This is a genomic window from Ruegeria sp. BG11, assembly GCF_056538565.1.
On record NZ_JBQFTH010000014.1, the window covers coordinates 1 to 57,671 of the forward strand.

The window sequence follows — 57,671 nt, forward strand, 5'->3', positions numbered from 1 at the left end:
GTCGCAAAGAACCTGCACCGATTTTGATGGCAGGTATGATCTCAGCGATTAGTCATTCTCACTGTGTTTCGATGATCCGCTCTGCGCCCAATCTTACTTCGTCTTGCTCGTAAGCTACTGCACTGATAACCTATTTAGACGCTTGGCACAGAAGCTAGGGCATGGATATTTTATGTTTATGATTGCGGGAAACCGCTAAGTCCTGAACAGAAGGACGACCAAGCCAAATAGAGCCTTCGCAGAGGTAGCAGGCCGTCCTTTTTGTTTAGCTCGTGAACACTCAAACTATCCTCAACTACGCATGAGCTTTGCGCCCGTCACATCAAGCGTCTTTGCTTGTCTCGCGACACGAAGAAAGACGAAAGATCAATGAAAATTCGACCAACAAAGCAAGACGATATCGTTGCCTTTTAGGAGTTGCTTGACGCCACGGATCTTTTCCCTAGCGAAATGCTTCCTGACATTGTCGGTACATTCCTATCCGACAGTAAAAACTCTGATATTTGGGTGACATGCGAAGCGAAAGGTAACGCCGTATGCTTCTGCTACGCAGTCCCGGAGGAACTTACCAAAGGTGCATGGAATATGCTAGCCACAGCAGTCCAGCCGGCCGAGCAGGGTAACGGTTTTGGCGCTGCCATCGCTAAGCATCTGGAGGCCGAACTCAAGAAGCGTGGACAGCGTATCTTGATAGCTGATACTTCAAGCTCAGACGAGTTCGCACAGACACGCGAGTTCTATCGCAAGAACGGCTACAGCGAATAAGCTCGCATCAGCGATTTCTGGGCAGCGGGGGATGACAAAGCCGTCTTAGGGAAGTTACTAGATTAACCTCAGAGCGCCGATGTTGACCTATCTTCGAGCAGGTCAATTTAACTTTTTTTTGCTCGATTTCGCAATGTCAGCTTTGCCCGCGATCTAAAGCTCGACCAGTGCCCATATCGAGCATATGCAGCGAATGTCGGCGATGCGGGATGCGATCGCGGCATTCAGGTACTCAGTCGAGTGACCGGTATAAGCCGTAATTGGCAGATAGCAGCCAACACAAAAGATCGAACAAGTTCGAGTTATAGCGATTGATCTGCGGTTCTGAATCACACTTCGTTCAAAAACACGAATTGACTTGGTGTGCTACCTGGTGTTGGAAACTCAGAGCCTTTCTGGTCCAAATATGACGGTTGGGTCAGGTTAGTGTGACGTTCAACAGGAATGTTGGGCGACACATGGATTTGCATTTCAGAGTCGGCTAGGCCATTAATTTTGTACAGACTGAGTTATTTCGAGCGCAACAAAATCGCCGTTGACGACACAAAGACCTTCCACCTCGTAGTCAGCGCGCATAGGCCCATCTTTCTTTTCAAGCCCAAGAAGAGGTCAGACAAGTTCGCAAACAACGTTTTTGGTAATTCTTCTAGGTTCGGTTTTTAACAGGCTTCAACTGGAGCATCGTTTTTCGAGGGAGTTAAATTCTCTACACTGGGCGCGCAAAAAAAAACAACTGGCGAAAGAGTAGACACAAACTGTTTGAGACAATGCGAGACAAACCGCCTTGGACTATTGCTTTTGCGGGTGGAGCAGTATTCAATTTAATATTTCCCCAGTTTGGCCGACGCTCAGCATTCCCCCTTTAGCCACCTCGACATAGACACCCATGTCCATATGGCCCATCAACTCCCGAATTAGATAGGGTATCTTCAAGTCCCGCTCGGCCGTATCCGGGTTCACTTCAGTGGCTGCACACCTTTTAGTACGCGAGAGTATCTTGAACTCGACATCGCCGAATCTAAGAACTGATCCAACTGCGTCCAGCTCAGAAAACGGGAGTAAGCCTTCTATCTCCACATTCGCCCGGAAGCGTGCTGGGTGGATTTCCGCGTTCAGTTGTTCACCCAATTTTTCCACCGACGTCAGATTCAATACGGATATCGCATTCATCATTTTAGGTGAGACGACAGACACATCTGTAAACCGATGAGGAGCAGACGAAACGAAATTTGGCGGTTCGGGATCTTTTAAATCGATCTCTGAAGACAGGAAACTTGCCGCATTCATCCGATCTTCTGGTGCTTGCATATTAAAGCTGTGTGTTTTGCCGCTTGCTTTGATCTTTAGAGTTTGGGTCTCAATATCAAAATTCGTCTTAACGCCTGCCAGTGCAGCCTCATTCAACAGAACAACAAAGCGATCTTTCGGCAGTGGCTGAGGGTTCTGCGCATCGAAACCGGAGTTGTAGCGCGCGAACCCGAACAGGCGATCACCAGGAATCCCCTCTCCTGCTCGCAGCTTTACGGTTTGCATGGGCTCGGCACTCAAACCTTTAATTGGGTACCGATTCAATCTGACGATAGAGAGCATGATCATACGTCTGCACCTGACCAAACGAGTTTTACACGATCCTGCGTGGTCCGTGCTGTTTGACGCTATCTCCAATTCTCCAAGGTATCGACCAAATAATCTGTGAGTGCTGCAAAAGCGTGTTCGCTAAACCTGCTGGACACATCATTGCCGCGGTACGGGCTGTACCAATTTTGGTCAACAGGGCCTCAAAAATCCTAACTGTCGAAAATACATGCGCATCAACGCAAATAAGACAATTAAATAAAATCAATAACTAAAAAGCGATGCCGACAACCTTCTTTGACTATTTGAGGTACGAACCTCAAAAAATTCTGGACTTGAGGTGCGTACCTCAAATAGCCTTGGAAGTATGCCGCGATTCGCACATCCTCGATTGACGGCGCAAAAAGGGAGGAATGGATGACTTACACAAAACTGGCCTCGGCCAGCGCAATAGTCCTTGCCGCTACTACTCTTTCTACCAAGGCAAATGCTGAAGATCTGACGCTTTGTTGGGCTGCATGGGACCCGGCCAACGCGCTTGTTGAGCTATCAAAAGAATTCGAAGCAGAATCCGGCCACACAATGAACTTCGAGTTTGTTCCCTGGCCAAATTTTGCGGACCGGATGCTGAACGAGTTGAACTCGGGGGGGAAGCTCTGCGACCTGCTGATCGGTGACAGCCAATGGATCGGCGGTGGCGCTGAGAATGGTCATTATGTCCAGCTGAACGAGTTCTTCGATGCTGAAGGCATCAGCATGGACGATTTCGCGCCGGCCACTGTCTACGCTTACTCGACATGGCCTAAGGGCACACCAAACTACTACGCGCTGCCTGCGATGGGCGATGCAAACGGCTGGTTCTATCGCAAGGACTGGTTCGAGAACCCAGACATCCAGGCCGCTTACAAAGAGGCTACGGGTCAGGACCTGCGTGAACCTCAGTCTCAGAAAGAGTTGTTGCAGATCGCTCAGTTCTTCCAAGGTCGTGAGATCGACGGCAAGACCGTCTATGGGGCAGCAATCTTTACCGAGCGCGGCTCTGAAGGGATCACCATGGGTGTGACCGGAGCGCTGTATCCTTGGGGCTTCAAATACGAAAACACCCCGGGCTCATATGACATGGAAGGCGCGGTAAACTCACCCGAAGCGGTTGAAGCTCTGGAGTTCTACAAGGAATTCTACGAAACGGCGACGCCTCCGGGATATACCAACTCCTACATGGGTGAGAGCCTGGACGCCTTTAAGTCCGGTCAGGTCGCCATGGCCATGAACTGGTTTGCGTTCTTCCCAGGTCTCTACGCCGACCCCAATACGGGCGGTGACAAGATCGACTTCTTCGTGAACCCACCTCAAAATCAGGCAGGTTCGACGCTGGGCGGACAAGGTATCTCTGTTGTCAGCTACTCCGACAAGCAAGACGCCGCACTTGAGTACATCAAGTGGTTCGCGCAGCCAGAAGTGCAGGCCAAATGGTGGGAGCTAGGCGGCTACTCCGCACATAACTCCGTGCTGGAAGATCCTGGTTTCGTAGACAGCCAACCGTTTGCTGGTGACTTCCTGGAAGCAATGGGCGGTGTGCAGGATTTCTGGCAAGAGCCTGCTTACGCGGAACTTCTGCTGGCAATGCAGAAACGCATCCACGACTACGTGGTTGCTGACCAAGGTACAGCTCAGGAAGCGTTGGATCTTCTGATCGAAGATTGGACGGAAGTCTTCGAAGACGAAGGCAAGCTGTAATCCGGACACAGGCCGGAGCGGGTGCAATCCCGCTCCACCTTCACCCGTGAGTCCTAAACCAACAAGAACTGGCAAAGAGATGTCTGACAGGACCGTATATCGCGTTGCGCAGGCAACGCCCGAGCGAGTTGCGCGAAAAATCCGGGGATTATCCGACCGCGCGATCGCCTGGATATTCATCTCCCCAACGATTTTTCTATTGCTGGCGATCAACATCTTTCCGTTGATCTGGACCATCCAACTGAGCTTTACCAACTACAAGGCCAATCGGATTGGGCGTGAAGTCAAAGATGTAGGGCTCAGGAATTACGAACGTATCCTGACGGACTCGGACACCTGGCTGAACATGCAGGCGACGGCGCATTTCCTGTTCTGGACGATCTTTTTCCAGGTCCTGATCGGGTTCACACTAGCGTGGTTGATCAACAAGAAATTCAAGGGCAACGATCTTTGGACCACGATTATCGTGTTGCCGATGATGCTGTCTCCGGCGGTTGTCGGGAACTTCTGGAAGTTCCTGTACCAGCCTCAGATCGGCCTGTTTAACTACATCGTATCCTGGTTTACCGGCAAGGACCCATCGAGCTTTGAAATGCTGGGATCCGTAACGTTGGCCCCTTGGGCGATTGTGATCGTTGACACCTGGATGTGGACCCCCTTCGTGATGCTGATCTGCCTGGCCGGTCTGCGCAGCATTCCCGACTACATCTACGAGGCGGCTGAGATCGACAGGGCCAGCAAGCTGCGGCAGTTCTTTACGATTACCATCCCGATGGTTCTGCCGTTCCTCATGCTCGCTGTGCTGTTTCGAGGGATCGAGAACTTCAAGATGTTCGACCTGGTGGTTCAGCTCACCGGCGGTGGGCCGGGGTCTGTTACGGAGCTCACTTCGATCAACCTGAAACGCGAAGCCTTTGAGAAATGGCGTACGGGCTATGCGTCAGCCTATGCGATCATCCTTTTCGTCACCGTGTTCGGCCTTGCGTCGATCTACGTCAAAGCCCTGAACAAGGTGAAACAGAGATGAGCAGTTTTTCCGTCACAGAACCTTCGAACCGGTCCAAATGGATCGCAGGCTTCCTAGTCATTACTTATGCGCTGATCACGATGATCCCGCTGGTGTGGATCTTGCTGACTGGCTTCAAGTCTCCGGCCGATGCGATCAGCTACCCGCCAAAAGTGGTCTTTGACCCAACGCTTGAAGGCTACGTCAACCTCTTCACCACGCGCACACGGCAGACGCAGGAGTTTCTGGAAGCCAACCCACCGCAGAACTGGGCCGATGAGATCGTGCGCCAATACGACATGGTGATTGTCGGGCCATCAAAGTTCGGCGAGCGCTTTATGAATTCGGTTATCATCGGATTTGGCTCAACCTTCCTGAGTATCTTCCTTGGTACGCTGGCCGCCTATGCGTTCAGCCGATTTAAAGTACCGCTCAAGGACGATCTTCTGTTCTTCATTCTTAGTACAAGGATGATGCCACCGGTTGCTGTCGCCATCCCAATCTTCCTGATGTTCAGAAACCTCGGGCTGAGCGACACGCATCTGGGAATGATCTTGCTCTACACGGGCGTGAACATTTCGCTGGCGGTTTGGTTGCTGAAAGGGTTCATCGACGAAATCCCACGGGAATACGAAGAAGCGGCATTGATCGATGGCTACACCCGGTTTCAGGCGTTCTACAAAGTTGTCCTGCCACAAGCCGCCACAGGTATTGCGTCGACCGCCATCTTCTGCCTGATCTTCGCCTGGAATGAGTACGCGTTTGCCGTGCTGCTGACATCCGCGAATGCGCAGACTGCACCACCGTTTATCCCGACCATTATCGGTATTGGCGGGCTGGACTGGCCTGCTGTGGCGGCAGGTGCCACGATCTTCCTGATCCCCGTCATGATCTTCACCATCCTGATGCGCAAACATTTGCTGCGTGGGATCACATTCGGAGCCGTACGCAAATGAGCGAGTTTCTGACCGGATTACTACGGCTCCGCCGCGGCCCATGGGAGATGGTCGCAACCATCCTTATTGCACTGGGTGTCTTCATGCTGATGCAACCCTTTGTCCTTTGGGCCTTCACCTACTCTTTCATCGTCACGCTGATCGGAACCGTCATGTTCATCATCGTCAGCCATTTCCCGGAGTAGAAATGGCCCAGATCGTAGTCAAAAACGTAAAGAAGATGTTCGGCGATTTCACGGCTGTCCGCGAAAGCTCGTTCACGATTGAGGACGGCGAGTTTTTCATGTTGCTGGGCCCGTCCGGTTGCGGAAAAACCACGACCCTGCGGATGATCGCAGGGTTGGAGCTTCCAACGTCGGGTGAGATTTATCTGGACGGCGAAGAGATCAGCCAGCGCCCGCCGTCAGAGCGGGACATTGCCTTCGTGTTCCAGATGTTCGCGCTGTATCCCCACATGAACGTACGCAAGAATATCAGCTATCCCCTGATATCGCAGGGTATGCCCCGCGCCGCCGTAAAGGCCAAAGTCGAGGAAGTCGCAAGCATTCTGGGGATCAACGACATCCTCGATAGCCCGGTAGGTGGGTTGTCAGGCGGCGACAGGCAGCGCGTGGCGCTGGGTCGCGCGATTGTCCGGGAGCCCAAGGCGTTCATGATGGACGAACCTCTTGGTGCCTTGGATGCCGAGTTTCGTGAGCATATGGCCGAAGAACTACGCGCACTTCATGATCGCATGGGCGCAACCACTGTGTACGTCACGCATGATCAGCTGGAGGCCATGCAAATGGGCGACAAGATCGTGGTGATGAATAATGCTGTGATTGAGCAATTCGGCACGCCGCAGGAAATCTACGACAAACCAGCCACAATGTTCGTTGCGGACTTTATAGGGTCTCCTTCGATGAACTTCCTGCCGTTTCAAGGAAAGGTCGCGCCTGGCTCGGAAATGGTTCGACTGAATGGCCATGACGAAGCCGTGCCCAAGCTGATGGAAGGGGCGGAAGGTGACTTGGTTTTCGGTGTTCGCCCCGAGCATGTTTTTCTGTCAGACGACAGCTCCTACCGGGCCAAGGTCCTGGCCGCGGAATATTTGGGAACCACCCAGATCGCGACGCTGCAAAGCCCGAATGGGGAGTTGAAAGCCCGGATTGATGCACGTGAAACCGTTAACCCCGGTGAGACTGTTGGATTGGAGTTCCGCTCCCCCGCAGTAACCCTGTTTGAAAAATCTACCGGGCGCGCGTTGAGGTCCGCTCTGAACGACGAGGTACTAAGCAATGGCTGAAGTCGTGTTGGAGAACATCTCGAAGTCATTCGGCAACGTCAAAGCGGTAGATGATATCTCAATGACGATCCCCAACGGGGCCTTTGTGGTGTTGTTGGGCCCGACAGGTGCGGGAAAAACAACGACTCTGAGATTGATTTCCGGGCTTGAGAAACTGGATTCAGGAACGGTGCGCATTGCCGGGCGTGACGTTGGAATAGATACACCTGCCCAGCGCGATGTAGCGATGGTCTTCCAGCAATACTCGCTGTACCCGCATATGACAGTGCGGGAAAACCTGTCTTTCCCTCTGCGGTCGCCGATCCTGAAGACGCCAGAGGATGAGATCGCAAGGAAGGTCAACGAAGTCTCAGAAATCCTCCAGATCCCGCACAAGCTGGACAACAAAGCCACTGAACTGTCAGGCGGCGAAATGCAGCGTGTGTCGATCGGACGGGCGCTGGTGCGCGATCCGCAGATCTTCCTAATGGACGAACCGCTCAGCTCTTTGGACGCCAAGCTGCGGGCGGATCTGCGGGTCGAGTTGAAGAGGATTCAGGCCGATCTGGGGTCAACCTTGCTCTACGTGACCCACGATCAGGTCGAAGCCATGACAATGGCGACGCATATCGGCGTTTTGGAAAACGGCCGATTGGTTCAGTACGGAACACCCCGGGATATCTATGAAAACCCGGGCAGTGTTTACGTTGCCAGCCGGTTGGGTCTGCCGCGGATCAACATCCTACCGTCCGAGTTGTTCGGAGGCGATCACAAAGGCCCGCAGATCGGCCTGCGCCCGGAAAACATCATTGAAGGCGAAGGTAGCGAGGCGCGTGTGATACGCGCCGAGCATCTGGGAGATCAAACACGGCTGCACCTGGACCTGAATGGTCACCCGGTTGTGACCCTGATTGATGTCCATCAGGACTACCCATCTGGAAAGATTATAAAAATCCGCCCCCAAAACCCGTTGTATTTTGACGCGTCCGGCGCGCGCGTGAATTAAGGAGCAAAAGCATGGCCCAGTTCCTCAACACAAAAGAAACCCTGGTGACAGAGGCGATAGACGGCCTTCTGGCTTCCTCTGGCGGTCAGCTTACCCGGCTGGACGGCTATCCGCATATCAAGGTTGTCTACCGGTCGGATTGGGATAAGTCGAAGGTCGCCTTGGTGTCCGGAGGAGGATCTGGTCACGAACCCGCCCATGCCGGTTTCGTTGGCGCCGGTATGTTGACAGCCGCGGTCTGCGGCGAAGTGTTCGCCTCACCCTCGGTGGAGGCGGTTTTGGCCGGCATTCTTGCGGTCACGGGTGAGGCTGGATGCATGCTAATTGTCAAGAATTACACCGGTGATCGGCTGAATTTTGGACTGGCGGCGGAACGCGCCCGCGCTTTGGGTCGCAAGGTCGAGATGGTTGTCGTCGACGATGACATCGCCTTGCCCGACCTTCCGCAACCACGTGGCGTGGCGGGTACGTTGTTCGTTCACAAAATCGCCGGAGCGCTTGCTGAAAGCGGTGCTGACCTAGACACCGTCACTGCCGCCGCAAGAAACACTATAGCGAAGGTTGTCAGCATCGGTATGAGCCTGGACACCTGTACCGTTCCGGGATCTCCGAAAGAAGACAGGATCGCGCCGGGGAAGGCAGAGCTTGGCTTGGGTATCCATGGTGAGCCCGGCGTACAGCAAGTCGAGTTCTCAAATGCTGTTTCGGCTATGTCCACAGTCGTGGAGAAGCTGAAGCAAAGGGTTGGGTCTGGGGATTGCGTGGCGTTGGTCAACAACCTGGGCTCGACAACTCCGCTAGAAATGGCTGTCCTCACGCATGCGTTGTCCGAAACTGGTATCGCCCACCATATCATTGGCCCGGCACCCATGATGACGTCGCTGGATATGCACGGGTTTTCGGTTTCCATTCTGCCCGTAGGCCAAGACGATTTGTCAGCGCTTGAAGCACCCGTTGATCTAGCCGCATGGCCCGGGGTCAATTCCATCGACCCGATCAAAGTAGCACCATTGCCTGATGGCCTGACCCCAATCGATCCAATTCCTTCGAACAATCCCGCAACAAAGGAAACGATCACCCGGTTGTCCGACCTCCTCATCAACGCCGAGAAAACACTGAACGAGCTGGACGCAAAATCCGGGGATGGTGATACAGGAAGCACATTGGCGACCGCCGCTCGGGCGTTACAGGGTAGCCTCGACCGGATGCCGCTGGCTGATCTGACACAGCTGTTTCCGGCGTTGGGCAACGAACTGAGCCAGACAATGGGTGGGTCGTCCGGTGTGATTCTTGCGATCTTTTTCAACGCAGCCGGGGATGCCTGTGCAAGCGGAGCCTCCGTGCCTAAATCCCTTGTCGAGGGCCTGAACCGTGTCAGCCAGGTCGGGGGTGCCAAGGTCGGTGACAGGACAATGATTGACGCCTTGGCACCGGCACTTGCCGCACTGCCATCTGGTCTTACGCATGCGGCCGAGGCTGCCCGCGAAGGCGCGAACAACACCGCAAATATTCGTCGTGCGAAGGCAGGCCGGGCAGCCTATGTTCCCGAAGAAAACCTAGTTGGACATAACGATCCCGGTGCTGAGGCTGTTGCTTTGTTATTTGAAGGCTTGGCGCGGGAGATTGAGGGCTGAAGAACACGTGGAAGACCAAAAACAAAAACTAGAATTGGTGAAAAAGCCAACCGTCAACGACCTCGCGCGCGTCGCGGGTGTCAGTCTCGCGACTGTAGATCGGGTCTTGAACAGACGCCCCGGCGTGCGTGCCGTAACCGTACAGAAAGTACAAAAGGCAATTGATGAGCTGGGCTATGTGCGCGATACGGCCGCGGCCAACCTTGCGCGAAACCGAGTTTACAACTTCCTCTTTGTTCTGCCGGGCACGGACAACGAGTTTGTGGAGGCAATCAGCAGTCAGATCGCAGAACAATCCCGTGACCAATTTATCGAGCGGACCCGCATTGCGATAAAGAAGGTCGCTCCGTTCGAGCCGCAAGATATCGTCAACATTTTGGATGCTGTCGACAGTTTGGATGTTGATGGGGTTGCCGTTTTTGGGCCCGAAACGCCTTCTGTCCGCGATGCTGTCAAAAGGCTCAGGGACAAAGGCGTTCCGGTGGTTGCCTTGGTATCTGACTTGCCCAGTTCCGAGCGAGACCACTTTGTGGGAATCGATAACGTTTCGGCAGGACGAACCGCCGCTCAGCTGATGGGGCGGTTTGTCCATCGCGACGGCAAGGTCTTGGTTCTTACAGGCTCTCGTTTGGCGCGTGACCACCTGGAGCGTCGCCAAGGCTTTGACATTGTCGTGGCCGAGGAATTTCCGCACCTCCAAGTCGTGGCGTCGGTTGAGGGCCGGGATGACCCGGATCTGATTTACAAGATGATGCCGGAGATCTTTGAAACCTATCCAGATCTGGTCGGAATATACTCGTCAGCAGCGGGCAATGCCGGCCTGATACAATTTCTTTCGGAGAACAGGTTCAGCAAAGATCTGGTGATCATAGCGCATGAGCTTACTCCGCTCAGTCGTGAGGCGCTTAGGCTTGGCACATTTGACGCCTTAATCTCGCAAGACACCGGGCATATTGTTCGTTCTGCTGTCCGTCTATTGCGCGCTACTAAGGACAAGGTTCCATTCAACAAAGCGCAGGAACGTATCCGTATCGACATCTATCTGAAGGATAATTTACCGCCGTAGAGGCTTAGGTTTTGGGGAGGAAATTTTATGAAGAAGATCAAAGGTCCAGCTTTGTTTCTTGCGCAATTTGCGGGGGACGAAGCACCGTTCAATTCGTGGGACGCGATCACCAAATGGGCGGCTGATTGTGGATACAAAGGCGTTCAGGTCCCCAGTTGGGACGGCCGGTTGTTCGACCTTGAACAGGCCGCGTCCAGCACCGGCTATTGCGATGACTTCAAAGGCAAAGCCATGGAGAATGGCGTCGAAGTCACCGAACTTTCAACGCATCTTCAGGGCCAGCTTGTGGCCGTTCACCCAGCCTATGACAGCGCGTTTGATGGCTTTGCTGCCGAAAGCGTTCGCGGGAACCCGAAAGCCCGGCAAGAATGGGCAGTGGATCAGGTCAAAAAGGCACTGTCAGCGACAAAGAACCTAGGCATTTCGGCACATGCGACATTCTCAGGCGCGTTGGCATGGCCCTATGTTTACCCCTGGCCGCAGCGTCCTGCGGGCTTGATTGAAACGGCATTTGATGAGCTCGCTCGTCGTTGGGTACCGATCCTTGATCACGCCGAAGACTGCGGCGTTGATGTCTGCTACGAAATCCACCCCGGAGAGGACCTTCACGATGGTGTGACGTACGAGACGTTTCTGGAACGGACGGGAAATCACCCGAGGGCCTGCATGCTATACGACCCGTCGCACTACGTGCTGCAATGCCTCGACTATCTGGACAATATCGACATTTACAAAGATCGGATCCGGATGTTCCATGTTAAAGATGCCGAGTTCAACCCGACCGGGCGGCAGGGTGTTTATTCCGGATATCAAAGCTGGGTTGATCGGGCCGGACGGTTCCGTTCACTGGGCGATGGTCAGGTGGATTTCGGGGCTGTGTTTTCAAAGATGGCCGCGAATGACTTTGATGGCTGGGCTGTGGTCGAATGGGAATGCTGTCTCAAACACCCCGAAGACGGCGCGCGCGAGGGCGCGCAGTTCGTGTCCGATCACATCATCCGTGTGACCGAGAAAGCCTTTGATGATTTCGCTGATGGTGGCGCTGACGAAGCCGCCAATCGTAAAATGCTGGGGATTGAGTGATGGTCACAGGACGCAGTGAAGAAACTTCAGGGCGCATTCGGCTTGGCATGGTTGGCGGCGGAAACGACGCCTTCATCGGCGGCGTTCATCGCATAGCCGCACGATTGGACGACAAGTTCGAATTGGTTGCCGGTGCTTTGTCTTCGACGCCAGAGAAATCCATTGAAAGTGGTAAAGCACTGGGCCTCGAACGGGTCTATGAAGACTTCAAGCAAATGGCGATCCGCGAAGCCCGGCTGAAATCCGGGATCGAGGCGGTCTCAATCGTCACACCAAATCACGTCCACTATGCTGCCGCACGTGAGTTCCTGAAACGCGGTATTCATGTCATTTGTGATAAGCCACTCACCTCGACCCTTGCCGATGCAAAAAAGCTGGTCAAAGCAGCAGAAAGCGCGAATGCCCTATTCATTTTGACCCACAACTACACGGGCTATCCGATGGTTCGGCAAGCGCGTGAAATGGTTGCCAACGGCGAAATTGGCAAGATCCGCGTGGTTCAGGTTGAATACCCGCAGGACTGGCTGACCGAGCATCAGGATTTCAAACAGGCTGAGTGGCGAACTGATCCCGAACGCTCGGGCGCGGGCGGATCGACCGGTGACATCGGAACCCATGCCTACAACCTTGCCTGCTTTGTAACCGGGCTAACGGCGGAAAGCCTAGCGGCGGACTTGCAGGCCTTTGTGCCGGGGCGCAAAGTCGATGACAACGCCCACGTCTTGCTTCGCTTCAAAGGCGGAGCGCGGGGTATGTTGTGGTCGTCTCAGGTGGCTCCCGGAAATGAAAACGCACTTCGTTTGCGGGTCTACGGCGAAAAAGGTGGTCTGGAGTGGGCCCAGGAAGACCCCAATTACCTTTGGTTCACACCATACAACGAACCCAAGCGCCTGATCACCCGAAATGGAGCTGGAGCTGGTGATGCTGCCAACCGGCTAAGCAGAGTCCCTCCGGGCCATCCCGAGGGATATCTTGAAGGTTTCGCCAATATCTATGGAGAGGCTGCTGAGGCGATCCAAGCTTTCCGAAATGGGATTTCACCTGACGCGTCTGTTGTTTATCCAACGGTTCATGACGGACTCAACGGTGTTAAGTTTGTAGCCGCATGCGTGCAAAGCTCTTCAAGGAATGCGGCTTGGGCCAAGTTAGAGTAATTTCTAGCTGTGGGCAAAGAGAACACATTTTGGAAGGCAGCGTGGGTGTCTACCAAAAACCGAAAAGCGCGTAGCCTATAGATGAACACTCCGGAACCACAAAAGGCAAACGTCACTGAATCTGTGTTTTTTGAAGCGGCCTCCGGTTTAGTGGTCAGCTCCATATCGAAGCGCCTCCGCATTCGCCTCGTGGCAGATCAGCAGGAACAGGCGCTTTTACTCGGGAAAGCTCTGATATCAAACGCCATCGAATGGCAGGGAAGACGCTACATCATAGACAGATGGGAAATAGCCGATTAGCGAGCAAAACGGTCATTTTCTTGCGCTGACCCTTGTCATCCGTATGCTCATTTTCAACACAGAACAAACGGAGCATTCACCTAAATGAAGTTTTTCTCACGCAGATCTTTCTGGTCATTCTCAATGGTTCTGGGTTCATTGACGGCTGCGCCAAACTTTTCATTCGCGCAGGTTTCGGAGAGTGTAGCCTCTCAAGTCATCTATGTTCCCTCGTATTCAAGAGTTTTTTACGCAAGAGGGGCGCAGCGAGCCGCTCGCATCTACCCTTGTTGTGCACAACGTTAGTGTACAATCGGAGATCAAAGTTGAGCGTGTCGAATACTACGACAGAACGGGGCAGCTTCTGGAAACACTAGTAAATGAGCCTGTTCAATTGATGCCATTTGGGTCGATGAGTGCTCTTGTACCTATCGATAGCGTCGGAGACGGGATTGGAGCGAATTTCGTAGTTACTTGGTCGGCAGAAGTGCCGGTACTACCCCCAATCGTTGAAGCAATCATGGTTGGTGGAAGCGGCACTCAAGGGATCTCGTTTACAAGTCGAGGTCAGGTGTTATCCCAAACACCGTAGCACCCAGCATTACTCTCGCTTCGATATAGCCAACTCGACCATCGCACTAGTACTTAAGCATATCTGAATTGTTCATTGCCACTGCGACAGGGGCCCACTTTGGGCTCGTTGCGGCCATTCTCTGCTCCGTGCTCAATTGTTCGAAAGAGCCCAAACGAACCTAGTCCAGCCGCTCCGTATCGTTCAATTCGAAGCTTTTGTCGAGAAGGGTCGGCTCCGATCCGTAAAAGCGTGTAAGCAAGAAAAACCTGCGGTCTGGGTCAGTTGGAAGCCAGTAACTCTCTTTGCCTTCAGGAGAGGTGGGACCAAAGTAGATATCGACTGATCCGTCATTGTTCACTTCAACATCCTGCATAGTGGAATCTATGGCGCTGGGATCTATAACCCGGAGATAAGACGCGGCTACCAGATCGTAGGTGGTTATAGACCAGAAATCCCGAACCGGAACATTGGCAGGCACAGTCAACTTGTAGCTTCTGCCGCAGTCCAGCTATTCCTGGTCCGGCGTTTCGGCAAGATCTAGATAGTACGTTGAAGTTCCGTAGTTTTTTATGCTGGTGATGATCGCGGAGTACAGTGCGCCGCGGGCATGGCAGTCATAATAGGATGGGTACTCATAACTCCAATCAGTCTAACGCCACCCGTTCGGGACCAGCGCGGACCAACGTTTCCCTTCAAATACAAAGGGACTCAGCGCACAATGATAATGATCGATCACGTACTCCAACGCCTCTGATCCTGCGGCGTCGTAGATGGCTTGCGTATCCGCACTAGGTTCAAAGGGTTCATTTCGTTTTGATACCAATCCGCGCGAGCGCGCCCATCATTGTAATGTCACGGTCAAGCACAACTTCTTCACCGATCATCTCATGGATATGGCCTTATATGCCGCCTTGCGTGACAGGCGTCGTTTCCAAGTTCGCCCCGTAAACGTCGACATATTGTATCGACACCTCACCGCCTGCTTCAGACAACGGGTAAACCTTAATTTTTGGTCAGCGCCGTGGCTTTCGCAAGGTTTTCTTCGGTGGCGCCGCTGGCAAGGATCGGACGAAGCATGACAAAGCCGAATTTCGTGTCTTGTTCATAGACCAGAGCGTTCGGAAGCAGTGGGCCGTTGTATCACTGCGGCACCAGCATATACCTTGCTCCTGCACCGCAGTCCCGACCGATGGAACCGAATTCGTCCAAAGGGCGTTGCCGTGCATCCATAATTGTGCCGAAGATTCCGATACCCTCTTCGGACGCAGGCATTTCAAAACCGTTCGGGCCGTCTTCGATAGCCCAAAGGGTGTGGATGTAGGGCGTTGTGTTATTCGGTTTTGCAGTCTGGAAACGCCAATCCTGGACTTTTGAATTATACCCAATGTCATTGGGACCGCCCCCTGCATTGGCAAGTGCGTCACGATATAACTTGAAATTCATTAGCGGCATTGCGCAAATCGCTGCGTCGACAGCTCGATGATAGGTCATCCGCTCGGCTGTGGTGGCATTCGCTAGATCGAACTCACTTTATTGGGCGGTTGTCGCAGCGGCTGGGCCGATAGCAATTGCCTTTGCGATTGCGATATACTTCAAGCGCATCATGGAGGAGATCTTTCCAAAAGTGTCCAAATCTGATGAAGCCCGTTCCCTTTTTGGGTCTTTCGTAGAAGGGCTGCAGAAACTAATTTGCCATACTCGCAATACCGTAAAGTCGGCGAATTGGATTGATCACCATTTTCCAACACGAGGCGCACCTAACATAGCTGTTGCCAGCACTTAAACATGCAAAAATAAACATAAGTCTAGATTTGATGGGTCCTCCTATGCTCTCCTCAAGCGCTATAGGAGTAGGGGACGATCAGATGAAACGACTGCGCAGATTTAGACTGGTCTGGTATTTGCTTTTGTGCGTTGCGGTGTCGTCGAATGGGTTTCCTGTTGTCGCTCAAGTCACTGAACCAGAGCAGGAAGTTGTTGTGCTGGAAAACAACAACTTGTTGGAAGAGGTGGTTAAAAAAACAATCCCGGCAGATGACTTGGAAATCCTACTCGTCCCGTTAACGGCGGAAGAGTTATCCGACGTCGCAGGTAGTTGGCAGGGTTACGTGCGAGCGCAACTCGAAGACGTCGCACAAATCAACCTTCAGCTTCGGTCAGCAAAGGGAGAGCAAGAGGCCCGCTTGCGGTCTCAATTGTCTTCCTTAAGTGCATCTGGATCAGATTTTCTAAACAACTACCGACTAGTGCTTGAAGCTTGGACTTTGAAAGGAGCAAAGGCGGAAGATCTCGAGCCTCATACCGACTATATTCTCGCTTTGAAAGCCGGCGCTCTTAAGACAACCGATCTTCAAACACTTTTTCAGAACGCCTGGACTTGGCTGTTTTCCTGGGATGGCGGCGTTGGCGTGCTGATGGCCGCCCTGGGCGTTTTGTTGGCTGTCTGGGCCATGATGTTTATCGCAAGAATGGTGAGACGGATCACCGAACGCGGCCTCGGCAAAATTCCCACGATTTCCAGGATGCTCAAGCGCTTCATAGCCACAACGGTTTACTGGGTTGTTTTTGTGCTTGGCATCCTGGTCGTCTTAGCTCTCTTCGGAGTCAACGTCACACCGCTATTTGCGGTGCTTGGCGGTTTGTCTTTTATTCTCGGCTTCGCTTTGCAGGAAACTCTGGGCAACCTTGCAAGCGGTCTGATGATCATGGTTCTCAAGCCGTTCGATACCGGCGATTATATTCAGGTCGGGGGTTCATCAGGTTTTGTGGACGAGATGTCAGTTGTTTCGACCAAGATCAGAACGTTCGACAACCAGATCATAGTGGTGCCAAACAGCAAGATTTGGGGGGATGTAATCACCAATGTGAGCGCATCTGAAGAACGTCGGGTCGATCTGGTTTTTGGCATCGCCTATTCGGACAACGCAGCCCAGGCAATTGACGTTCTGAAAGACTTGGTAGCCCAACATGCGCTGTGTTTGAAAACGCCGGAGCCAGAAGTCTTTGTGGGTGAGTTGGGTGACAACTCGGTCAATATCTTTTGCCGACCGTGGTCCAAATCAGACGACTATTGGACAGTCTATTGGGACCTAACGGGTCAAGCAAAGGAGCGGTTTGACGAAGAAGGTATTTCGATCCCGTTCCCCCAACGGGATGTTCACTTGATACCTGTGGAAGGAGCAAACTCATGAGAGCTTTTTCAGTTTGGTTCGTATCATTTCTTCTCTTGTGCAATGTCGCGTTTGCCCAGTCCGAGGAGATCCTCGTTGCACCCGAAGAAAGAGACGATCCCGAGTTCATAGCGCCGGTTGTTATCGACGGCGCGGAGTTGTTCGTGGTTCGAGGATCGAGCGCATTGCCCGCCATTGAAAGGGCGGCAAAAATCGAAGAGCGAATTGCTCAGGTCGCAGATGCGTCTCAAAGCAACACGGTCCAGATGCAGATTTCGGATGCTGAGTTTGGAAAACTAATCCGCGCGGATGGACAAATGGTTACGATCACCACGCAAGCGGATGCTGAACACGAACAAATGGCCATTGAGGTTCTTGCGGGGCTTCAATCCGAAGCGATCGAGGCGGCAATCCTCCAATACCGAGAAGGTCGGTCCAATGAGGGCAGAGTGGGCAGTGCCATGGCGGCGTTTGCTTGGACGGCAATCTTTGCTTTGGCTTCGTATGGTTTTTTTGCAAAACGTAAAAAATTATTGAAATACATAAGAAAAATCTTGGAGAAGAGGGCAGAAGGCGTCGAGGAAGCCACCAAGTCCATCTTAAGGAGCCGGGCTATCGCGTCGATCATCGTCTATTCAATTCACATCTTGATGTGGGTCCTTTTTCTGTTCTTCTTCTACTACTATCTTTCTCTGGTCCTGCTTTCTTTCGCCGAAACACAGGGTATTGCTCAAATCCTTTTGAAGTACGTCAGTGAGCCCCTCATCAGCGTTGTCTTGGCAATTATGAGCTACATTCCAAACCTCATCATGCTCGCCATCATTGCCGCTGTCACAAGAATGGCCATTCGTGGCATCGATCTATTCTTTGAAAACCTCGAGAATGGTGCTTTCAAGATCAAGGACTTTGAAGACCATTGGATTGCACCTACAAAAATGCTGGTCAGGGCATTGATCATCGTGATCGCGCTCGTATTCGCTTACCCTTACATTCCAGGGTCTGATTCACGAGCTTTTCAGGGTCTGACCATTCTCGCAGGTATCATGGTTTCACTCGGGTCAAACACGGTTGTTTCAAATATGATGGCGGGCCTGTTTGTTATCTATAGACGCAGTACCAACATTGGCGATCGCATTCAGGTCGGCGACAAGATAGGGGATGTCACCGAAATCAAGCTGATGGAAACACTCATCAAGTCGATAAAAAACGAGATGATTAGTATTCCAAACTCGCAATTGTTAAATTCCGAGGTTGTGAATTACTCGCGCAAAGTGGATGGGCGAGGACTGCTGGTTCACACCTCAGTCGGGATCGGATACGAGGAACCTCCAAAGAAAATCAAAGCTATGCTTGTGGAGGCAGCTCTTCGAACTCAAGGTTTGAAAAAGACGCCGGAACCCTTTGTCCTTTGGACGCAACTGGCTGACTACGCGATCAATTATGAGATCAATGCGTATACGTCGCGTGGATCGAGCTTGCCCAAAATCTTGTCCGATCTTCGCGAGAATATAGTCGAAGTGTTCAATGAAAACGGAACACAGATCATGACACCGTCCTACATAGCAGATCCGCCTGAACCCAAAGTTTCGACAGAAGAATGGAACGGCAGGCTTGCTCATGAAGTTGAATAGGTTCTTTGACCAAACGACGATAGGCGATTCATAATAAATTCGAAAACTGCTATGTAATTATGTGTTAGTTGCTAAGGTAGTCCAATGAACGCGCTTACCAGAATCACCAGAGGGATACGAACGGCCTTTAAGGATGGCAGAGTGAAAGGCCTTTTGGCCTTCACGGTCGGAATGATTTTATGGGCCTCGGTCTTCTACCACTTTGTAGAAGGTTGGAGTTGGCTCGACTCAATCTACTTTTCTGTCGTTACAATTTCGACCGTAGGGTTTGGTGATTTTTCACCTGAAACCGCAGTGGGGAAAATCTTTACAATGTTTTACATCATTGTAGGACTGGGCGTTTTTGTAACCGCTGCGACCACTGTGGCTGATACGATCTTATCCCAAGACGACAAGAAAACAGACGAATAAACTGCACCTGGTTTCGTCCAACCGAGTTCGTGCACAGGCATCAGATTGCCAGCGCATTTCAAACCCTATTGCGGATTCACTTTTGTCTTCAAATCGATAGGTGATCAGCCCAATCTCAAAATAATATACATATAACGTTTTTTGAGTATAATAATCAGAAAACAAACCCAGGGGGATGGAATGGAAAAAACTCAGGACGCAAAGATTGTCGATCTAGCGATACGCTTGCTGTTTCTCGGACTATTTCTCTATAGCGCATTGGTCATGGTGGCCCCGCTCGCAAGCGTGGTCATCTGGGCAACGATCCTTTGCGTGGCGCTCTATCCGGTGTTTGATTGGATGCAATCCAAATTGGGAGGGCGAAAGAAGCTTGCAGCGACGATCTTGGTTTTGTTGGGCCTTGTTCTGACCCTGGGGCCAGTCGCAACTGCGGTTTCCGGTGCTGCCGAACTAGGATCCGAATTTGCGGAACAAGCCAACAAAGGCGAAATAAAAATTCCCCCAGCGCCCGAAGGTATCAAGGAACTACCGGTAGTCGGCGGGAAAATTGCTGATGTTTGGGGCATGTTCGAGCGGAATCTGGACGGTGCGCTTGCAAAATACGGCACCCAAATTCTTGAAATCACCAAGTCCCTTTTTGGTAAGGTTTTGGGGATCGGAATTGGGCTTCTTGGCCTTGCCCTGTCGGTATTGATAATGGGGGCTTTGTTCAGTCCCGGACCAAGTATGGTTCAGGGCCTTCAGCGCTTTGCCAACCGTGTATTTGCGCCGCGTGGTGGTGAATTCGTTACTCTGGCAGGCGCAACGATCCGAAATGTCACTAAGGGTGTAATTGGTGTCGCCGCCATTCAAGCCGTCGTCGTTTGGATATTGTTGGTGCTGTTTGGGATAGGCTCGGCCGCTACGCTGGCGTTTGTCTGCCTGATCCTCTCGATCATCCAGATTGGACCCGGTTTGGTGCTTATACCAGTGATCATCTATGCATGGAGTTCCATGTCCGGAGGTGCAGCTTTGATCTTCACCATACTGGCCATTCCCGTGACCATAATGGACAGCTTCCTGCGCCCCGTCTTTATCTCAAAAGGCCTTGAAACGCCGATGCTTGTGATCCTCATCGGGGTTCTGGGAGGCATGATGGCCTATGGCTTGATCGGCATTTTCATGGGACCCGTATTGTTTGCGGTCTTCTATGAGTTGTTCAAAGTTTGGATTGACGCACCACCGGTTAGCGAAGACGCCGCTGAAGGAGCTGCAGAATGAGGAAGACGATCTGGTCGACATTAGCCGTCATTCTCATTTTTCTCGTCTGGTATCTGGTCGCTGACAGAAAGACACCGTTCACAGGAAATGCCAGAGTAAAGGCCGTGGCGACCCAGATCGTTCCGCAGGTCACTGGGACGGTGACCGAGGTTCTTGTTCAAAACGGTCAGGTGGTCTCGGCAGGGGATGTTTTAGTTCGCATTGATGCCAGACCGTACGAAATCGATCGTGACAAAGCCCAAGCCGATCTCGAGGCGGCCACTCAGGAGGTGGGTGCCTCGTCAGCCGAAGTAAGCGCTGCTCAGGCCAAACTGGCGAGGGCGCAGAGTGATCTCGACACTATGCGTCTTCAGACTGAGCGCGTATTTGCGCTCGAAAAGAAAGGGCTGATTGCCGTCTCAAAGGCTGATGATGCGCGAGGGCAGCTGGCAGAATCTGAAGCAAACTTTGAGAACGCAAAAGCGGATCTGGAAAAAGCAAAGCAGAGGCTCGGTGACGATGGGGTTGAAAACCCGAAGATCCAGCGCGCGTTGGCTGCTTTGGCGGATGCGGAACTGAACCTTGAATGGACTGAACTGCGTGCTCCGGCAACAGGTGTCATCTCAAACTTGCTGATAGCCCCAGGTACGTATGCCCGATCAGGGCAAGATCTATTGACGTTTCTGGATGCAACAGACGTCTGGATCGAGGCGTATTTTACTGAGAACAACCTGGGAAGAGCGTCGATAGGGTCTCCGGTTGATGTGGTATTGGATATGCATCCCGGTAAGATTGTCCCTGGCGTCATTGAGAGCTTCAGTGCCGCTGTGTCTTTGAGTGGTGGTGATGAACCCGGGCAATTGGCAAGCGCACCAAGTACCAAGGGGTTCTTGCGAGAGCCTGAAAGGTTCCCGGTCAGGATCGTCTTACCCGGTTATGAAGCTGGAAGTGCTGAAGATGACCTTCGCTTTCAGCTGAACGGGCAGGCCGATGTGATTATGTATCTAAGTGACAACTCGTTACTGAACCTCGTAGGCCGTACCTATATCCGCGTGGTTTCAATTCTGTCCTATGCGTACTGAGGACCAGCGCTCTGTCGCCCGGCTTGCGCTGGGTGTGACCGGTGTCTTTTCGTTGGGCTTGTTTCTTGGTTGGCCACTCGCAGTCGTCGGGGCGGTATTCACTGCACTGTTTCTGCAAGCGCCTGCCGCATTGCCTTTGGCGGCATTTGGCAAGCTGTTTGTCTTCTCAATTGGATTGATGTTCATTTCGTTCCTGCTGTCCTCAATTTTCTCACCATATCCTGTTGTGTTTCTCATCCTCGTGGCGATTGGAATAATCCTGTCTTTCGTTTGGTCGGTTTCTGGTGCCGGAGTATTGCCGGGAGTCATCGCTCTTATGGGGGCGTTGATGATCCCGAATTTGGTTCTGCAGTCACAGGATCTGGCCTTGGTGCTCGTGTATTGGATACCGCTGAATTTGTTTTTTGCAGGCTTTGTTTCAACGCTGATGTTTGTGCTAATTCCCGCTGAACCTCCGACGGCCGCTCAGAAGAAAGCCGCAGCGTCGTCAGACTTCGACCCTCATCGCCGCATCGTCCGGATGTCACTTGTCACAGTTCCGTTTGCTATGGCGTTCTTCGTTTCCGGCGCATCCGCACTGCTGGTTCTGTTTTTTGTCGCGCTGCTGAGCCAGCAACTCGCGGCGATGCCTGCGGCGGGCAAAACCGTAGCAAAAGCAATGCTGACGGCTAACCTTCTTGGAGCGGTAGTCTCCATAATTTGTTACGAGATAAACGTAGTAGCTCCGGTAATTCTCACGTCTATTCTGCTATGTTTTTTCTTTTGCCTGACCCTCGGAGCACTTGGAAAATCACAAGCCCCGCTCGCCGCTGCCGCTGGCTCTGCAATTACGACCGCTTTGATCGTCTACGGTGGGTCAATTGCGCCTTTTTCCGACGAAGCTGACGTAAAGAGTATTACGCGCGTTCTACAAGTCGCCAGCGCCGCGATCTTCGTAATTGTTGCCTATGTCGTGGTTGACGAATTCTGGCCTGAAAAGAAACGACGCCCTGCATCAGAAGCCTAAGGTGGAACGGTTAGACAAATCACTACACAGAAGGTTTGAAAGTTTTGCTGTTCTAAGTCGCGTATCATGACACAGAATGCTCACTTCAAAGATACATCCAAACTCGTGAAGTTGACTTTCCGCTTTGTACGAATTGCCACCGGATTGCTTCGCGGGCCGGTCACTGTGGACCTGAATCGTGCCGTTCGTTCAGGTTGCAAACAAGGTCCTAAGCCAACTCTAAAAAGACGGTCATTTTCGCCCGCAGGCATCCAACTTCGCCAGTCTCGAACGAATGATATCTATAGGGAGCGTCATCATGAAGCGGTTTTCGCGAACATTCCTACTGTTGCTTTCTCTTCTAATTGGCACTGTCGCCTCAGCTCAGGACAAGCCCAATATAGTCTTTATTTTTCTCGATAACTTTGGGTGGGGTGAGCCAGGGTTCAATGGTGGAGGAATAATTCGCGGCACCGCCACTCCGGAAATGGATGCTCTGGCCGCTGAGGGCTTAAGGCTTACGAACTTCAACGTCGAGAGTCAGTGCACGCCGTCCCGCGCAGCGACCATGACAGGACGATACGGCATTCGGAGCGGAAACCATACAGTCCCACTGGGAGGTGGCGTTTACGGTCTGACTCAGCGGGAAATCACGATGGCCGAGATGCTCAAAGACGCTGGATACAACACGGCCATGTATGGCAAGTGGCACCTTGGATGGACCGAAGGACGCTATCCAACGAATCAAGGATTCGACGAGTTTTACGGCGTTGAAACCACGGACGTTACAGTCTGGCGCACACTTCCGGGATTTTCTGAGGCCAACATGGAAGAGCCTGTTGTGATGCAGGGTGTTGCAGGGCAGCCAGCAACCATCGCGCGGGACTATGACTTGGACTACCGCGGCGAGATAGATGGCGACCTGACGAAAAAGGCTATCGACTTTATCGAAGCGAAGAGCGCCGAAGACGCGCCGTTTTTCATCTATCTTGCCTACACGCAGACCCACTATCCAAACATCGCGTCCGACGAGTTTGATGGCGCTACTGGAAACGGCGTTTGGGCCGATATTCTACTTCAAACAGATAGCTATATCGGGCGCATCGTCGATGCGATCGAGGCGGCAGGTGTTTCAGACGACACCGTGGTGATATTTACTGCAGACAACGGCCCCGAAGCTCTTCCGGTTGGAAACGCCAATGTCTCGCCGGTTCCTGCGGTACATGGTACTGCAGGACCTTGGCGCGGCACTCTGTTCACCAGCCTCGAAGGCAGCATGCGCGTGCCTTTTGCGATCAAGTGGCCTGGAAAGATCCCCGCTGGTTCAGAAAGCAACGACGTTGTCCACTCGATGGACCTTTTTCCAACGCTGGCGGCGTTTGCAGGAGGCAAAGTGCCGGACGACCGGGCTTTTGATGGCATCGACCAGTCCGAGTTCTTTCTAGGTGTCCAGTCGAGATCGAACCGAGAAGGCGTGATCGTTTACATGGGAGAACAGATATTCGGTGTAAAATGGAAGGACTGGAAAGTTCTGTTCAAAGAGAACACAACGGCCTTTGGCGCAACGGAATCTTTCGACACACCAAGGGTCTACAACCTTCTCAATGATCCGAATGAGCGCGAAAGCGTTCTCTTCCCGCACACGTGGGCAGCCGAGAAGGCATTGCCACAGTTACAGGAACACCTTGCTACATTCGAGGAGTTTCCTCCGATCCCCCCAGGAACGCCGGATCCCTACGAACCACCCAATGACTGATCGGAGGTTTTGTCCGCCCTTCAGACCTTGATGAGCAAGCGGCGAAGATCCGCATCGAGCCCACTTTGATCAATGCTTCACAGTACCCCAATGACCATAATGCGTAGAAAGCGGACTTTGCAAAAATTGAGCAAACGTCCCTAGTGTGGCTTTCTGATATCGATCTCGGCTCCGCGCTGGTGATTTGAGTGTCGAACTGAGTACCGGCGCCAGCTGAGACTATTTTGACCTTGGCATCGCTACCAGTTGTTGTGCATCATCTTATTGTGCTGGGCCTACCCATCCTTGTTTTCGCAACTCGCGTAGCACGGCTTCTGCGTTTTCGACGTCTTTGTGGATGCTTTTGAGCATTGCATCTATCGGCGCGTCCGGCCATGCACGCTCAAGTTCAGCCAGTTTGGCTTTAGCCGCATGGTCTTGCCCCATGGCTGACAACGCTGCCGTTACATAAGCTAGTGAAGGAGCGCTGAGCGGATCGCCAAGCTGCTTAGCCTCTTCAAAGCGCTCTACGGTCTTTTCATACTCACCAAGATGAAAGTAAGTCGCGCCCGAGATATTTCTGTTGGCAAATCGTTGGTTACTGGAATCTAGCAGAGAGAGTCTGTCAGCCGTTGCAATTGCTTCCTCGAATTCGCCCGAAAACATTGCCACAGCGCCAAGAAAGTCGAGTACCGCACCATCATTTGGATCAAGTTTTGAAGCCCGTCTACTGAGTTGCAGCGCGGCGTCATAGTCCCGATTGGCAAAATTGGCCCAGCTTTTAGCAGACTGGCTCCAGGCTTGGTCTGGGGCTAGGCTAACCACTTGGTTCGCCAGCTTCATGGCGGCTTCAGCATATTCGGTCTTGGCATCGGACGGCGGAGTTATCACCGCAAGGGACGCGAGTGCCTGCGCTGCACCGGCATACCCACCGAAATATTCTGGATCGATCTCAATTACGCCTTCGAACACGGATAGAACCAGTAGTTGGCGTTGGCGGTCGAAGATCGGAAATATCATTGTCCGTGCTTGTTCCGCCAAATTGAACGCTTGTAATGCGGCTGGGGACTTTTCGTAAATAGCCACGCGCTGCAAGTACGCGTTCGAGTCAGTTTCAGCCAAACCACTCACTTCAGCAGAAGCAGTTTCCTGTCCATCTTGGGCAAGACCGACTGAAACTAATGCTCCAACGACGGCCCCAATGGTAAACGCCCCTATGGGCAGTCCAAAGCGTTTGGCTTTTGTTGAGATTGATACTGCACTGGCGTCCGAGGCAGTTTCGAACCGCGGCCTATATCCACCGCTATCGATACACAGTCGTACCGGATCATCCTTTCCGATACTCTCGTAATGCAGCTCCAAGAACTGACGCAGCCGCCGTGCATCGACGCGAACGATGTTTTCCGGATCTGTCCCCTCTGAAGTATCGCGATCATAAACATCTTGAGCGATCGTCTTGCTTCGAATTTGATCTCCTCGACCAGCGAGATCTTCTTCGACGATGTAGGTCAGGAACGCCTGAAGCCTATCGGATCCATCCAGATGCGCGTCGGCAATCAACCTGCCGAGGGCAGCGCGCTTCTCACCGTCCGAGATGTTGCCAGATCGTGCCACATTCGCATTTTTGCATTTATTGGCACGTGAGTCACCCCGTTATTCACCGTGAGTCACTTACGTGAATGTCCCCCAAAACCTAAACTTTCAACCAGAACAGCGAGCCGGAGTGCGAAACTCCGCATTCCCAGCTTGCCAATCTACCAAGCGACTGGAGGATGACACATGGCCAAACGTATGAACTACAGAAGTCTCAGCAAGCACTTCGCAATTGGAGCGATATTTGGTGCTTGGGCTGTTTCTCCTGAAGCGGTCACGGAAGCAGTCATCGATTTAGTCGCCCCTTCGGCAGCATACGCGCAGGAAACAGCGGAAGTTTCTCCGACAATGGTGCGTGATCGCCCACGCGATGTGTACTACCCCAATACCGAAGATCTCGCTGAAGACGAGATGCGGGTCATCGCGTGTGGAACTGGAATGCCGACAACGCGGGCTGCTCAGGCCGCTGCGTGTTTCCTTGTGGAAATGGGCAATGGAGACAAGTTCTTGTTCGACATTGGTTCGGGATCGGCCGAGCGAATTTCTTCCCTGCAAATCCCGTACAATTATTTGGACAAGGTCTTTATCGGCCATCTTCATACTGACCATTTCGGCGCATTGCATGATTTGTTCATCGGTGGAGCGTTGATGGGCCGAAATATTCCGTTGCGGGTTTGGGGCCCAAGTGGACCAGCAGAAGAACTTGGCACTGCATATGCACTAGATCATATGCAAAAAATGCTCACATGGGATCTGGCGGGGCGTGCGGGAATCACTGATTTCCGCGGTTATTCAATGGAGGTTAACGAGTTCGATTACAGGTTAGAGAACGAGGTAATTTACGAAGAAAATGGCGTCCAAATTCGTACGTTTCCAGCCATCCATTCGATTGATGGAGCAATCAGCTATGCACTGGAATGGAACGGTTTAAAATTTGTTTTCAGTTCAGACACTTATCCGAACAAGTGGTTCAAGGAATACGCTAAGAATGCAGACCTCGCCATCCATGAGTGCTTTGTAGCGGTTCCAGATCTGGTGGCAAAGATGGGGTTTACGCCCGAATCTGCGCTACTGGTTGGAACACAAGTACATACAGCGCCCGAAGCATTCGGAAAAGTCATGAGCGATATTGAGCCACGAATGGCGGTCGCCTATCATTTCTTTAACGACTTCGACACAGCAAACAATGTTTTCGAACGCATACGCAGCACCTATGATGGTCCGCTAAGTCTGGCAGATGACTTCATGGTTTGGAATGTCACGAAAGACGCGATTACAGTTCGAATGGCGGCAACGGAAGAGCACACTTGGGCGCCGCCGCTCGCTGCACCAGCTGAGCCGCCGAACCCTGCTGACAAGACGTCATATGCTGAGAAGGTAGGGCTTTCTCCGGAGGTGATGGAGTTTTCGGAATTCACCAAAGGTGGCTTTGACGATGTAGATGACGTCTTGCGGCCAATCTACGAAGAAGCATCGGAAGCCTTGGGCCAAGAGTTCCCGTATCCAGGCGATGAATAGAGTCAAATTTGACCGGCGCGACTTCAACACGCGCCGGTTCTTTCAATTCTGATCGGAATTCTCTATGCGACATACCTCATTTATTTCTCGCTATTTGGTCTGTGTTGGATGGTTGCTCGTCGCGATCTCCAACGCGGCAAACGCCCAGTCACTTGCACGTTCTGAAAATGATGGCGGCGGTTGGCGACACTCAATCACACCCTATCTGTTCCTTCCGCTCAGCACGACTGGCACATCAACCATTGATGGTACTAGCGTCGATCTGGACCTGAGCTTGAGCGAGGTTCTGGACGTCCTGCAAGGCGCAGCTTCCGTACGCTACGAAGGCTGGAACGGGGATTTTGGGATCATCTCCGAGGTCTACTACGTAAGGCTTGGTGAAGAGGGAACCTTGCCCGGTGGAAATGTAGACATTGATGTTGATGTCCGGCAGACCTTTGTAAACGTTCAGGGGGCTTACCGGTTTGCGAACGGCGTCAATGCTTCGGGTCGACGCTATGCAGCAGATGTAGCCGTCGGTGTTCAGTGGAACCGGCTTAAACAAGAAATCGACATTGCTGGTCCTGGGCCCGGCGTAACGCTGGGCGGAACAGAGGATTGGTTTGAGCCGATGATCGCGCTCCGCTATGCGATGGAAATCAACGATAAATGGAGTTTCGCCAGCCGCGCTGAACTCAGTGGCTTCGGTGTGAATGGCGATGACCTGCAATACCTCCTTCTGGCTGGGTTTGACTGGAAAGGCTGGGAGAACACGTCTCTGCGGTTTGGCTATCAGTTCTATGGAATTGACTATTCCACTGACCGCTCGGGCGGGGAGTTTGCCTATGATGTGGACCAGAATGGTATCTATGCTGCCGTCTCGTTTCATTTCTAAGATTGGCGAATGCAGCAAGACATGGGCTTGGGTGGGCTCAGCGCTCGCCAGTTTTGCGATTGGCGCAAACCCATCGATTGCTGATCTTGTATCCCCCTACGGCGGAGAAACCGCGCCAAACTTTGTTGAACTTTCGGTGCAGCCTGATCATGTGCGGGTTCTCCTTGAGGTCGATTTGAGCGACTATCCCATATTCGTCATTCCAGATGATGGTTCGGGTACGTCACTGGCCGAGCGTACGGGTCGAAACCTTCAGATCTGGGCAGACGAAGAGGAACTGACCAGCACAACGAATACGATTGACGTGCGCCCCAGAATTTCTCGGCAAACAGCAGCGAGCGCTCTGTATCAACCGCGACCGCGCAGCGAAAATGTCGTCTACGTGGATATGGAGTTTCCGTTCAATGGCAAGCCTGAACGGATCACGTTCATTCCCCCACTAGGTCCAGACGGGATTCCCTTGGCTTCACTTGGAGTTGTGGCAGAGCACATGGGCGTTCCGGTTACAGACTATCGTTACCTTTCTCAGGCTGAGACAATGCTGCCAGATTGGGACGACCCTTGGTTTAGCAAATTTGAAAACCCAAATCTCACCCGCCACCACAAGTCCCCGATGATGTCGTTCTTGGCCATGGAGCCGCGTGTGGTCCGACACGAGATCATACTGCGTTTGAAAGACTTCGAAACTTGGGCCGATCTGGGCTTGGGTGGCGCAGAGCGCCTAACTCCAGATGATGTCGCCAGGATCACGTCTGGCGTATCGGACTTTCTTGGGACTAAAAACCCGCTCGCCGTAGACGGCAAACCGATGAAACCGGAAACGGTACAGGTCTCACGTATCGAAGTCGGGGCCGAAGGCTTGCGTGTTCTTCCGGATGAAGCGGAGGCAAACCGAAAGACGATGCTGCTGGGTGTTGTCATTTCCTATCCGGTTGAGACCTTGCCGAACCGAGTCGATCTGGCATGGGAACTTTTCCCAGATGGTCTGGATGTTATCCCGATTACCCTCTCCGATCCCGCTGGGGCGGTCCCCTCGCAGATTTATGCAACTGACCCCGTTATGAGTTGGAACAATCACCTGAAAACTTGGACAAACCCAAAGACGGGCCCGGTCGTTGTCAAAGTCGCAGGTGTAACTAAGGTGCCTTCGTTTGCGTTCGGCTTGGGTTTTCTGTGTTTGATATGCGCCTATTTTTCGTTGCAGCTTGCAAACGTTCAACGCCTGATCTTGCTTGGTCTGACCGGGGCATTCGGAGCCGCTGCGATTGTCACGTATTCGCTGACCAGCCCGTCGACAGCGCCCAATCCAGATAAGATCGCGACGCGTCAAATCGCAGAAGGGTTGGTGACCAACATCGGAACCACCATGCTTGAGACGCGAGATGATAATGCCATGGCGGCAATGGAGCCATATGTCGAGACAGTCAATCGCGACAAGGTTCAGGCAGAAATGCGTCGTGGCTTGTCAGTTACCTTACCCTCTGGCGCCATGGCACGCGTCGAAGCGATTTCTGACCTAAATGTCGAGAGCTTCACGCCCGGCGAAGACAGAAATCAGCATCAGGTCCTCGTCAATTGGACTGCCCGTGTAAGCGGAGGTCATTGGGGGCATCTACACAGGCAAGCGGTTTCTTATCGTGGCTTGCTAGACGTTTCGCGGCACGGCGATCATTGGATGCTCGATGATCTGACGATTGTCAGCGCCAAAACAGGAGGATAATTCAGTGCCTATCGTGAGGTTGTTTTTTGCCACGTTCTTGTTTGCCATGATCTTTTTGTGCGCGGGCAGAGCAGAGGCGCATTTCAATCTCAACCAGAATGTTCGCATTCATCATGTGGCTCACTCAGAAGAAGGACTTGATGTCTATTTGCGCCTTCCGATGCCTTATTTGGTTGCGGAGCTCGTCGGCCCAGAGGGTACGGACGGTTTGCCTGCACCGGCACCGTACACATACAATCTGATCGAAGATGGCGTGCTCATGCACTACTTGGATCAGGTCGCATTTCACAAAGACCCATCCGGTTTGGCTCGTATTGCTGAAAACGGCTTTGTGCTATCTGTCGACGGTCATCGACGAACAGCAGAAATCGTCTCGATAACGCTACACCCGTTGGGGCAAGAACCTGGATTTGCCACGCTTGATGAGGCGCGTTCGGCACTTGCGCCAAGAGATGTTGTTCCAACGACCGAGGAGATTTATGTTGGCGAGGTGATGGTGGACCTACATCTGCGCTTTCCTATGGGAGAGGTAGGAGCCTACAGTTTATCCTACACTTCTGATCCGGGGCTTCCTGGACAAGAAGAAACGGCGAACCTGATCCTCGACTACAACGGGCAAGATGTTCGGACATTTCGTGCACGGGGCCTGATGCACACCCCGGTTGATGTTTCCGGATCAGCGACCGCAGCCGCTTCAACCTTTTTCGTTGAGGGAATTCGGCACATTTTGGAGGGTCCCGATCATGTTCTCTTTGTACTTTGCATGATCATCGGTGCATTGAACTTGCATAGCCTTCTCGCCCGCGTCACAGGCTTTACCTTGGGCCACACAGTAACACTGATTTTGGGTTTTTTTGGCTTCGCACCGAGCGGAGCGTGGTTCATCCCAACTGTCGAATTGGCAATAGCACTTTCAATAATCTACGCAGCTGCAATGGCGGTTTGGCCACCAGAGAAAGGACATGGCGACCTGAAGGCTTTTGCCATCACGTCCGGGATTGGGTTGCTGCACGGGTTTGGCTTCTCCTTCATGTTACACCAAATTCTACGTGTTGATGCACCAAACGTTTGGCACAGCTTGCTGGCCTTCAATGTTGGGGTTGAGGCTGGGCAAGTCATGATCGTTCTATTGGTCTGGCCATTGGTGTTGCTGCTGTGCAAACAACCAGGTCGTATCTGGGCCAGCTCTCGCGCTGTCGTTGCCGCGTGCGCAAGTCTGGTCGCGATTGTTTGGGTAGTGGAACGGGCAGAGTTTTTTCTCTGATACCTGTTGTTTGATTTTTGTACTGCATAGAAAAGTAAGCAGACCTTCACTTAGATTTTTTGAACGTCAACTTTGTCAACATCAAATTCGGTTGCTAGCGACACAGGCGAAGTCCGACCTACGCGGTTCGCGACCTGCCGCATGAGCGAAATCCCAAAACACGATCAATGGCTGGTATGGGCTCTTAATTCTAGTCGGAACGCACCGCAGAAAATGCCCGGAGCGAGCTCCAAAGCTACAAATGCTGCGGTCGTTTCGAATGTCTACTTAGTTCCAGAGTACGACGCGGATTTTAAGCTAGTCGCGACTCCGGATCTGGCACTTTGAATAGGTTCGAGTGGGAGTTAGGGCGTTTAGCAGGTTGGGCAGTTCTGGCTCAATTCAGCCATTCGCCTGCGTGCTTGAATACTGCAGCCTTACTCGCGTTGCGGACACTCGCAACGTTCAACTAAAATGCTTGCAGGCCCTGGTATAATGATTTGTAAGGCAGGTGCACAACAAAGGCTTCAAAAATTGCTTCTTTGAAAAAGTAGCCGTCCTTTCGTAGACTTGTGCTGCGACTAGTTCAAAAAACGTTCGATTGGGATTTGCGTCGGCTTCGGCAGATGTCTCCCCTGCTTCCAACCCCACTTTAGCAAGTTATATCAAACCGGTGAGACACCGTTTACATTGAGATAGATCGCGTAAAGGCTGCTCGTTCCGGCCGCGAACAGCCGGTTCAGCTTGGCCCCGCCAAAACATACATTTCCTACCATCTCCGGTATGTGTACCATGCCGATAAGATCTCCTTGCGGATTCAGGCAATGAATACCGTCTGCGGCGGAACTCCAAATGCGGCCTTCACGGTCTGGCCTGAAACCATCGAACAGCCCCGCCGAACAATTGGCAAACACCTCGCCCCCCGTCAGAGTTTTTCCGTTGCTCGCGACGCCGAACCTGCGAATATGCGCCGGACCGTCTGGGTCATGGGTGATGCCCGTATCAGAGATGTAGAGAGTGCTCTCGTCCGGCGAAAAGGCCAAGCCGTTGGGTTTCACGAAGTCGGTTGCGACGGCTGTCACCTCGCCTGACATCGGATCCACACGAAACACATGACACGCCCCGATCTCGCTTTCGGCGCGCTCGCCTTCATAGTCCATCATGATCCCGTAGGAGGGATCGGTGAACCAGATGGACCCGTCCGATTTGACGACAACATCATTCGGCGAGTTCAGACGCTTTCCCTGCCATGCGTCCGCCAGAACAGTGATAGAGCCGTCATGTTCAGTCCTTGTGACACGCCGGGTCAGATGTTCGCATGACACCAGCCGACCCTCCCGATCCACCGTGTTGCCGTTGGCATTGTTCGAGGGCTGCCGAAACACTGAGACCGATCCATCGGTGTCATACCAGCGCATCAGACGGTTGTTGGGGATATCAGACCAGACCAGATAGCGCCCGGCGGCAAACCAGGTCGGCCCTTCGGACCAGCGCGCACCGGTCCACAACCGTTCGACCCGCGCGTGGCCAATGAAACAGGCTTCGAACTCTTTTTCGATGACCTCAAATCCGGTGCCGTCCAGAACGCCGTACATCCATTTGCTCCTTTATTTGTCCTTCAGCCGCCGCCGAACCTGCGCGTTCGCGGCGTTTTGGGGTCAGGCCACAGATGGCCTGACGTGGATTCTCAGCCCTGCAGTTCATTCGGCAGCAAAGCACCAGGCATGTTCTGATAACTGACAGGACGCAGCCACCGCGCAATACCGAGAGTGCCGACAGAAGTCGCGCGCACGTCGGTGCTGGCCGGGTATGGCCCGCCATGCATCATCGCCGAGCACACCTCGACACCCGTGGGGAAACCATTGGCCAACAAACGTCCGGCTTTCTCTTCTAGAATGGGCATCAGAGTGCTGGCGAAGTCATGATCTGCGTCATCCATGTGCAGCGTCAGGGTCAGTTGGCCTTCCAGCTCTTCGGCGAGCGCCACCATCTGATCCGTGTCGTCGCACAGAACGATGATGCCAGCCGCACCGAACACTTCGTGTTGCAGTTTGGGGTCTGCCATCCACTGTTCCGCGTTGACTTTGAACAGAGCAGGAAGGGCCGCACGTGTACCCGCAGTAGAACCACAGGAGGTAACTTCGGTCATCAAATCACGGAAGGCGCGGACGCCCTGTTCATAGGCATCGTGGATACCGTCGGTTAGCATCTTCTGTTCTGCTGTTTGGTTCAGAGCTGTGACACAGGCGGTTTCCAACGCTTCTGCATCCGGCCCTTTCAACATGACCGCGACGCCGGGGTTGGTGCAGAACTGCCCTGCCCCCAAGGTCAGAGACGCGGCCCAGCCCGCGCCGATCTCCGCCGCACGCGCGTTCATAGCAACGGGCAGACAGAACATTGGGTTGACCGAGCCAAGCTCGCCGTAAAACGGGATCGGGTGTGGACGCGCATGGCACAGATCATAGAGCGCCCGGCCCCCAGCCAGCGATCCGGTGAAACCAACCGCCCGAATATCGGGATGTTGCACCAGAGCCGATCCAACCTCGCGCCCCGACCCCTGCACGATCTGAAACGTGCCTGCGGGCATGTCGCAAAGCTCAATCGCCTTGGCGATGGCATGTGCCACCAACTCAGCGGTCCCCGCATGGGCGCTGTGGCCCTTGACGATCACCGGGCATCCAGCGGCCAAAGCCGAGGCGGTATCCCCGCCCGCCGTGGAAAAGGCGAGCGGGAAGTTCGACGCACCAAAGACGGCCACCGGGCCGATGGCTTTGTGCGTCAGGCGCAGATCAGGACGGGGGAGTGGCGTCCGATCAGGAAGTGCGCCGTCTTTGCGGATATCGAGATATCCAGTCTCTTCGATTAGGTCGGCAAACATGCGCAACTGACCGGTGGTACGGCCGCGTTCGCCCACCAAGCGCGCCTCGGGCAGTCCAGTCTCAGCCATGCCGGTCTGGGTAATCTCCTCCCCCAAAACATCCATCTGCTCAGCAATCGTGCGCAGGAACGTGGCCCGCTCGGCCCGCGACTTGCCCGCATAAGCACGGAAGTCACGGCGGGCGGCGCGACAGGCCTCGTCGACCTGCGCAGCTGTCGCCTGAGCGAAGCTCTGCCCTTCCAGATCATCTGAAGCGCGCAGCTTGTTTGAGCCGACCCATTTGCCGTCGATCAGGTTTTGTCCAAGGTTCATCTTATTTTCCCCACTTCAGGACCATCGGGTCCAAAGGTTTCAAAAGGTCGATTAACCGGTCGCGGATCGCCGGTTGAAGCGGGTCAATCGGGTGGCGGCAGAACTCGGACCGGATCACGCCGCCTTCAACCATCGCCGCCTTGCAGGACTGCCAGCCGCATTGGCGGTTTTCGTGGTTGACAACCATCGCCACGCGCCCATAGGCGGCGGTTGCCTCATCAATGCGGCCTGCATGGTGATGGGTGATAACCGGCTTGATCTGGTCCACGATCATACCCGAGGTCATCGACCCGGTGGCACCCGCATCCAGATCGGCCAACAGGGTGATCCCCTCCTCGCCATCAAACGGCGCTTCAATTGCGTCTCCGCCTTCGGAGATCAGGGCGCGCAGCTTGTTGGCTGCACGGGGACATTCGATCTTGAACAGCTTCACCATCTCGATCTCTTGCGCCATGCGCACAAGCAAGGGCACCGGCAGGTCGACACCCGACAAAGGCGCATCCTGCACCATGATCGGAATGCCGACCTCGCCCACGGCAGCAAACTGCTCGAAGGTCTGCTGTGCATTCCCTTTCAGAAGCGCCCCGTGATAGGGTGGCATCATCATCACGATGTCCGCACCCAAGTCCTTGGCAAATTGCGCCCGTTCCACCGCGATTTGCGTAGCGAAATGGCTGATCGTCACGATCATTGGAACGCGTCCTGAGACGTGCTCAAGGCTGAGCCGAGTCAAAGTCTCGCGCTCAGCATCCGTGATCAGGAACTGTTCCGAGAAATTCGCCAGAATACAGATTCCATCCGCGCCCTGATCGATCAGACAATCGAGAACGCGCTTCATCCCGTCCAGATCAAGCGTTCCGTCCTCGTTGAACGGTGTTGGCGCAACGGGCCAGATACCGGTGTAGGTCATGATTTACTCCGTAATCTGGAAGTGTTTGAGGTGCTTATCGGTGATTTCAATCCCCAAACCCGGCTTGTCATCATCCAGATCAAGGAACCCATCCACGGCCTCGGGATCGCCTTCGAAGATGTAGTAGAACAACTCATTGCCGACCTCGACATCGAAGACGGGGAAGTACTCGCTGATCATGCAATTGGCGTTGGCCATGGTCAGATGGTAATTGTGCATCTGACCCGCATGGGGGATCACGGGCACCTGGAACGCCTCGGCAATCGCGTTGATCTTCTGCGCTGCCGTAATCCCACCCACTCGGTTTGTGTCGTATTGCAGGACTGAGACCGCTTTTTTCTCGATCAGGTCCTTGCAGCCGATGACCGAGAATTCATGCTCACCACCCGAGATTGGCACGATATTCATTGCATTCAGTTCGCGGTAGCCTTCGACATCATCGGCGATGACCGGTTCTTCCAGCCAACGGGGTTCGTATTTGACCAGTTTGGGCAGCATCCGCTTAGTGTAGTCGAGATTCCAGCCCATGTAGCATTCGAGCATGAGATCGACGTCATAGCCGATGACCTCGCGCGCGGCCTCGACCCGTTTGAGGTTTTCGCGCATCCCGGCCATGCCATCTTTGGGGCCCCAACCGAACCGCATCTTGTAGGCAGAATAGCCGTTCTTTTGCGCCGCGGCAGCCTCGGCCTGCATCACGTCGATGGGGCCGGAATAAAGCTTGGAGTAATAGACGGGAATTTTCTCTTTCGTGCGACCGCCCAGCAGCTTGAACACCGGCTTGCCCGACAGCTTGCCCATCAGATCCCAGATCGCCAGATCGATGGCCGAGATCGCCGTCATCCCGATCCCCTTACGCCCCCATGCATGGCCGCGGCGGTACATCTTTTCCCACAGATAGGCATAGTCGAACGGGTCTTCGCCGATCACCAGCGGGGCGAACCATTCGTCGATTGCAGACTTGACCACCGAAGGCGCGAGGGCCGCATTGCCGACGCCGATTGTGCCGTCTTCGGTCTCAACCTCACAGGTCAGCCATTGATGGAACCGGAAAGACGACATTGCATCGCCTTTTTCGTACAGAACGTCCGAGGCATTGGTGCAGAAATTGCCCGTCGGCGGCACGGTAGGCCCGGTCCAGTTCCAGACGCGGGTGCGCACGGATTTAATCTTGGTCATCTTAGTCTCCTCAGTCCGCGCTGCGTTCGGCGCGATGCGTTTTGGCCATTCGCACCAGCAGATCGAACGCCTGCCGTGTTGCGCCCGGGTTGGCCTTGTTCTGTCCGGCGATATCAAAAGCGGTGCCATGGGCGGGGGTGGCCACCGGAATCGGCAAGCCGCCCGCTACGGTCACGCCGCGTTCAAACCCCATCAGCTTGATCGCGATCTGGCCCTGGTCGTGATACATGGTAACTACAGCGTCGACCTCGCCCCGCTGCGCCTTAAGGAACACGGTGTCCGAGGGCCACGGGCCGGTCACATTCAACTGTTTCTGCTGGGCCTTGCGCACGGCGGGTTCTAGAATGTCGATCTCTTCCCGGCCGAATTTTCCGTTATCGCCTGCATGCGGATTCAAGGCCGCTACAGCGATATTGGGACGCGCGTTGCCTGCCTTGCGCAGCGTGTCATTGGCCAAATTGACCGCCTTCAGGATCCCGTCTTCGGTGATATTGGCCGCTACATCGTTGAGCCCGATATGCGAGGTCACGCGGGTCGTCATCAACTCATCCAGAACGTTGAGTTCCGAATGATAGCCGGTATGCCCCATATACCGCGCCATATAGCGGTGCTCGTCCTCGGCATTCAGCCCGGCGGCGGTCATCGCGGCTTTGTTGAATGGGCCGAACAGGATACCATCCACCTGCCCCGCCATCGCTAGATCCATCGCCTTGTCGAGACAGCGGAGCGATGTCGTACCGCCCGCGACGGTGACTTCGGCGATCTTCACGTCCTCGGGCGCGATGGTGTCGAGTTCAAGATGTGACACGCCCGGTTGACTTGCCACTGCATCCACCGTGTTGATCGGCACGTTCAGATCAGCCTGTTCCGCGCCGCGCCGCCACAGATGACTGTCTCCAACAAGCACAATATCTGCGGCCTCCTGCACGCCCTCCTGATTGAGCAGTTTGGCGATCAGTTCCGGTCCGATCCCCGAAGGGTCGCCGGGCACAATAGCGATACGAGGCTTGGTCATGCCGCGTTCTCCCAGTGTTTCGAAAATCCGTTAGGCAGGATGACCATCACGTCCGGTTCCTTGCCCGTGTCAAAGGTCTGCACCACCTCGAATGTATCAAGGTTGAACCGCTGCACCTGTTCGCAATCGATGGCAATATAGGCAAAGGCAGACTCATCATCGATGCACAGTGCCAGCGGGTTCGCGGGCGTTTTCTGTTCGTGCAACATCTCGCCCGTGGCTTCATCGAATACCGAGAACGATCCCCCGAAATGGTTCATCGTCACCAGCCGGTTGCGTTTCTCGTCGTAGTAGATGCGGCAGGGATCATCTGGCGTTGGAAAGGTGCGCTCGATCTCAAGCGTGTCGGTGTTGACCACGGCGACGGTGTTCGAGATACGCTGCGAGGTATAGAGCGTCTGTGCCTGTTCCCGCAGGCAGCGCCCTTCAGGTTTCTTTCCGGTCTTGATTGGGATCGGCGAAACCGACGCATCATATGGATTGAACACGGTAACATTGCCCGAGGTCAGGTTCATTGAATACGCTGTGTGTCCGTCCCTGGTCAGCGCAAACAGATGGCACTTGGTGCCACCGGTCGGCGTGATGTGATCCCAGCCTTGATCGAAGGCACGCGGGTTTTCCTTGACCAGCAGATGGCCTGTCCATTCGGACAGCACGTAGAGACGCCCCTGTCCGTCTAGCCCAATCCCGTGCGGACGGGCATGCTCGCCCAGATCATAGCTGTGCACGATTTCCTGTTTGCGGATGTCGATCACGATCACGGACCGACCATCGGTGCCTTCGATACCGGAATTCTGCACGCCGTAATGACCGACATAGGCGTAGTGAAACTCGTCATCGACTACAAATTCATGAGGGAAATGCGGCAGATCCAACCGCCCCTGCCGGGCACCGGTTTCAATGTCATACCAGCTCACGCAATGGCTGCATTTTTCAATCAACATCATGGATTGCGCCATTCGGGCTCTCTCCGTCTTTGGTTACTTCAGGTGCCTGTGGCCGGTCCCGTTAGGCCCAGCCACAAGCGAGTTTCTTAGCGCTCCAACGCGCCCACGCCCGAGAACCGGAACGCTTCCTGTTCCAGCGCATCGATCTCTTCGGCGCTCATCTGGTCATGAGCGACGGTGATCCGGCCCAAGAACACAAAGGGCAGTTCGTCCTGCCGACCTTCCATGTGCGCCTTGATCGCTTCGGCTGTCGCCGCGCCCACATCGTCACCCATACGCATTGGGGTCGCGTCCAGCTCGCCGCGTCGAATGGCGTCGAGTTCCAACCCAGTGCCGCCCCAACCGGTCGAGAACACGTCTTTCTCTTTGCCGACCGCAAGCTGAGCTTCGACCGACCCCATGGCCATAGCGGTGTTGGCGTTATGGATGATGGTGGCTTCTGGATAGGCTTGCAGGATCAAGCTGGTGCCCTCAAAGCCGCCTTCGCGCTGGTATTCACCGTAATGTTCGTAAACGGTGGTCCAGTTGCCTTTCTCTTCGACGCAGGCCTTGAAATCACCCGAGCGCTGGTCGTCGGTGATACCAGGAATGCCACGGTTCATCGCCATCGTGACGTCACTACCCAGACGCTCCAACATGTAATCGCACATCGTCAGGGCACCGGCTGCCGAGCTGAAGTCGAACCACGCGTCAGGCTGATTTTTCAACTCCTTTGGCGGCGTGTGGAAGGCCCAAACAAAGGTCGCAAACCCGTCATTCCCGGCCATCTTGTCGATATTGTCGGCCTGAATGGCCAGTTCCGACGGGCCAAAGATCACAAAGTCATAAAGGTCCGCATCCTGAACCACCTGGTTGGCATAGGTCGATTGCAAGCTGTGTTCGATCTGACGGCTGGCGAATTCGGTGGTTTCATACTCTATGCCCAACTCATCCAGACGTTTGGTCATCGCCAGATAGTTGCGCGCCCAGAAGTCGGAGGTGTCAGCAGAAGGATAGATCAGTGCGATCTGCAAAGGTGCATCCTGAGTGCCTTCATACTTGACCGCTTCGGCCCCTGTCATCGCCTGCAAGGCTTCCAGTTTGCCGTCGGCGTTAACCTCGCCCGGGACCCAGTAGTCCCGATCTTCGATACCCGGCAGTTCCTTAAGCGGTAGCTTTCCGTGCCCATCAGCAAAGGCTGCAGTGGCACAAAGGCAAAATGCGCTTGTCGTCAGTAGTGCTTTGTTCAATTGTTTCACGGTAAGTCCTCCCTTTCGCGAACATTGTGGGGCCTTGCAGGTGCGCCAGGACTCCTACCTCCGGGCGCACCACTTTTGTTTGCCTTAGCCGCTTGGCGTAGGCTCAGTTGCCAGTCCCGCCCCTAGGGCAAGCAACAGGATTAGTGCGCCGATAAGAGCGGCCGAGAAGCGGATGAGTTTTTGCGCCTCTTTACTGCGCAGACCCGCCAGCAGGCCCTGCGCCCCGTCACGGTCTTTCTTTTGCATCCAGGTGTAGAGCGCGACCGAGCTGACGATCACCACGCCCGAGGCGACGGATTGCCAGAAGAACTCGATCCGCAGAGTCACCAGTGCGTTGATCATCATCGACAGCAGCAAAACACCGGCCAGAGAGCCCAGCATCGAGGCGCGTCCACCGAACAGGGACGTGCCGCCCACGACAACCGCGGCAATGACATGCAGGTTGAAATACGGTGCCGAGGTCGCCTGAATAGCATTCAGCTTTCCGGTCAACATGACACCTGCCATTGCCGCCGCGGCACCCATCAGCACATAGGCATAGATCTTGTGCCGATCGACGGCCACACCGGTCATTTCACTCGCTTCGGGGTTCGAGCCAATCGCAATCGTGTAGCGCCCGAAATAGGTGCGTGTCAGGACGACATAGCCAATCGCCATTGTGATCAAGCCCAGCACCACAGGCACCGGAATAAAACCCGGAATCTGGCCACGTCCGATTTCGGTGATCAGGTCGGGGAAACGCGCGAGTACCAGACCTTTTGCAATCACCAGCGCCAGACCGCGATAAACAAGGTCCATCGCCAGCGTTCCGATCAGGTCCGGCACTTTGAAACGGGTAATAACCAGACCGTTGATCAATCCCATGATCGCGCCCAGCACAATCGCCAGAGGAACAGCTACCCAGGCCGGAAAACCGTATTGCTTCACCAGAAAGGCCATGAGAATGGCCGACAGCGCCGCAATCGAGCCGATCGACAGGTCGATCCCGCGCTGGGTGATGACAAAGGTCATCGCCATCGCCATCGGCATATACAGCGCCGCATCCAGCAGGATCAGATTGAGGTTGGTCAGGCGGAAATACCGGGCCGGTTCCGCAATCCCCATGAAGATGAGAATGGCCAGGATCATCACCATCGGCCCGATAAAGGCCAGATAAGGCTCCAATCGGTCCATGATTGTTCTTTGTTCGGTGTTTGTCATCGCCGCGGACATATCGTTCTCCTTCACGCAGCTGCGTCTTGGGCACCGACAATCAGGCCCAGAACATCTTGAACGGAACTCTCCGCAGTTTTGACAACGCCAACGGCGCGGCCCCGGCGTTGCACATGCACGCGGTCCGCCACTTCGAACACGTCATCCAGAGAGTGCGAAATAAGGATCACCGCCAAGCCCTGTTCGCGCAGCGCTTTGATGAGCTTCAGCGTCCGCGCTGTTTCCTGCGGACCCAAAGCTGCGGTAGGTTCGTCCATCACAAGCAAGCGCAGGTCTTCGTGATAGACCGCGCGCGAGATCGCGACCGCCTGACGTTGCCCGCCTGACAGGCTTTCCGTCATCACATCCATCGAACGCAGTCGGACACCAAGACGTTCTTCCAGAACCCGCGCGGCCTCAGATTTCATGCGTTTGTTGTCCAGAAACGGGATGCCGAAAACGTTTTTGGTCAGCTCGTTGCCCAGAAACATATTCGCAGCAGGGGAAAGATGATCGGCCAGCGCGAGGGTCTGGTAAACCGCATCAATCCCGTTTGCGATTGCGTCAGAGTGGCTGGCCATCTCCAACGGTTTTCCATCCATCAGGATGTGACCTTCGGTGGGCTGATACACTCCGGTCAAAATCTTGATCAGGGTGGATTTACCCGCCCCGTTGTCGCCGACGATGGCGAGCACTTCACCCGCATAGGCCGTCAGATCAACATCTTGCAGCGCGGTCACCCCGCCGAAGCGTTTGGTTATTCCCAGCATTTGAACCAATGGCTGTTCGCTCATGGTTTCCTCCTTTGCGCAAAGCTCCGCCAGGGCGGTCGAACGACCGCTGAGTTGGCTTTGCGCTTTGTCATCTTTTCGAGCGGGGTCCTTGCCAATTCAGGCAAGGACCACCGGATCGGTTATTTGCCCCAGATCTCTGCGTAGGCTTCGCGATAGGGGCTGTCAGGGTCGAACTGATTGCTTTCGCCCAGTTTGGCCAGACCTTCTTCGGTCACCAGTGCAGGCGACGTGATATAACCCGAGCAAGCTTCGCCCTGAATGGCGCGGTTCAACTCGTCCACCAATTGCCAGCCTTGCAGGTTCAGTGGTTCGGCCACAGTGATTGTCTGGTAATTGCCGCTCCGGATACGCTGGAAGGCAGCCTCGGAGCCATCACCAGCCGAGCCCGCTTGAGGGCCGTTGTCGGACGAGATACCCGCCGCCGCCAATGCCGGCCCCATAAAGTCAAAATACAGATCGTTGATGGCAAGCGCGTGTGTCCACTGGTCACCATATTTCTGCAACAGGCTGGTAGTCAGTGGCCCCATCCGGGCCGAGGTGTCGGCGATTGGCGTATCGACATATTCCAGCACGGTACCGCCCGCAGCTTCGATAGTTTCTTTGATCCGGTCGGCCTTGTCGATGGCGATCTGATAGGTCGAGTCGGTGAAGATGATCGCCCCCACCCCGTCGCCGCCATCTTCCATGGCCCATTCAGCAGCCACTTCGGATACCGTCATGGCGTCGGTCGAGACATTGGCAAAGATGCCTCCCGGCGCGTCACATCCGATCTTGGGACCGGAATGCCACGCGACCATCGGAATACCAGCACTGACAACGCCTTCCAACGCGGCCTGCTGCTCAATGGCGTCAAAGCCATTGATGATGATCCCATCCGGCTGCAGGGCCAGTGCCTGCCCGATGGCTCCGGTCCGGCCCTGAATGGACCCGGCCCCGTCCAGCACGCGCACGTCCCAGCCAATGGTGCCAACTGCTTCCTCTACACCATTGGTGACACCGAGAATACCGCCGTTTTTGAGATCGCCAGCAACGACAACAATGGATTTACCCTCGGCGGCTGTTGGTCCGCTGGTGGGGCCGTCAAACGCCGTCTCAGCGGTCACCGGAAATCCCAAACCCGTCAGAAGCGCGGCAGCGGATACTGCCATGAAAGTCCGTTTCAGCATAATCTCCTCCCTTATGCTGTTTACTTTTTGGCGCCTTTGCGACGCTGAGCGTAACCGGCGATACCGATCGCGATCAGAAGCGTGACACCGTTGAACATCGGCTCGACCCAGAAGGATCCACCGAATTGCTGAATGCCCGAGATACCAACAGCCAGGATCGCGACACCCACGACTGTTCCCCAAACATTCACGCGTCCCGGCTTGATGGTGGTGGACCCAAGAAAGGCCCCGACCAAAGCAGGTAACAGGAATTCAAGACCGACCGAGGCTTGCCCGATCCGCAGTTTCGACGCCAGCAACACCCCCGCAAAGGCGGTGATCAGCCCCGATGACATGAAAGCGCCAATGACGAATTTCCGGGTCGGAATACCGTTCAGCTGCGCGGCGCGCTGATTGGCGCCAATCGCGTAGAGGTACCGACCAATCGGCGTGTATTCCAGGATCAGCCACATCGCGACCGTGATCCCCAGCACGTAGAACCCGGTGATCGGCAGGCCGAATACAAAGGTGCCGTTGATGGCATAGAAACTGTCAGGCAACGCGCCGACCATCTGACGTCCGCCTGTGTGCCACAGCGCCAGCGCATACAGGACCGTGCCTGTGCCAAGCGTGGCAATAAAGCTGTCGATCTTGGCGACCTCGACCAGCAGACCGTTCAGGAAACCAGTCAGCAGGCCCAGCAACAGAACAATCGCCACCGCAATCGGCCACGGAATGCCGTACAAGGTCTGTAGAGAGATCGCCAGGATATGCCATAGCACAATCCCATACCCGACCGTGAGGTCGATACGGCCTGCCGCCATCGGTATCATCGCACCCAATGAGAGAAGCGCAATGATCGCCTTGTCCGAGATAATCGCCCGTAGGTTCAGAAGCGTTGGGAAGGTGTTTGGCAGGAGAATCGAAAACAGGATGATCAGAAAACCTGTCAGCAGAACCAACCCGTAAACCGGCAAGAACCTGAAAACTCGAGTTCTTAACGAGGCGTCTTTCAACTCGGCCTTGGTCGGTTCCAGCGCATTGGACTCAAGCGATTGCATAGTCGTATTCCTTAACTTGCCACGGCGTTCGAGGCCGAGGCAGCCTGTATCAGGTTTTCAGTGGTCAGTTCGGTACCGGTCAATTCGCGCACGATCTGACCCTGGCTGAAGACGATGGCGCGGTGGCAGATAGCAGCGACTTCCTCGAAGTCGGTTGAAACGACGATGATGCCGACGCCCTCCTCCATCGCGCGGTTCAACAGCGCGTAGATTTCGGCCTTGGCGCCAACATCGACACCCGCAGTCGGGTCTTCGCAGATCAACAGCTTACGTTTGGTTTCAAGCCAGCGCCCGATGACAACCTTTTGTTGGTTCCCACCCGACAGGCTCTCAATCGTCATACTCTGATCATTGGGAGACAAGGCCACGTCGGCACCGATCCGCGCGGCGCTCTCTGTCTCGGCCCTGTGGCCCATGAACGATAGCAATGACCGCCCGATGGCTGCCGGATTCAGGAACGTGTTCTCGCGGATGGTCAGTGACATGGCGACCGATTCCTCGGTTCTGTCCCGCGCCACCAAGCCGATCCCAGACGCCATCGCGGTCTGCGGAGAGCTCAGATCAGGCGTTTCACCATGCAGGGTTATTTGGCCACTAAACCCTTCCGACCCGAACAGCGCACGAGAGACATTTTCATGACCTGCCCCGCGCAGCCCGACAAGCCCGACGATTTCATTCGTCTGCAACTTGAAACTGACGTTATGCGCTGCTTCCATGTTCAGGCCAGACACCTCAAGCAGCGTTGCACCCGGAGGCGTGTCTGGCTTCATCACCTGCCGAGTCTTGCGACCGACGATCATGTAAACCAGTTCTTCGGGTGTGGTGTGGTCGATGCTACGAAGGCCAACCATCTCGCCGTCTCGCAGCACGGCAACCCGGTCGGCGATCTGGAAAATCTCATCCAGCCGATGCGACACGTAGATCATGCCGACGCCTTGTTCCTTCAAAGGGCGCAACGCTTCGAACAGCCGTTCAACCTCATCCGCTGGTAGAGAAGCGGTTGGTTCATCCAGCACCAGATAGTCACAATCCACGGCCAAAGCGCGGGCGATGGCAACCAGAGACTTCTCGGTCCGCGACAAGTCCTGTACCCGCGTGGTTGGGTCGAATTCACAGCCTACCTTGTCCAGCGCGTCCTGAGCAAAGCTCTCTACGGATCTCCAATTAATCAGACCGCTTTTGCGGGAGTAGCCCAAGGCAAGTGCGATATTCTCCGCCACGGTCATCCATTCGATCATGCCCAGATCCTGGTGGATAAAGGCAACGGATTGACGTTCCCCAAACCCACCTGGGCGATGTTCGTATGGCTCACCGTTGATCAGAACCCGTCCTTCATCCGCCTTGTGAATGCCACCAAGGATTTTGATGAGGGTCGATTTGCCCGCCCCGTTTTCGCCCAGCAGCGCAACAATCTCACCGCGTTCAACATTCAGAGACACGTCGCGCAACGCATAGGTGCCTCCAAAATGCTTCTTTATCCCGTCAAAGAACAGATTGTTTTGCGCAGTGCCGGGCACGGCAGTCTCCTCCTGGACCTGGGTGACCCTGATGCTCCTCAACACCGTATTGAGTTACCCGTAACGTTACGCTAGCATTCGCACAGACTAGGCCATTGTCAATAAAAAAGAGTTACCCGTAACGTAAATGAGTAGTGATACTGATAAAACAAGCAAAAACAACAAAGTAAGCCTTGCTGAAGTGGCAAAGGCTGCGGGCGTGTCGAAGATGACAGCAAGCCGAGTCCTGCGCGATGAAGGTGGGTTTTCGGAAAAAACGCGCGCCAAGGTCATGGCCGAAGTGGACAGGTTGGGCTACCTGCCGAATCGCTTGGCGACCGTTTTCGCGGGTGACAAGAAGTCTACTTTTGTCGGGGTCAGCATCCCCGAATTGGGCAACGAAATCTTCGCGCAGGTTCTGGAGGGCATCGACCGAAAGCTCGGTGCGTTTGGACACCAGACCGTGCTGGGCCTCACCGAGCATGAAATCGACCATGAGGAAAAATGGATCGAGACCGTGCTGTCCTGGCAACCTGCCGGGCTGATCATTACCGGTCGCTCGCACAGCCAAAAAGCGATTCAAATGCTGCGCGGCGCAGGCATCCCGTTGGTCGAAATCTGGGATTTCAATTCAAGCCCATTGGACATGTGCGTGGGGCTGAACCACTTTGACAGCGGCTACAGCATGGGTCGTTATCTGGCTGGAATGGAGTATCAAAAATTCGGCTATGTCGGCACTTCACATGACGTCGCAAACGCCGCAACCGCACGTCTCAACGGCTTTTCCAAAGCCATCGAAGATGCAAACGGGCGGTTGGAAAAACAATTGCTGCTGAAGGACACGCCTGGTTTTTACACCGGGTTTTACGGCACCGAACAATTGCTCGCGGCCCATCGCGATATCGAAGTTGTTTTCTACCAGAATGACAATATGGCGATAGGTGGGCTTCACTATGCTCAAAAAATCGGATTGAGCGTCCCGAACGATATTGGAATTGCCGGATGGGGCGACTTGCCGATTTCAGCGATTCAACCCTATCGGTTGACGTCGATTTCTGTACCCCATCTTAAGATTGGACAGATCGCAGCCGAGATGGTTCTGGCCCAAATCAACGGCGAACCAGCCAAGTCCACGACGGATGTCGGGTTTCGGCTTATTCCGGGGAGTACTGTGAGAAAACCCAGCCTGAATGGGTAAGTTAGGAATAGCTAAGAACGCTGCGCACAGAACTTGTCCCAACGTTCCCGGCTCACATCGGACGTTGAGCACGACTTTCGGTTGCGGCGGTTGCAACTCACATACTGGTCATTAGGAAACCCGGTAGCAATTCGATAAGGTGCAATGACAGCTGAGCGGGACAAACCAGATTTTTACGATTGGGCAAGACGTGTCCCGTTTTGCGGCTGTCCTCAACATTGACGTAAGGATGCCTGAAAGCGCGCTTGAGTTGTATTGCGCTTATGTTTCCCAAGGTGGCTTTGCGCCTATCTCTGCAACCAGAAAGTCCATGAACACCCGTACTTTGGGGGACAATACGTTGGACTTGGGGTAGATCAGCCACAAGACATTGTCTTCACCGACCTCAAAGTTTGGAAGAACCCGTACCAAACGGCCTGACTTCAGTTGGTCATGCACGCTCCATCGAGCATTCAAAGAAATACCTGCTCCGGCTAGTGTGGCGCGAACCTGGCTTTGACCGTCATCGATGATCAATTGGCCTTTGGCTGAGGTAGGATCGAAGACAGCGTTTTCACCTGCCGGTCCAGTAAGTGACCGCGGTTGGAGGTTTTGGAAAGCGATCAGACGGTGGTTTGTCAAATCGGCTGGTGTGTCGGGAACGCCATGCGTTTCGAGGTAGTGTGGCGCGGCACAAAGGATACGCTGGTCATCAGCCAGTTTGCGGCCCTTCAGGCTGGTGTCGACCAGTGGCGCATTCCTGAGCGCTAGATCATAGCTTCCTTCGATCAGATCGAACTGCACATCGGACAGGCGCAGATCGAGTGTGAGATCTGGGTGCCGTTCAAGGAACTTTGGCAGGATTGGCGCGATGTAGAGCTGTGCAAAACTGCTTGGCGCAGCAAAACGCAATGTACCTTTAACCGTTGTCGTTTGCTTGCCCAAAGCAGCAAATGCCGCCTCTTCCTGCGCAATGATCTCACGGGCGAAGGGCAGGAAATCCGCTCCTTCCACCGACAACGACACTTTGCGTGTCGTGCGGTGCAAAAGCTCGAAACCGAGGTTCTGCTCCAGCTTGGCAAGCCTTGCGCTGGAGACCGCTGGGGCCATGCCCAAGTCACGCCCCGCCGCGCTGATGTTCAGCATGTCTGCTGCCCTTATGAACAATCGAAGAGCGTCTGTGTCTAAACCCATTATATTCATTTTCCGAATTATCAATACATGATTGGGCAGTTTATCTTCAATTTGATCGAGGTTAAATCCCTTTTAAAGAGACAGCAAAGCTTAGGCAGGAGGCGCACATGACACGGACAGCCACCGTCAACTACCATGTTCACAAATCCTACCGGCAAGCCTTCGAGCTTGATGCTGGCGGGGTCGCTGGCAACCTGATTTCCCCTGAACTGGTCGCGACATCCGTTGTGCTAGCAGATAACCGCAAAACAACCTCGTCAGTTTCATTTGCGTGTGATGCCGTTGAAATCATGCCACTTGAAACGCAGGTCCGAGACTTTGCAGGCAACAGCTGGAAACCGATTTACGATGCGGAACTCAAGGCTATGCTGAAGGACAAGCTGGGTGCGAGAGAGGTCGTGGTTTTTGATCACACTGTTCGAGTGGATGACCCTGAAGCAACGCGTAAACCGGCGCGCAATGTTCATAGCGACTACAGCAAGGACGGAGCCGAACAGCGGCTTATCGACTTGCTGGGTGCCGAGACCGCAGCGGAGTGGGCGCAAGGTCATTTTGCCTTTGTCAACGTGTGGCGCCCTGTGGGTCATAGGATCAATTCGGCACCTCTGGGTTTTGTACGGCCTTCGTCTGTCGACCCGTCTGACTGGATTCTACTGGACCTGATCTATCCTGACCGCGTGGGGCAAATCATGGGGCTGGCGGGAAATCCCAAACATGAGTGGATCTATCAATCCAAAATGACGCCGGATGAGGTCGCGGTCTTCAACATCTATGACAATCAAGGTCTGGCTTCGATTGCTCATAGCGCACTCGATATGGTCGAGGATCCAAACATCACTACCATTCGCAAAAGCATCGAAAGCCGCACTTTGGTGCGCTATTAAAGGAGGGTCAGACATGTTGGATGAAACGCAACTGGCTGGGTTTGAGCAAATCAATTTGGCCTACAACCAGGTGTTCCGTCCCGGACGACTGAGCGTCGGCCTTGTATTGCCTCTCGAAGCCTATGCCGTCGGCGCAGAACCGACGCTAAGGGGGCACTTGGAAGCGGCTCAGAAAGCCGAGGAGCTTGGGTTCGCAGCACTTTGGCTGCGGGACGTGCCCTTCAATGTTCCAAGCTTTGGCGACCCCGGGCAGGTTTTCGATCCATTTGTCTATCTGGGAGCGTTGGCAACGGCGACGGATCGGATTGCGCTTGGAACGTCGAGCGTGATCCTGCCATTGCGTCACCCCGCTCATGTCGCCAAGGCAGCAGCAACGGCAGATGTGCTCTCTGCCGGGCGGTTGCTTTTGGGTGTCGCGTCCGGCGACCGGCCCGAGGAGTACCCGGCGATGAACCAGAGCTTTGAAGATCGCGGGGCACGTTTCCGCGATAGTGTTGAGTACATCCGCGCCGTTGGATCGGCTTACCCGACGCATCAAAATGCACAGGGCAAACTGCATGGCGGGATTGATCTATTGCCAAAACCGCACGGGAAGCGCCTGCCGATGCTCATTACCGGTGGCAGCCAACAATCACCTGATTGGGTAGCGCAGAACGGAGATGGCTGGATGACATATCCGCGCAATGCGGCGGCTCAGGGTCAAGTCATCGCAGATTACCGCAGACGCGTGAAAGCCGCAGGTCAACCGGATAAGCCTGTGATGCAATCGCTCTACGTCGATGTTGTAGCCGACGCTGCCGCACCACCACGCCCAATCCATCTTGGGTTTCAGTCGGGCACCGACTTCCTGCGCAGTTATTTGCGCGAGATTGAAACGCTCGGGGTCAATCACGTCGCGCTGAACCTAAGGTTCAATAAAGCACCGATCGACACAACCCTCGAACATCTGGCGGACACTCTGCTGCCTGACTTTTCCTGAAGGATCAGACCGATGACCAAGACTATTCTCATTACAGGTTCAACCGACGGCATTGGCCTACTGACAGCGAAGAAGCTGGCTGCCGATGGGCACAAAGTGCTCCTCCATGGACGCAGTGCATCCAAATTGGAGAGCGCGGCTGCCGCCGTCGGAGGCGATGTTGAAACCTATGCCGCTGATCTCAGCGATCTGTCCGCGGTTCGAAAACTGGCCGAAAACGTTCGGGCCAAGCATGACAAACTAGATGTGTTGATCAACAACGCAGGTGTGCTGAAAGCTCCGCAATCCGTGCTGGAAAATGGTCAGGACATTCGCTTTGTGGTGAACACGCTTGCACCGTACCTTCTGACCAAACTGCTGCTGCCGATCATTCCTGCCGACGGTCGTGTCGTGAATCTTTCATCGGCGGCACAGGCCCCGGTGAACCTCAAGGCCATGCAGGGCAATGTGCCAATGGCTGACATGGAAGCCTATGCCCAAAGTAAGTTGGCGATCACCATCTGGACCCGCGAATGGGCCAAATCGCTGTCGAATGCACCAGTGATGGTCGCGGTGAATCCCGGATCTCTTTTGGCATCAAAAATGGTGAAAGAAGGCTTTGGCCTCGCAGGGAACGATATGAATATTGGCGCTGATATCTTGATTGACGCAGCCTTGGGTGTGCGGTTTGCGGATGCCGCAGGAGCCTATTTCGACAATGACAGTGGGGCTTTCGCTGATCCCCATGCCGCAGCGCTCGACGAAAACCACGCTGCTGACGTCATGAACACCATCAAAGACTTGATCAGCCAGACGGGCTGACCATCGCGGCGCGCAAACGCCGAGCACTTCAACTTTTAACACTCCCCTACCCCTCACGCGTGCTGCGTCGAGGCCCAAGAAAGGACTGCCTGATGAAATACGAGAACTTCCAAACCTTTGACGTCACTGTTGAGAACGGTATCGCCACGGTCACCTTCAACTTCGGCTCCGTGAACGTGCAGGGCCAGGAAATGTTGGCCGACCTCAACAGTCTGGCCATGCGCCTAGAGCGGGACCGTGACACCAAGGTCGTGATCTTTCAATCGGCCAATCCGGAAATCTGGGTCTGCCACTACGATACCGAACTACTCAAGGACATGTCGACCGAAGCCGTGTCCCGCGAGGACGCTCAGCTTTTGGATCTCCAATCGGTTTGCGAGCGGATCAGCAAGGTACCACAGGCGACCATCGCAAAGCTGGAAGGGTTTGCGCGTGGTGGCGGGCACGAATTGGCCTTGGCGTTGGATATGCGATTTGCCGCGCGGGGAAAATACAAGTTCATGCAAATGGAGGTCGGAATGGGCATCGTGCCCTGCGGCGGTGGCGCCTCGCGCATGGCCCGTCAAACCGGCCTTGGCAAAGCGCTTGAGATCATCCTAAGCGCACAAGACTATGACGCGGATGATGCCGAACGTCTGGGAACTATCAACAAGGCATTGGAGCCGGATGAAATCGGCCTGTATGTAACCGCGCTGGCCGAACGCATCGCACAATTCCCTGCAGAGTCGATCAATGCCTGCAAGCAGATGGTCTATGAATCCATCGACAAGCCCATTGATGAGGCGCTGAAGGCCGAAGCCTATTGGCTGTATCAGGCGACCAGCAAAACTCCGGCAGTCAAACGTTTCACGATCGCGGATGAACAAGGTTTGGAACACGACATCGAGAACCAGCGCAAGTGGGGCGATCTGGTGATGCAAGTGCAGGACATCAACTGACCACCCCCAAGACAATAATCTCGTCAGGCGTGCGTGGTTCCGACGTGGGTCTGACAGCATCTCACAAAAGGAAAATCTCAATGAAAGCAATGGTTCTCAACTCTTACGGACCCGAGGCGCTGTTCGAGCTTGCTGAAATTCCCGATCCGGTCGCGACACCCGGACATGTTGTCGTCAAAGTGGCCGCGACCAGCGTCAACACCGTCGACACAATGATCCGAAGCATGGGCGCGGACCTGCCTCTGTCCCCCCAATTGCCTGCCGTGCTTGGCATGGATTTTGCTGGCACGGTTGTTGCGATTGGCGACGGTGTGACAGGTCTTGCCATAGGCGATGAGGTGTACGGTTGCACTGGTGGATTGATGGATCTCCCGGGCGCTTTGGCGGAGTACATTAACGCAGACGCGCGCCTGATCGCACACAAACCCAAGACGCTGAGCATGCGGGAAGCCGCAGCGCTACCTCTCGTCGGCATCACCGCCTATGAAGGGCTGACCCGTGCTGGTGTTGGCGAAGGGCAGACTGTTCTGGTGCAGGGTGGTGCCGGTGGCGTTGGTCATATTGCCATCCAAATCGCCCGTCACCTTGGTGCCAAAGTATCCGCAACGGGTCGCGGCGCGGATCAGATGGCCCTGATCCAAGAGCTGGGCGCGCGCGCGATAGATTTCACAACGCAAAAGGTCCAGGACTACGTGGCTGAGCACACCGGCGGTGTGGGCTTCGATGTAGTGTTCGATAGCGTTGGCGGGCAGAACATGACGAACTCGTTTGAAGCCGCCAGGCTCAATGGCCATGTCGCCTCAACGGTCGCGATGGTCGAGATTGATTTGACGCCTGCGCATTTCAAAGGTCTGTCTCTGCACGTCGTTTTCATGCTGATCCCGATGATGCACGATGTCGGGCGGCAAACACATGGCGACATCCTGAAGATACTGGCAGGTCTGGCGGATGAGGGCGCGCTCAAACCGATTGTTGACGAACATAAGTTTGGGTGGGCCGATGTCAGCGCAGCTTATGCGCACCTGACGAATGGATCTAAGGTCGGAAAAGTCGTAGTGGAGCCGTGACAGGATTCAATTGGGGTTGGTGCGCGCATAGTGACTAATCGCACCAACTCTGTCTGAGCTGCTATTGATGACGCACATCTTGCATTGATGACCTAAGAGCCGTTTGCATCCAATGTTACTTTGGGTTCGCAGCAGCCGATCGCTGCGATCTGCTCGAACGGTCGATTCGGTGTTTTCGAATGTCCGATTCCCTCAGAGCGTTTGGCGGAAGTGCAGGCAAAGTCACCATTCAATCAAAGGTCGGGTTTATGAATTCCGGAAGCGATGCGCGCGCGCTCGTAAAAACGTGAAAGAAGTGCTCCTAAAAGGCTGAGCCACGTCATCGGAATTAGAACGACAAGGCCGTGACCCTTTGTGAAACCTGGATTGCGTAGCTTAAAGAACTGCACGTCTGATGGATCAAGCCGTTCATTGAGACGTTTTTCTTGCGGTGTTTCGATAGTGACCCATCCGACGTCGCGTACAAACGGATCTTCTGGACGAACTGCCGGATCAGAGAAGCTTTCTATGAGTTGGCGAGCGATTTCCTGAGTATCGGCGGGCGGCTTAATATCCGGGTGCGGGAAAATTCGCCGAAAATACTTGCAGAACAGGTGATAGCTCGACGTATGAACGAGTGTGCCGAGATAGTACACTGGGGTGAATGGATGGCTTAGCTTTTCAGTTAAAGCACGTACGATCCCGAAGCCGTAGGTTGCGCCGCGCCCGCGAAACCCAGGGGCCAACCCAGCCTCTGCCCGCAATACAATGACGCTGCGCCCATGCACTTGGCGTCGATAACGGTGAACTGCACAATAACCAATAACACTTTGGTCTGCCGCGCAGTAAAGCTGGATGGATGTTGCTTCTGCCGGCGGTTCTATCACATGCTGATGAAACTCTTCGGCGGAAACACCCGCAAAGATCTTTTGGTGTACTGAATACAGTTTGTTCGACAGAGCTCGCCGCTCACAGGTCGACAGTTCTGCCGGCACAACAATCCTGCCTTGGGCAATCCCAGGTTCTTTTCCGTTATCGCGTTCCATTTCGTTCGATTTTAGTGCGATGTTGTGGAGATGTCTCTGCTACGCTCTCTCCGGTCATTTGGTCATCCGCAGGATAGATAGACCATGGTGCTAACCGTCCCGGCGAGGACGGCCAAAACCGGACATTGAACAAGCGTCAAATATTCAGCAACGAAACTGATTGATGCAGGTCTTAACCGCACCGGCGAACCGCACTCCAAAACCATCCCATGTGGTTCAGACCTGTCCTGGAAGCCATAGAACAATCGCAGGGAAAGCGACGAGCATCGCAATTGTCGCAGCGTCCGCCAGAAAGAAAGGCGTAACACCTTTGAAAACATCCTGCACGCTTAGGTCATCACGCACGCCAGCCACTACAAAGCAATTCAGCCCGATAGGCGGGGTGATCAAGCAAAACTCGGCCATTTTCACAACCAGAATGCCAAACCAGATAGCACACATAGGCCCGGACATACCGAAGGTACTCTTGGCTGCGCTTACAGCTTCACCACCATTCAGAGCCATCACGGCTGGGTAAACGACCGGCAACGTCAGCAGCAGCATACCTATCGCATCCATGAACATACCCAACACTGCGTAAGCCAGAAGAATACAGATCAGGATCAGCATCGGAGACATTTCTAGCGAGGTGATCCAGTCGGAGAATGCACTTGGCAACTCGGCAAAACCAAGAAAACGAACGTAAACCAAAACGCCCCAGATGATCGTGAAAATCATGACGCTCAGCTTGGCGGTTTCCAAAAGCGCGTCCTTGAGTTCGGACCAGCGCATGCCCCGATACAGCGCCATCAGGAACACCACAAATGCTCCAATTGCGCCACCTTCGGTTGGCGTACCCCAGGCATCGCCGCCAAACGGGTTGTAGACAAAGAAAATGATGGTGACGACGACAATTACGATGGGCAATGCGGGCGGCAACGAGAGGAAACGTTCTTTCCATGTAAATCCAGTGACTGCGGGCCCAAATCCTTTGATCACGACGGCCATGCCAATGATAAGCAGGCCATAAATCACAGCCGAGAACATGCCCGGGATGAATCCCGCCAAAAGCAGTTTGCCCACATCCTGTTCAACGATAATCGCGTAGATGACCAGAATGGCCGAAGGCGGGATGAGCGAGGCGAGCGTACCGCCTGCGGCAACGACACCTGCAGCAAAACGCTTGTCGTAGCCGATCTTCAGCATCTCGGGAATGGCGATACGGGCGAACACAGCGGAAGTGGCGACCGAGGCCCCGGATACCGCCGCAAACCCGGCGGTTGCGAAAACGGTCGAAACCGCCAGACCGCCGGGGACCCATGCCAGCCAACGCTTTGCGGCTTCGAACAAGGCTTTGGTCAGGCCCGCGTAATAGGCGAGGTAGCCAATCAGGATGAAGGTCGGGATAAGGCTCAACGCCTGGCTCGAAATCTTGGAGTGCGGCACCTGCCCCGCAGTTTTGACGGCCACAGTCACAGCCTTACCGAACCGCGCCGGGTCATACCCAAACTTGGCCCAGAAGATCCAGATCAGACCAACCATGCCAGCTGTCGCGGCGGCGAAGGCCACGCGCATCCCCAGCACCACAAGAACAAGCATACCGCCCGATACGATCAAACCAATATCAGTGGGTTCCATCAGAATTACCCTCAGTTGTCGTGGCCCGAGACGTGCTCGGCTTCCATTGCAGCTTGAGTGGCTGCGTCAGCTATCAGCGGGACGGCAACAGGGGCCTGATCGGGGTGCCGGATGGCACGACCGTAGGCCCAGAGCTGTAGAACAAGCCTTAGGCAAAGCACGGTGAAGGCGACGGGGGCCAACAGCTTTGCGGGCCACAGCGGGATACCTATGTCGATCGAGCTGTCGCGGCTCCAGAGTGGAGCACCAAAGTCAAAGCTGCGTGCGAAATGCGCCCAGCTCCCCCAGATCAGCAAGACGATCAGCGCCAGAATGACAGCGGTCGTGATGAACTCAACGATGTAGAGCGTCCGGCCTCTGAGCGCTCCAACAACCATGTCCATTCGGATATGGCCGCCATCACGCTGCGCATAAGAAATCCCCATGAAGGCGATCAATGGCATGGCCTGCTCGATCCAGTCCACGTAACCGGGAAGTGGCGCATTGGCGAAGTTCCGGCCACCAACGGAGACCACGGCCATGACCATCAGCGAGAACACTGCAAGACCGCTGATCAGAGCCAGAAAGCTCTCCAGTTTATAGAGGCGTTGATCGAGAATGCTGAGACGGCTGTCGTCGGACAGCACCAGGGATGACCCGGCCATCGTTGTACTCCGCTGTCAGGGATAAAGGCACCCGACGCCAGCTTGTTTGCTGACGCCGGGTTGTGAGTGGATTAGCTGCCGTTTGCGATCTTCCCAGTCACAAGATCATAGAGTTCTTGTGCTGGCAGGCCACGCTCGGTGTTTTCTGCAATCCAGGCCTCGGCCGCTGGGGCAGCAGCGGCTTCTTTAAACACTGCGATTTCTTCATCGCTGAAAGTGACCCGTTCGATGCCGCGTTGATCCAACTCTGGGCCCCACGCTTCCATCGTTTTAGTCTGATAATGGCTCACGTAGTGATCCAGCGCCTCTTCCACCGATCCCAGCAGCGCTTCGCGGTGTTCTTCAGATAAATCTTCCAGTGCCAGCGTGTTCACCACGACAGGGCAGTTGACGGTGCCGGGGTTGAGGTTTGTCGTCCACCAAGTACCATTTTCAATGGTGCCAAAGGACATATGCGCGTGTGGCGCAAAGCTGACCGCTTTGACAATGCCACTATCCATTGCCTGGCGCACTTCGGATGCAGACATCGAGGTCGGAACTGCCCCAACCGTCTCCATCGCTTTACCGATACCGCCAGTCGCCCGTACGCTCAGGCCTTCAAAATCTGTGAGGGATTTCGGCGCTTCGCCCACGCCAACAAGGTTGTATTGCGGCAACGGTGAAGGCATCAGCAGCGTGGCGTCCCAGCGGGCCAGATCCTCGACAACAGCCGGGTGTTGATAAACGGCCATCGACAGATCGACTTCTTGTCCAAGGGATGTCACGCCCAGAAACGGCAGTTCCAAGACAGTGATCGAGGGGTTCTTGTCACGATGATAACCTGCGCAGAATTGGGCCATTTCGAACGCACCGATCGAAATCCCATCGAGGTTTTCTTTGTTCTTCGACAGACCGCCATAGCTGATGTTGAGTGTGAACTCACCGTCCGTCTTTTCGCTCACCAGTTCGGCAAGTTTCTCGACGTGTTCGGTAAAGGCACGACGCTTGCCCCACAGGGAAACGTTCCATTCGACAGCCAGCGCTTCGGATGCAACGGTCAGTGACAGGGCAGCAATGGCCGCTCGGTTAAGATGTTTGCGCATGTTGGCTCCTCCCAGATCACGCAATGTGCTTGGGCAGAGTATTCAGGATGCGCAGCAGCCTGCCTATGAAGGAAACCGCGCGAGAAATTTCTGTTTCCCTGCGGATATCCGCAGAGTGGTTTTGCTTACATCAGCGCCTCTTTATCGAGACCGAGTTTGACAATCTTTTCGTTGAGCGTCCGGCGACCAATCCCTAGCGCTTCGGCCGCGGCGTCCATGCGGCCTTTATGTGCCTTAATGGCTTTGCCGATGAGCTCGCGCTCAAAAGCAGCAACCGCCTCGCGCAGCGTATCCGGTACTTCGTCGAAGTGTTGATCGCTATGTATAGCCTGCGCCATCGACCCTCCTCCGCGTCGGGCCGCCAAAATACGCCGTTCGCAGACATGGCGCAATTCACGCACATTACCGGGCCAGTCATGCGCAAACAGAGCGGCCAAATCGTCCTGATCAAGCTCTGGCGCGTCAATCTCATAAACCTGCGCGTATTCGCTCAAGAAATGCGTCGCTAGCAGAACCAGATCATCCCGTCTTTGCCGTAGCGGAGGTAAAGTCAGGACGACAGTATTTAGTCGAAACAATAGGTCCTGACGCAGGCGGCCTTCCTCGGCGGCCAGTACAACGTCTTCGTTGGTTGCTGACACGACCCTGAAACGTACCGGCACCGGCGACACAGCCCCCACCGGCAGGACCTGCTGATCTTCGATGACCCTTAGTAGCTTGGCCTGCGCCGCTGGTGGGCACGAGCAGATTTCATCCAGAAACAAGGTCCCACCCGATGCCGCCACAAGCCTTCCGTC

Annotated in this window: 51 protein-coding genes (1 of these 51 running past the window's edge); 29 read left to right on the forward strand and 22 right to left on the reverse strand. The window is 54.4% G+C overall.

Translation table 11 applies throughout. The features are described from left to right. Positions 1–450 precede the first annotated feature (450 nt). Positions 451–765: a GNAT family N-acetyltransferase gene (locus ACR0JF_RS19650; RefSeq protein WP_170661382.1), complete on the forward strand. Its 315-nt coding sequence runs from the start codon at positions 451–453 to the stop codon at positions 763–765. An 816-nt stretch (positions 766–1,581) separates the two neighbouring features. Here the strand turns inward: ACR0JF_RS19650 and ACR0JF_RS19655 are convergent. Then, the gene (locus ACR0JF_RS19655; RefSeq protein WP_170661381.1) at positions 1,582–2,361 is read right to left on the reverse strand and encodes an MOSC domain-containing protein; all 780 of its coding nucleotides are present in this window, start codon (positions 2,359–2,361) and stop codon (positions 1,582–1,584) included. 396 nt (positions 2,362–2,757) lie between these two features. Between ACR0JF_RS19655 and ACR0JF_RS19660 the strand changes: the two genes are divergently transcribed. The 11 genes from ACR0JF_RS19660 to ACR0JF_RS19710 all read left to right on the forward strand — a co-directional run bounded on the left by ACR0JF_RS19660 (position 2,758) and on the right by ACR0JF_RS19710 (position 14,117). Beyond that, complete coding sequence (locus ACR0JF_RS19660; protein WP_170375848.1) at positions 2,758–4,077, forward strand: ABC transporter substrate-binding protein; 1,320 nt, start codon at positions 2,758–2,760, stop codon at positions 4,075–4,077. 79 nt (positions 4,078–4,156) lie between these two features. Then, complete coding sequence (locus tag ACR0JF_RS19665; protein ID WP_170661380.1) at positions 4,157–5,104, forward strand: carbohydrate ABC transporter permease; 948 nt, start codon at positions 4,157–4,159, stop codon at positions 5,102–5,104. Continuing rightward, the gene (locus ACR0JF_RS19670) at positions 5,101–6,039 is read left to right on the forward strand and encodes a carbohydrate ABC transporter permease (protein ID WP_010442361.1); all 939 of its coding nucleotides are present in this window, start codon (positions 5,101–5,103) and stop codon (positions 6,037–6,039) included. The genes ACR0JF_RS19665 and ACR0JF_RS19670 overlap by 4 nt, the downstream gene beginning before the upstream one ends. Continuing rightward, positions 6,036–6,224 (forward strand): hypothetical protein, encoded by a 189-nt coding sequence (locus ACR0JF_RS19675; RefSeq protein ID WP_155150119.1) that lies wholly within the window; start codon positions 6,036–6,038, stop codon positions 6,222–6,224. The genes ACR0JF_RS19670 and ACR0JF_RS19675 overlap by 4 nt, the downstream gene beginning before the upstream one ends. 2 nt (positions 6,225–6,226) lie before the next feature. Continuing rightward, complete coding sequence (locus ACR0JF_RS19680) at positions 6,227–7,324, forward strand: ABC transporter ATP-binding protein (RefSeq protein WP_170661379.1); 1,098 nt, start codon at positions 6,227–6,229, stop codon at positions 7,322–7,324. Beyond that, positions 7,317–8,309: an ABC transporter ATP-binding protein gene (locus tag ACR0JF_RS19685; RefSeq protein ID WP_170375854.1), complete on the forward strand. Its 993-nt coding sequence runs from the start codon at positions 7,317–7,319 to the stop codon at positions 8,307–8,309. The genes ACR0JF_RS19680 and ACR0JF_RS19685 overlap by 8 nt, the downstream gene beginning before the upstream one ends. Positions 8,310–8,320: 11 nt before the next feature. Then, entirely contained in the window at positions 8,321–9,943 is a 1,623-nt protein-coding gene (locus tag ACR0JF_RS19690) for a dihydroxyacetone kinase subunit DhaK (RefSeq protein WP_170661378.1), read from the forward strand. Positions 9,944–9,950: 7 nt separating this feature from the next. After that, positions 9,951–11,009 (forward strand): LacI family DNA-binding transcriptional regulator, encoded by a 1,059-nt coding sequence (locus ACR0JF_RS19695; RefSeq protein WP_170375858.1) that lies wholly within the window; start codon positions 9,951–9,953, stop codon positions 11,007–11,009. A gap of 27 nt (positions 11,010–11,036) precedes the next feature. Further along, complete coding sequence (locus tag ACR0JF_RS19700) at positions 11,037–12,092, forward strand: sugar phosphate isomerase/epimerase family protein (protein ID WP_170661377.1); 1,056 nt, start codon at positions 11,037–11,039, stop codon at positions 12,090–12,092. Continuing rightward, the gene (locus ACR0JF_RS19705) at positions 12,092–13,246 is read left to right on the forward strand and encodes a Gfo/Idh/MocA family protein (RefSeq protein ID WP_170661376.1); all 1,155 of its coding nucleotides are present in this window, start codon (positions 12,092–12,094) and stop codon (positions 13,244–13,246) included. The genes ACR0JF_RS19700 and ACR0JF_RS19705 overlap by 1 nt, the downstream gene beginning before the upstream one ends. Positions 13,247–13,748: 502 nt before the next feature. Then, positions 13,749–14,117, forward strand: a complete 369-nt coding sequence (locus ACR0JF_RS19710) for a DUF3124 domain-containing protein (RefSeq protein ID WP_170661375.1) — start codon at positions 13,749–13,751, stop codon at positions 14,115–14,117. Between the two features lie 160 nt (positions 14,118–14,277). On the opposite strand, the gene ACR0JF_RS19715 is transcribed toward ACR0JF_RS19710, so the two are convergent. Further along, the gene (locus ACR0JF_RS19715) at positions 14,278–14,607 is read right to left on the reverse strand and encodes a DUF1214 domain-containing protein (protein WP_480669744.1); all 330 of its coding nucleotides are present in this window, start codon (positions 14,605–14,607) and stop codon (positions 14,278–14,280) included. A gap of 632 nt (positions 14,608–15,239) precedes the next feature. Next, positions 15,240–15,542 carry a DUF1254 domain-containing protein gene (locus ACR0JF_RS19720; protein ID WP_170661373.1) on the reverse strand — a complete coding sequence of 101 codons (303 nt, stop codon included), beginning with the start codon at positions 15,540–15,542 and terminating at the stop codon, positions 15,240–15,242. 422 nt (positions 15,543–15,964) lie between these two features. Here ACR0JF_RS19720 and ACR0JF_RS19725 point away from each other — a divergent pair, with 422 nt between their 5' ends. The 7 genes from ACR0JF_RS19725 (at position 15,965) to ACR0JF_RS19755 (ending at position 24,373) form a co-directional block, all read left to right on the forward strand. Then, entirely contained in the window at positions 15,965–17,290 is a 1,326-nt protein-coding gene (locus ACR0JF_RS19725; protein ID WP_170661372.1) for a mechanosensitive ion channel family protein, read from the forward strand. Further along, positions 17,287–18,900, forward strand: a complete 1,614-nt coding sequence (locus ACR0JF_RS19730; RefSeq protein ID WP_170661371.1) for a mechanosensitive ion channel family protein — start codon at positions 17,287–17,289, stop codon at positions 18,898–18,900. The genes ACR0JF_RS19725 and ACR0JF_RS19730 overlap by 4 nt, the downstream gene beginning before the upstream one ends. Positions 18,901–18,984: 84 nt before the next feature. Next, positions 18,985–19,311, forward strand: coding sequence for a potassium channel family protein (locus ACR0JF_RS19735; RefSeq protein ID WP_170377193.1), 327 nt, complete (start codon positions 18,985–18,987; stop codon positions 19,309–19,311). A 180-nt stretch (positions 19,312–19,491) separates the two neighbouring features. After that, positions 19,492–20,571, forward strand: coding sequence for an AI-2E family transporter (locus ACR0JF_RS19740; RefSeq protein ID WP_170661370.1), 1,080 nt, complete (start codon positions 19,492–19,494; stop codon positions 20,569–20,571). Continuing rightward, positions 20,568–21,632 (forward strand): HlyD family secretion protein, encoded by a 1,065-nt coding sequence (locus tag ACR0JF_RS19745; protein WP_170377197.1) that lies wholly within the window; start codon positions 20,568–20,570, stop codon positions 21,630–21,632. The genes ACR0JF_RS19740 and ACR0JF_RS19745 overlap by 4 nt, the downstream gene beginning before the upstream one ends. After that, positions 21,622–22,638, forward strand: coding sequence for a DUF2955 domain-containing protein (locus ACR0JF_RS19750; protein WP_170661369.1), 1,017 nt, complete (start codon positions 21,622–21,624; stop codon positions 22,636–22,638). The genes ACR0JF_RS19745 and ACR0JF_RS19750 overlap by 11 nt, the downstream gene beginning before the upstream one ends. 298 nt (positions 22,639–22,936) lie before the next feature. Next, positions 22,937–24,373, forward strand: coding sequence for an arylsulfatase (locus ACR0JF_RS19755; protein ID WP_170661368.1), 1,437 nt, complete (start codon positions 22,937–22,939; stop codon positions 24,371–24,373). A gap of 261 nt (positions 24,374–24,634) precedes the next feature. Here the strand turns inward: ACR0JF_RS19755 and ACR0JF_RS19760 are convergent, their stop codons facing one another. Next, positions 24,635–25,966 (reverse strand): tetratricopeptide repeat protein, encoded by a 1,332-nt coding sequence (locus ACR0JF_RS19760; protein WP_170661367.1) that lies wholly within the window; start codon positions 25,964–25,966, stop codon positions 24,635–24,637. Positions 25,967–26,131: 165 nt separating this feature from the next. Between ACR0JF_RS19760 and gntH the strand changes: the two genes are divergently transcribed. The 4 genes from gntH (at position 26,132) to ACR0JF_RS19780 (ending at position 31,321) form a co-directional block, all read left to right on the forward strand. Next, positions 26,132–27,463 (forward strand): guanitoxin biosynthesis MBL fold metallo-hydrolase GntH, encoded by a 1,332-nt coding sequence (gene gntH / locus ACR0JF_RS19765; RefSeq protein WP_170661366.1) that lies wholly within the window; start codon positions 26,132–26,134, stop codon positions 27,461–27,463. 64 nt (positions 27,464–27,527) lie between these two features. After that, positions 27,528–28,337: a hypothetical protein gene (locus ACR0JF_RS19770; protein ID WP_480669709.1), complete on the forward strand. Its 810-nt coding sequence runs from the start codon at positions 27,528–27,530 to the stop codon at positions 28,335–28,337. Continuing rightward, positions 28,288–30,057 (forward strand): hypothetical protein, encoded by a 1,770-nt coding sequence (locus ACR0JF_RS19775; RefSeq protein ID WP_480669711.1) that lies wholly within the window; start codon positions 28,288–28,290, stop codon positions 30,055–30,057. Before ACR0JF_RS19770 ends, ACR0JF_RS19775 begins: the two co-directional genes overlap by 50 nt. Positions 30,058–30,061: 4 nt before the next feature. Then, positions 30,062–31,321, forward strand: a complete 1,260-nt coding sequence (locus ACR0JF_RS19780) for a HupE/UreJ family protein (protein WP_170747450.1) — start codon at positions 30,062–30,064, stop codon at positions 31,319–31,321. Positions 31,322–31,965: 644 nt separating this feature from the next. On the opposite strand, the gene ACR0JF_RS19785 is transcribed toward ACR0JF_RS19780, so the two are convergent. The 12 genes from ACR0JF_RS19785 to ACR0JF_RS19840 all read right to left on the reverse strand — a co-directional run bounded on the left by ACR0JF_RS19785 (position 31,966) and on the right by ACR0JF_RS19840 (position 45,487). After that, positions 31,966–32,895: an SMP-30/gluconolactonase/LRE family protein gene (locus tag ACR0JF_RS19785; RefSeq protein ID WP_170661363.1), complete on the reverse strand. Its 930-nt coding sequence runs from the start codon at positions 32,893–32,895 to the stop codon at positions 31,966–31,968. Positions 32,896–32,987: 92 nt separating this feature from the next. Further along, positions 32,988–34,490 (reverse strand): aldehyde dehydrogenase (NADP(+)), encoded by a 1,503-nt coding sequence (locus ACR0JF_RS19790; protein WP_170661362.1) that lies wholly within the window; start codon positions 34,488–34,490, stop codon positions 32,988–32,990. 1 nt (position 34,491) lies between these two features. Next, the gene (locus ACR0JF_RS19795; RefSeq protein ID WP_170661487.1) at positions 34,492–35,403 is read right to left on the reverse strand and encodes a dihydrodipicolinate synthase family protein; all 912 of its coding nucleotides are present in this window, start codon (positions 35,401–35,403) and stop codon (positions 34,492–34,494) included. Next, complete coding sequence (locus ACR0JF_RS19800) at positions 35,404–36,579, reverse strand: L-rhamnonate dehydratase (protein WP_170661361.1); 1,176 nt, start codon at positions 36,577–36,579, stop codon at positions 35,404–35,406. Between the two features lie 10 nt (positions 36,580–36,589). Next, on the reverse strand, positions 36,590–37,594 hold the full coding sequence (locus tag ACR0JF_RS19805; RefSeq protein ID WP_170661360.1) for a 4-hydroxythreonine-4-phosphate dehydrogenase PdxA: 1,005 nt from the start codon (positions 37,592–37,594) through the stop codon (positions 36,590–36,592). Beyond that, positions 37,591–38,553 (reverse strand): YncE family protein, encoded by a 963-nt coding sequence (locus ACR0JF_RS19810; RefSeq protein WP_170661359.1) that lies wholly within the window; start codon positions 38,551–38,553, stop codon positions 37,591–37,593. Before ACR0JF_RS19810 ends, ACR0JF_RS19805 begins: the two co-directional genes overlap by 4 nt. A 74-nt stretch (positions 38,554–38,627) precedes the next feature. Further along, positions 38,628–39,779 (reverse strand): substrate-binding domain-containing protein, encoded by a 1,152-nt coding sequence (locus tag ACR0JF_RS19815; RefSeq protein WP_170644353.1) that lies wholly within the window; start codon positions 39,777–39,779, stop codon positions 38,628–38,630. A gap of 84 nt (positions 39,780–39,863) precedes the next feature. Further along, positions 39,864–40,991 (reverse strand): ABC transporter permease, encoded by a 1,128-nt coding sequence (locus ACR0JF_RS19820; protein WP_170556670.1) that lies wholly within the window; start codon positions 40,989–40,991, stop codon positions 39,864–39,866. An 11-nt stretch (positions 40,992–41,002) separates the two neighbouring features. Then, positions 41,003–41,764: an ATP-binding cassette domain-containing protein gene (locus ACR0JF_RS19825; RefSeq protein WP_170661358.1), complete on the reverse strand. Its 762-nt coding sequence runs from the start codon at positions 41,762–41,764 to the stop codon at positions 41,003–41,005. Between the two features lie 119 nt (positions 41,765–41,883). After that, a complete protein-coding gene (locus tag ACR0JF_RS19830) occupies positions 41,884–42,930 on the reverse strand; it encodes a substrate-binding domain-containing protein (protein WP_170661357.1) in 1,047 nt (348 codons plus the stop codon). 20 nt (positions 42,931–42,950) lie between these two features. Beyond that, positions 42,951–43,970 (reverse strand): ABC transporter permease, encoded by a 1,020-nt coding sequence (locus ACR0JF_RS19835; RefSeq protein WP_170661356.1) that lies wholly within the window; start codon positions 43,968–43,970, stop codon positions 42,951–42,953. Between the two features lie 11 nt (positions 43,971–43,981). After that, complete coding sequence (locus ACR0JF_RS19840; protein WP_170661355.1) at positions 43,982–45,487, reverse strand: sugar ABC transporter ATP-binding protein; 1,506 nt, start codon at positions 45,485–45,487, stop codon at positions 43,982–43,984. Positions 45,488–45,614: 127 nt separating this feature from the next. Here ACR0JF_RS19840 and ACR0JF_RS19845 point away from each other — a divergent pair, with 127 nt between their 5' ends. Continuing rightward, on the forward strand, positions 45,615–46,664 hold the full coding sequence (locus ACR0JF_RS19845) for a LacI family DNA-binding transcriptional regulator (RefSeq protein ID WP_170661354.1): 1,050 nt from the start codon (positions 45,615–45,617) through the stop codon (positions 46,662–46,664). Positions 46,665–46,925: 261 nt separating this feature from the next. On the opposite strand, the gene ACR0JF_RS19850 is transcribed toward ACR0JF_RS19845, so the two are convergent. After that, entirely contained in the window at positions 46,926–47,837 is a 912-nt protein-coding gene (locus ACR0JF_RS19850; protein ID WP_170473413.1) for a LysR family transcriptional regulator, read from the reverse strand. 107 nt (positions 47,838–47,944) lie between these two features. Here ACR0JF_RS19850 and ACR0JF_RS19855 point away from each other — a divergent pair, with 107 nt between their 5' ends. The 5 genes from ACR0JF_RS19855 to ACR0JF_RS19875 all read left to right on the forward strand — a co-directional run bounded on the left by ACR0JF_RS19855 (position 47,945) and on the right by ACR0JF_RS19875 (position 52,506). Further along, complete coding sequence (locus ACR0JF_RS19855; protein ID WP_170661353.1) at positions 47,945–48,721, forward strand: CmcJ/NvfI family oxidoreductase; 777 nt, start codon at positions 47,945–47,947, stop codon at positions 48,719–48,721. A 13-nt stretch (positions 48,722–48,734) separates the two neighbouring features. Continuing rightward, on the forward strand, positions 48,735–49,700 hold the full coding sequence (locus ACR0JF_RS19860; protein ID WP_170661352.1) for an LLM class oxidoreductase: 966 nt from the start codon (positions 48,735–48,737) through the stop codon (positions 49,698–49,700). A gap of 12 nt (positions 49,701–49,712) precedes the next feature. Beyond that, positions 49,713–50,501, forward strand: coding sequence for an SDR family NAD(P)-dependent oxidoreductase (locus ACR0JF_RS19865; RefSeq protein ID WP_170661351.1), 789 nt, complete (start codon positions 49,713–49,715; stop codon positions 50,499–50,501). 92 nt (positions 50,502–50,593) lie between these two features. Continuing rightward, the gene (locus ACR0JF_RS19870; RefSeq protein WP_480669718.1) at positions 50,594–51,439 is read left to right on the forward strand and encodes an enoyl-CoA hydratase/isomerase family protein; all 846 of its coding nucleotides are present in this window, start codon (positions 50,594–50,596) and stop codon (positions 51,437–51,439) included. Positions 51,440–51,519: 80 nt separating this feature from the next. Continuing rightward, complete coding sequence (locus ACR0JF_RS19875) at positions 51,520–52,506, forward strand: zinc-dependent alcohol dehydrogenase family protein (protein WP_170661349.1); 987 nt, start codon at positions 51,520–51,522, stop codon at positions 52,504–52,506. 233 nt (positions 52,507–52,739) lie between these two features. Here ACR0JF_RS19875 and ACR0JF_RS19880 read toward each other — a convergent pair whose 3' ends face one another. The 5 genes from ACR0JF_RS19880 to ACR0JF_RS19900 all read right to left on the reverse strand — a co-directional run. Continuing rightward, positions 52,740–53,531, reverse strand: coding sequence for a hypothetical protein (locus ACR0JF_RS19880; protein WP_170661348.1), 792 nt, complete (start codon positions 53,529–53,531; stop codon positions 52,740–52,742). 216 nt (positions 53,532–53,747) lie between these two features. Then, positions 53,748–55,148 carry a TRAP transporter large permease gene (locus ACR0JF_RS19885; protein WP_170661347.1) on the reverse strand — a complete coding sequence of 467 codons (1,401 nt, stop codon included), beginning with the start codon at positions 55,146–55,148 and terminating at the stop codon, positions 53,748–53,750. An 11-nt stretch (positions 55,149–55,159) separates the two neighbouring features. After that, a complete protein-coding gene (locus ACR0JF_RS19890) occupies positions 55,160–55,792 on the reverse strand; it encodes a TRAP transporter small permease (RefSeq protein ID WP_170661346.1) in 633 nt (210 codons plus the stop codon). Between the two features lie 71 nt (positions 55,793–55,863). Next, a complete protein-coding gene (locus ACR0JF_RS19895) occupies positions 55,864–56,874 on the reverse strand; it encodes a type 2 periplasmic-binding domain-containing protein (RefSeq protein WP_170661345.1) in 1,011 nt (336 codons plus the stop codon). Between the two features lie 125 nt (positions 56,875–56,999). Continuing rightward, positions 57,000–57,671, reverse strand: the 3' portion of a protein-coding gene (locus ACR0JF_RS19900; RefSeq protein WP_170661344.1) for a sigma-54-dependent transcriptional regulator. The gene runs 669 nt beyond the window's last position; only the last 672 of its 1,341 coding nucleotides appear in the window; its start codon lies beyond the right edge, outside the window; it ends in the stop codon at positions 57,000–57,002.

Coding starts and splice junctions, on each gene's coding strand:
- ACR0JF_RS19835 (WP_170661356.1), bottom strand. CDS start 43,970: ATGCAATCGCTTGAGTCCAATGCGCTGGAACCGACCAAGGCCGAGTTG.
- ACR0JF_RS19800 (WP_170661361.1), bottom strand. CDS start 36,579: ATGACCAAGATTAAATCCGTGCGCACCCGCGTCTGGAACTGGACCGGG.
- ACR0JF_RS19875 (WP_170661349.1), top strand. CDS start 51,520: ATGAAAGCAATGGTTCTCAACTCTTACGGACCCGAGGCGCTGTTCGAG.
- ACR0JF_RS19685 (WP_170375854.1), top strand. CDS start 7,317: ATGGCTGAAGTCGTGTTGGAGAACATCTCGAAGTCATTCGGCAACGTC.
- ACR0JF_RS19745 (WP_170377197.1), top strand. CDS start 20,568: ATGAGGAAGACGATCTGGTCGACATTAGCCGTCATTCTCATTTTTCTC.
- ACR0JF_RS19655 (WP_170661381.1), bottom strand. CDS start 2,361: ATGATCATGCTCTCTATCGTCAGATTGAATCGGTACCCAATTAAAGGT.
- ACR0JF_RS19820 (WP_170556670.1), bottom strand. CDS start 40,991: ATGTCCGCGGCGATGACAAACACCGAACAAAGAACAATCATGGACCGA.
- ACR0JF_RS19660 (WP_170375848.1), top strand. CDS start 2,758: ATGACTTACACAAAACTGGCCTCGGCCAGCGCAATAGTCCTTGCCGCT.
- ACR0JF_RS19735 (WP_170377193.1), top strand. CDS start 18,985: ATGAACGCGCTTACCAGAATCACCAGAGGGATACGAACGGCCTTTAAG.
- ACR0JF_RS19720 (WP_170661373.1), bottom strand. CDS start 15,542: ATGAATTTCAAGTTATATCGTGACGCACTTGCCAATGCAGGGGGCGGT.
- ACR0JF_RS19895 (WP_170661345.1), bottom strand. CDS start 56,874: ATGCGCAAACATCTTAACCGAGCGGCCATTGCTGCCCTGTCACTGACC.
- ACR0JF_RS19775 (WP_480669711.1), top strand. CDS start 28,288: ATGATGTGGACCAGAATGGTATCTATGCTGCCGTCTCGTTTCATTTCT.
- ACR0JF_RS19880 (WP_170661348.1), bottom strand. CDS start 53,531: ATGGAACGCGATAACGGAAAAGAACCTGGGATTGCCCAAGGCAGGATT.
- ACR0JF_RS19690 (WP_170661378.1), top strand. CDS start 8,321: ATGGCCCAGTTCCTCAACACAAAAGAAACCCTGGTGACAGAGGCGATA.
- ACR0JF_RS19740 (WP_170661370.1), top strand. CDS start 19,492: ATGGAAAAAACTCAGGACGCAAAGATTGTCGATCTAGCGATACGCTTG.
- ACR0JF_RS19825 (WP_170661358.1), bottom strand. CDS start 41,764: ATGAGCGAACAGCCATTGGTTCAAATGCTGGGAATAACCAAACGCTTC.
- ACR0JF_RS19730 (WP_170661371.1), top strand. CDS start 17,287: ATGAGAGCTTTTTCAGTTTGGTTCGTATCATTTCTTCTCTTGTGCAAT.
- ACR0JF_RS19810 (WP_170661359.1), bottom strand. CDS start 38,553: ATGGCGCAATCCATGATGTTGATTGAAAAATGCAGCCATTGCGTGAGC.
- ACR0JF_RS19785 (WP_170661363.1), bottom strand. CDS start 32,895: ATGTACGGCGTTCTGGACGGCACCGGATTTGAGGTCATCGAAAAAGAG.
- ACR0JF_RS19675 (WP_155150119.1), top strand. CDS start 6,036: ATGAGCGAGTTTCTGACCGGATTACTACGGCTCCGCCGCGGCCCATGG.
- ACR0JF_RS19705 (WP_170661376.1), top strand. CDS start 12,092: ATGGTCACAGGACGCAGTGAAGAAACTTCAGGGCGCATTCGGCTTGGC.
- ACR0JF_RS19650 (WP_170661382.1), top strand. CDS start 451: ATGCTTCCTGACATTGTCGGTACATTCCTATCCGACAGTAAAAACTCT.
- ACR0JF_RS19885 (WP_170661347.1), bottom strand. CDS start 55,148: ATGGAACCCACTGATATTGGTTTGATCGTATCGGGCGGTATGCTTGTT.
- ACR0JF_RS19830 (WP_170661357.1), bottom strand. CDS start 42,930: ATGCTGAAACGGACTTTCATGGCAGTATCCGCTGCCGCGCTTCTGACG.
- ACR0JF_RS19855 (WP_170661353.1), top strand. CDS start 47,945: ATGACACGGACAGCCACCGTCAACTACCATGTTCACAAATCCTACCGG.
- ACR0JF_RS19670 (WP_010442361.1), top strand. CDS start 5,101: ATGAGCAGTTTTTCCGTCACAGAACCTTCGAACCGGTCCAAATGGATC.
- ACR0JF_RS19805 (WP_170661360.1), bottom strand. CDS start 37,594: ATGACCAAGCCTCGTATCGCTATTGTGCCCGGCGACCCTTCGGGGATC.
- ACR0JF_RS19860 (WP_170661352.1), top strand. CDS start 48,735: ATGTTGGATGAAACGCAACTGGCTGGGTTTGAGCAAATCAATTTGGCC.
- ACR0JF_RS19680 (WP_170661379.1), top strand. CDS start 6,227: ATGGCCCAGATCGTAGTCAAAAACGTAAAGAAGATGTTCGGCGATTTC.
- ACR0JF_RS19665 (WP_170661380.1), top strand. CDS start 4,157: ATGTCTGACAGGACCGTATATCGCGTTGCGCAGGCAACGCCCGAGCGA.
- ACR0JF_RS19845 (WP_170661354.1), top strand. CDS start 45,615: ATGAGTAGTGATACTGATAAAACAAGCAAAAACAACAAAGTAAGCCTT.
- ACR0JF_RS19750 (WP_170661369.1), top strand. CDS start 21,622: ATGCGTACTGAGGACCAGCGCTCTGTCGCCCGGCTTGCGCTGGGTGTG.
- ACR0JF_RS19850 (WP_170473413.1), bottom strand. CDS start 47,837: ATGGGTTTAGACACAGACGCTCTTCGATTGTTCATAAGGGCAGCAGAC.
- ACR0JF_RS19870 (WP_480669718.1), top strand. CDS start 50,594: ATGAAATACGAGAACTTCCAAACCTTTGACGTCACTGTTGAGAACGGT.
- ACR0JF_RS19790 (WP_170661362.1), bottom strand. CDS start 34,490: ATGAACCTTGGACAAAACCTGATCGACGGCAAATGGGTCGGCTCAAAC.
- ACR0JF_RS19700 (WP_170661377.1), top strand. CDS start 11,037: ATGAAGAAGATCAAAGGTCCAGCTTTGTTTCTTGCGCAATTTGCGGGG.
- ACR0JF_RS19755 (WP_170661368.1), top strand. CDS start 22,937: ATGAAGCGGTTTTCGCGAACATTCCTACTGTTGCTTTCTCTTCTAATT.
- ACR0JF_RS19770 (WP_480669709.1), top strand. CDS start 27,528: ATGCGACATACCTCATTTATTTCTCGCTATTTGGTCTGTGTTGGATGG.
- ACR0JF_RS19865 (WP_170661351.1), top strand. CDS start 49,713: ATGACCAAGACTATTCTCATTACAGGTTCAACCGACGGCATTGGCCTA.
- ACR0JF_RS19890 (WP_170661346.1), bottom strand. CDS start 55,792: ATGGCCGGGTCATCCCTGGTGCTGTCCGACGACAGCCGTCTCAGCATT.
- gntH (WP_170661366.1), top strand. CDS start 26,132: ATGGCCAAACGTATGAACTACAGAAGTCTCAGCAAGCACTTCGCAATT.
- ACR0JF_RS19725 (WP_170661372.1), top strand. CDS start 15,965: ATGAAACGACTGCGCAGATTTAGACTGGTCTGGTATTTGCTTTTGTGC.
- ACR0JF_RS19710 (WP_170661375.1), top strand. CDS start 13,749: ATGTTCCCTCGTATTCAAGAGTTTTTTACGCAAGAGGGGCGCAGCGAG.